Raw genomic sequence first — 57,021 nt, 5'->3', positions numbered from 1 at the left:
ATCCGTTACTGGCCCCGCCTGGCGGTCTGCAACCGCTCCGCTCGAACTGTATGTCGATACTACATGTAGTGCAAGAGCCCCGCGCGGACCCCAAGATGATGTATTACAAGTATGTCATTTAACCCACTTTTAATCCACAGCCCGGGGCCCTCAAAATGTCCGGATTTCAGCCATTTTCACGGACGAAATCCACACCCTGTGGAGTACTTAGCCACAATTAACCACTCCGCGTGTCGGATTCCGGACGGCGTGTCGCGGCTCCGTCCCAGCAGGCCCCGGAGTGGCATAAAGCACCGCCTCCAGTGGGCGAAGGCACAGCTAAGGGAGGGCCGGCTGGCCGGGTCCGGGCGGCGCTCAGCCAGCCGGGCGCAGCGAAGTGATCATCTGACGCAACGAGTCGTACTCCTCGGTGCCCGTATAGGCCTCCGGAGTGTCGACGTCCGGCGCTTCCCCCTGGACCGGGACGAGCGGGTCATAGACCCCGCTGAAGGCCGCCACGCCCGGCGGCCAGTTGAAGAATTGGAATATCGGGCAGGCACTGCGGCCGCTTGGCATCGGGGCGGACGTGATCCCGTAGGACAGCGGGGCCGGCCTTGACGGGTAGGACTCATGGTCGTCCCGCCCCTCGAAAACAAAGCGCGGCTTCACGCCGTCCTGGGCAAGCGCCGGCAGCTCCTGCGAGTCCATCACGGCATAGGGCGATTTCTGGGCGCAGTTCGCTTTGGTCACAATGTTGGTGCGCAGGGTGGCGATCGACTTTCCGTTGCCGGTGAGGACTTCGAGGAAGACACCTCCCGGCGCCGCCTCAGGCGCCCGGTCCTTGACGACCCAGTCCGGTGGATAGTCGAACATGAACTCGCCGTCCGGGGTCGAATACGTCTTCCAGGCGGCCTGCGCGGTCGGCCGCGGGGATGCCTGGGCTGCGGGCTTCAGGCCCGTCTTTGAGCCTGCGGACTGGCTTGGCGAGGACGTTGGAGCCGTCGTCCCGGCCCCCGTCGGCGGGCCGCCCGGCGAACACGCCGCCAGCAGGGCGGCGACGCAAAACCCTACGGAAACTGCCTTGAAGCACGGTCCGGACCGACGCATGGCGCCCTCCCCTTTTGGGTGCTACTACTCCGCTCTATTCTGCTTCGTCCCAGCCCAAAGACAAGGGTCTTTGGCCTCCGGCGCGGATGAAAAACGGGGGCTGGCGAAGTTTCGCCAGCCCCCGCAGGGCTTCCGGACGGCGCCGGAAGTCAGTCTCTCGACAGCTACCGCTTCAGGAGAGTGTTCCCGTAGCCGGCGTCGCATTTGCCGTCGTGGATGACACCTGCGCCCGGCGCCACCGCGTAGTTGCTGGCCGGGTTGAAGACAGCCGTCCGCATGTTGGTTACCTTGCTGGCGCAGTTATCGGCGCCGTCAGAACTCATGCTCTGGCCGCCGATCCACATGTCGATCCAGATGGTGGAATTGGTGCCCTCCACGTTGGTGCCCTGGTGGCAGGGGCCGCCCTGCGGGTCGTTGCCGTCRCCGCAGCTGTCCTCGACGATGAAGTAGCGGCGCACGTCCGGAAGGTAGATCCGGGTGCCGGCGGGGAAGTCCAGCACGTCCTTGCCGGTGGCCGTGGAGTGGCCCACGGCGATGGTGATCGGGTCCTGGTAGGTGCCGGTGCCGCCTGCGGTCTTGTGCAGGATCGGGTGGCTGATCGTGGCCGAACCCACGGGCGTGTTGTCGTACCAGGTGTACGCCGTCGTGTAGGTGGTGTGAACAATCCGCTCAGACGAGGACGCCGGAACTACCGGCGCCGGGGCCGGCTTGGGCGCGGCGGGAACCACGGCCGGTACAGCGGGCACTGCCGGCGCTGCGGGTACCTTCACGGCAGCCTTTTTAGCTGCCGCAGCGGCTGCAGCCTTCTTGGCGGCAGCGTCTGCCGCTTTTGCCTTCTTGGCGGCAGCAGCAGCAACCTTGGCCTTCTCGGCAGCGGCACGCTGGGAGGCTCCGATTTCGGCGGACGGCTTGTCCGCTGCGGTGGTGGAGGTGGCTTCAACACCGGCGTTGGCCGATCCTGAGGACTGTTCGGTCGAGTTGGCGGCGCCGGTGGCGCCACACGCCGAGGTGGCGAGTAGAACCGAGAGCATGCCGGCAGCCAGCAGATGGTTTCTGCGCATGGAAAATAAAGCCTATTCATGGAGTGCGGAAAACGAGCAGTCGTCCGAAGACATGTCCTGCCCGGACTTGGTCACGGTCTGCGGAACGCAAAGGCGCTGCCACCTGGGGACTTATCACACGCGGGAGCGTTCAGGACGCTCCGCCAGGCGTGTGCGCCAACCGGTGACCTAAACGTTACCTTGCATGTCATGGAGAGGCCAATCGACAGGGTCCTTTGGCCTGTCTTGGACGTTTCTTCCCGATCTCAGGGTGTCTTGGGGGCCGCTGACGTCGTGACGAGCTGGTTCCCGTAACCGCTGTCACACTTGCCGTCGTGGATCACGCCATTTCCGGAGGCTACGACGTAGTTGTCCGCTGGGTGGAAGATCGCGGCCCGGACGCCCGTTATTTGGTTGGCGCAGCGCCTGGCAAAGGACTCACTCTCCCCCTCGCCGCCAATCCAGACGTCAAGCCAGCTGGATGCGCCGCCGTGCCTGGCGGCCATGGCGTGGCATGGCCCATCCTCGGGGGTAGGGCCGTCGCCGCAAGTGTCCTCCACGATGAAGTAGCGGCGAACATCGGGCAGGTAGATCCGGGTGCCGGCAGGGAAATCAAGGACGTCATGGCCCGTCGCCAATGAATGCCCGACGGCGATGGTCACCGGATCCGCGTACGTCCCGGCCCCGCCGGCCTTCTTGTGCAGCACCGGGTGGCTGATGTCCGGAGAGCCCTCGGGTGTGTTGTCGAACCACGTGTAGGCCGTGATGTAGGTGTCCGGAGCGGCCGTCAGTCCCGATGCCGCCGGAGACGTCGGTGGCGGCGGAGCCGGCGGAGCCGGCGGCTCGCCCTCGCACGCGGCGACGGCCAGGACAACCGACAGCAAGCCCGCGGCCAGTCCGATTTCTCTGCGCATGCAGCCTCCGCCTCCCCTAATACCCACCACGTACCTTGAACGCTACCCTTGCGCCCTGCTGCCGCGATAGCCACAATTTCCGGCCGCCCTCCGGCGGCCCGCGGCACCACGGCCACCTACCCCGCACGCACCCGCCACTCGGCACCAATCGCGGTACTCGGCCCATGAAACCACGTAGGGCCGCCCCGAAAACGCGAGTGTTTTCTACGCGTGTGTGACCCCATTGGGCGCTCCTAACCTCGAAGGCATGAGGGTACGCCGCGAACCGGCGACTCGTGCGGCTTCCGGGGAGAGATCAAGATGAGCGCCAATTTTTCCCTCCGCGAACTGATCGCCAGTTCCGGGTTTGACCCCCGGACAACAGAGCTGGCGCTCACGCCCTGACCTAGGTCGGGGCGTCATCACACAAGATTTCCTGGCGAGGCAATCCATGACGAAATCATCCCCAATTTCCGGCACTGCACCGGTCTTCTTCGATCCCAGTGGAAAACGGTGGCGACGGATTCTCGTCGCCTTGGTGGCGAGTGTACTGCTGATCGTTTTCTCGGTCGTATGGATCCTGCCCGCCGCCAGCGCTCCGGTCTGGAAAGCGCCGGTGAACCAGTCGGTGGATTACCCGCGGAAATTGCTGGCCACCCAGGACCTGCGGAATATTCCCCACATCGGCCCTGAAGGCGGCTTCGTCTTCGACCGGATTGCGCTCATCGAGCGGCGAAACGGCAAGGTCTTCCTCAAGGACCCCTTCAGTGACACCATCTGGCGGGAGGCAACAGCCGACGAAATTGATCTGATCGGCAACAGCCCGTACGCCATGGAATCGTTTGGGAAGCCGGCGGACCACACCTTGATGTTGACTTTCGATGATGGTCCCGATCCTCGGAATACGCCGCAAATCCTTGACCTGCTATCCAAGGAAGGCGTGCCGGCAACGTTCTTCACGGTTGGCGACAATATCGTCAAGTATCCCGACATCTTCCGCCGCATGACCCAGGAAGGTCATATGGTCGGAAACCACACGATGTCCCACATCGATTTCTGGGCCCACGACGACCTCTTCAACCGCCAGCAGCTTATTGGGGCGGACCGGGTGATGCGCGCTGCCGACAACTACGGGACACGGCTGTTCCGGATCCCCACCGGAGATCCGGAAAACAACACCCTGGCCCTCCTGCAGGCCCAGCAGTTGGGTTTCCTCCACATCAACATGGACTTTGATACCCGCGACTGGTCCTACGCTCCCGGCGCTCCGATCAAGGCCCAGAAGCTTGACGGGCAGGGACACATTGTCCTGGTTCACGACGGTGGCGGCGACCGCAGCGCAACGATCGAAATGCTTAAGACTTTCATCCCGCAGGCGAAAGCGATGGGCTACACCTTCACCACGGTCGAGCCTTTGCTCCCGGCGGAATACATTCCGCAGACCGACGTCAAAGGCTCCGTGGAAGACGAGGCCACCCTGGCCRCGATGACAACGTACCTGGTAACTCCGAACGTCATCCTGACCTGGCTTTTCTGGTTCGGCATCGGCTCCCTTACCATCCTGACGTTCCTCTACGTGGTGCTTGCCGTTATTAACAATCACCGGCAGAAGAAACGTCGCTGGGCGGACGTCAAGGAGGAAGACTGGCCATTCGTCAGCGTGGTTCTACCGGTATTCAACGAAGAACTCGTCGTGGCCAAAACCCTGGACGCCCTGCGGGCCAGCGACTATCCCCGGATGGAAGTCGTCGCCATTAACGACGGCTCAACCGACGGGACCCTCTCGGTACTTTCCGAATACGCCCGGACCTGGCCGCAACTGCGAGTTATTGACCAGCCCAACGGCGGAAAGTCCGCCGCCAGCAACCACGGCATAGCCCAGTCCCGCGGAGAAATCGTGGTTACGCTCGACGGCGACACACTTTTCGAACCGCAGACGATCAAGATGTTTGCACGCCATTTCCTGGCGCCGCGGAACGGGAAGATAGTCGGAGCAGTCGCCGGGCACGTGAAAGTCGGAAACCGGCGCAATCTCCTGACTGCCTGGCAAAGCCTCGAATATCTGTCCGGCATCTGCGTCACCCGAATGGCGGAGGGGCTGATGGGAGCGATCTCCATTGTCCCGGGCGCCTGCGCAGCCTGGCGGCGGGAGGCCCTCATCCAAGCAGGCGGCTACTCCCACGACACGCTTGCTGAGGACGCCGACCTGACTCTGTCCTTGCAACAACTGGGCTACAGCATCGTCCAGGAGAACAACGCCGTCGCCTGGACCGAGGCGCCCATGACCCTCCGGGGACTGTTCAAGCAGCGGCTCCGCTGGACCTACGGCAACATCCAGACGCTGTACAAGCACCGCTCCATGCTCTTCAATCCGCACTTCGGCGCCCTCGGCATGCTGACCATGCCGTACGCACTGATCTCGGTGCTGGTCCCGCTGGTGTTCATGCCGCTAACGGTCATCGTCGCAGTAACCAGCCTGGCCCGCGGAGAATGGCAAGCCGTTGCAGCGTTCTCGATATTCGTCGCCGCAACCCACATGATCATTTCGATCGTGGCGGTCCTGATGGTCCATGAGAGTCCCATGCACCTGCTCATGGTCCCCATCTACCGGCTCATTTACGAACCGCTCCGCGCCTACGTAGTGTTCGGATCCGCGATTCTGGCACTGCGGGGCACCGCCGTCGGCTGGTACAGGCCGGAACGCACCAACAGTGTGCTGATGCCTACGGGCCAGGCAAAGCTGAGTTCCCTGGCCCCGGCCCCCGCACCGGCGGACAGCCTGGCCCCGTTGTAGCCTGGGCCCTGGATCCGTGGCGAAAAGAAGGCCACCCACGTGGACGTAGGGAGCAAATATGCACCGACGGCATAGGCCCCGCTCCGGCAGACGGAGCGGGGCCCTCGCGGCAATCGCCGTCGTGCTGGCGGTAGCCGCCTGTTCTCCCGCACCGCCGGCCAACTATGGCCAGGAGCCACGCGGGAGCCAGCCCACGCAGGCCCCTCAGTGGTTTGGGGGCTACCTGGACGTCACCCTCAGCCCGGGCGTCCGGCTGCAGGACACGGCGCCCCAAGGAGCCGCCACCACGGTCCTGTCCTTCATTACCGCACATCCGAAAAACCCCTGCCAGCCCTCTTGGGACGGCGTCCACACTCTTGATCAGGCCGCCGCCAGGCTGAGCGTCGACAGCCAAATAAGACCCTTCCGCGCGGCTGGCAATGACATCGCTGTCTCTTTTGGAGGCCAGCTCGGCACCGAACTCGCCGCGGCCTGCACGGACGTCGACGCGCTCGTGCGGGCTTACTCGGCGGTCATCACCAGGTACGGACTCGATACTGTCGACTTCGATATTGAAGGCACCGGGCTGAAGGACCAGGCCGCAACAAAACGGCGTGCCGCGGCCGCCGCGAAACTTCAGGCCCAACGTCCTTCCGTCAACCCGTTGAACGTATGGCTGACGCTTCCCGTTTCCCTGCAGGGCCTGACGGCGGAGGGCGAAAAGTCCGTGACAGCCATGCTGGACGCCGGAGTTGAACTCGCCGGAATCAACATCATGGTGATGGACTTTGAGCCACTCGCGCCGGGCCAGACGATGCTCGCCGCGGCAAAGAGCGCCGCCGAGGCTACCCACAAGACGCTGAGTGCACTCTATAAAAAGGCCGGCAAGCCGCTCGACGACGCAGCCGCCTGGCAACTGATTGGACTCACCCCGATGATCGGGATGAACGATGTGAAGGGGCAAGTCTTCACGCTCGCGGACGCACAGGGCCTGAACAGCTTCGCCGTGGATCGCGGCATCGGGCGGCTCTCCATGTGGTCGCTGAACCGCGACGTCGCGTGCACCGCTACCAGCCAGCCGGAACCCGACAGCAGCGCTTCGAGCAACTGCAGCGGCGTCAAGCAGACGCCGTGGATGTTCGCGAAAGCGCTGGGCAAGTCCCTTTCCGGCTGAGCCCGGCGCCGGGTGCCGTCGCACCCAGCGCCCAGCCTGCTGCCAAGCCGTTACTCCGGACGGCTGCAGAGAATCTGTTCCACCCCCATGCGGCCTTCCGCGAAGCTGCGAAGTGCGCCCACCAGGTAAAGCCGCCAGACCCGGGCAATTTCCTCACCCATCATTGCGACGGCGGCGTCGTGGTTCTGTTCGAATCGGGCGTACCAGGCCTCAAGGGTGCGGACGTAATCCCGGCGCATCGCCTCGACGCCCTCAACCTCGAGGCCGGCCTCCTCCAGGAATCCCAGCGTTTCCCCCACCGGACGCATGTGCATGTCCGGGGCAATGAACGACTCGATGAACGGTCCTCCCCCGGGGTGCTTGCCGCGCCGCGACATCTGCTGCACCAGGACGCGGCCGCCGGGGACCACGTTGTTGAACAGTGCACCCGCATACACCGGGTAGTTGCGCTGACCCACGTGCTCGCCCATTTCGAGCGAGGCCACGGCGTCGAATGGTCCGTCCGGGATCTCCCGGTAGTCCTGGACCCGGATCTCGACGCGCCCCTCCAGGCCGCGTTCCTTGATCCGCGCGTCGATGAATGCCTTCTGCTCGACGGAAAGTGTCACGCCGACGACGTCGACGCCGTAGTGCTGCGCTGCGTGCAGGCTCAGCGAGCCCCAGCCGCAACCGATGTCGAGCAGCCGCATACCCGGCTTCAGCCCGATCTTGCGGCACACCAGATCCAACTTGTCCCGCTGGGCGTCCTCAAGGCCGTAACCCGAAGCGGCGTTCCCTCGGGAATCCATCCAGTAGCCGCTTGAATAGGCCATCTGCGGGTCAAGGATCAACGCGTAGAAGTCGTTGCTGAGATCGTAGTGATGGCTGATGGCGGCGCGGTCCCGGATCAGGCTGTGCAGCCGGCCCTTCACCCGGGCCTGGCTGGCCGGCGGCTCCGGCGGCGTACCGAGGGCCCCGGCGACCTTGGCAATTTTAGCCACCCCGGCCAACACCGACGGCGTCGGCCGGACGCCGGTCAAGCCGCGGTCCCGGACCACCTTCCAGAGGTGCTCCAGCGCCGAGTTGAGGTCGCCGTCGACGTCCAGTTCCCCGGTGACGTAGGCCTGCGCCGCACCCAGCTCCCCCGGCGCCCAGAGCAACCGGCGGATTGCGTCCGGCGAGTTGAGCCGCACCACCGGCGCCCCGGCCGGACCGGCCTCGCTGCCGTCCCACACGACCAGCCGGACGGGGAGTTCTCCGCCGACCACCGGGCGGAGGACATCCGCGATTGTGCTTGCGAGCGCCGCCGTCATCCTGCGATCCGTCCGCTGGAAGCATTGGCTGTTGCCCTGCTGGACGCCTTATCCAGCACGATCTGCTGCACGTCCAGGTAGCCGGTCTCGAAGCCGGCGCGGGAGTAGCACAGGTAGAACAACCACATCCGCTGGAAGATCGTGTCGAACCCGAGGGCCTCGACGTCCGCGGCGCGGGCCATGAAGCGCTCCTCCCACAACCGCAGGGTCTGGGCGTAGTGCTCGCCCATGGCGAGGCGTTCGCGGACCCGGAGGCCGGTCTGCTTCTCGGTGATTTCCTCGATCGCCCGGACCGAGGGAATGACCCCGCCCGGGAAGATGTACTTGTGGACCCAGGTGTAGCTGGTGCGGGTGGCGATCAACCGGTCGTGGCCGATCGTGATGGCCTGGATGGCGACCTTCCCGCCCGGGGCCAGGACGCGCTCGATCGTCTGGAAGTAGGTGGCCCAGTACTCATAGCCCACCGCTTCGATCATCTCAACGGAGACGACGGCGTCGTACTCGCCTTCGACGGCGCGGTAGTCCTTGAGCTCGATCGTGACGGCGTCGGCGTAGCCGGCCTCGGCCACGCGCTGCCGGGCCAGCTCCTGCTGCTCGCTGGAGAGGGTCACGGAGTAGACCGTTGCGCCGCGGGCTGCGGCCCGGAGGGCCAGTTCGCCCCAGCCGGTGCCGATTTCCAGTACCCGGGTTCCCTGCGTGACGCCGGCCTTGTCCAGCAGGCGGTCGATCTTTGCCTGCTGGGCGGCGGCGAGGCCGTCCCAGGCAACGTTCCGCAGCTCGTCGCCGCTCTCCGGGAAGAGAGCACTGGAATACGTCATGGTGCTGTCCAGGAAGGTCGCGAAGAGCTCGTTGGACAGGTCGTAGTGCCGGGAGATGTTGGAGCGGGTGTTCTGCTCCGTGTTCCGCTCGGTGCGGGGCGTGCGGGGCAGGTACAGCCCGCGCAGCTTCTGCAGCGGCTCGGGTACGAGCGTCCCTACCCGGGCAGCGAAGACTTCCATCACGGCCGTGAGGTCGTCCGCGTCCCAGTCCCCGGCCATGTAGGACTCGCCAAGGCCGATCAGTCCGCCGTCTCCGAGTCGGGCAGCGAAAGCCTCCGGGCGGTTCATGGTCATTACCGGGAAGGACTGGCCCGGCTCAACCGCGGCCTTTCCGAGCACGGTGCCGTCGGGGTAGCGCACCTCCAGCGGCAGGCGGCGCACGGCAGCGCGGAAGATCGCATCCGCGGCCTTCCCGGCCAACCGGGCCTTGAAGCTTGAGGGCACGGTGGCGATGCTGGGCCAGATCGCGGCGTCGATATTCGCCGGAGGCTGCGGCACCTTGTAGGGCACGGCCGTGGTTGAAGGTGCCTGGCCTGCGCCTGACGGCTTCGCCTGGGCAGGGTTCGTCTGCGCCGGCTGGGATCCGGTCGCTTCGGTCATGGTCACTGGACTGCCTCCTGTGAGGGGTGGTGTGGTCTTTTGATGATGGGCAGCCGACGTGCCCAAAGCTTGATTCCCTGCCAGCGGATTTGCGCGGCCACCCGCAGCGGCGCCAGCGGGACGGCGAGCGCCGCGGCCAGGATGTTCGGCACCGCGGCGTCGCGGCGGATGCCGTCCATGGTGGCGACGAAAGGCTTCTGCCCATCCCGTTCCAGGACGATCGAGACGGCGAGACGCTCGGCGGGTTCCGGCAGTTTCATCCGGTAGTCGCCGTCGACGTCGTTGAACGGCGAGACGTAGAACGCCTTCGGTACGGTGGCCCGTCCGGCGTCGTCCGTCTCCAGCAGGTAGCAGTGCCGTTCCCCGTAGGTGTTGTGGACCTCGGCGACCACGCAGCGCAACTCCCCCGCGCCGTCGTGGCACCAGAACAGGCTGAGCGGGTTGAAGACGTGCCCGAGGACGCGGGCGCTGGTCAGCATGGTGATCCTGCCGCCGTCGAGGGTGATCCCCTGGGTAGCGAGGTAGCGTTCGACGTTGCCGCGCAGCGTGCCATTGGGATCGCCTAGGTGGTCCGCCACGGAGAATCCCGCCAGCGGGGACAGCCAACGCGGCAGCTCGGGAAGGGCATCGACGTCGACGTACCAGCTGTAGCTGCGGTAGGTAAAGGCGTTGTGCAGCGGGCTGCGCCGCACGTGGGCAATCGAGGTGCGGTAGATGGCTGAGCTGCCGGTCATGCGCGCTCCACAGAAGCCGACTGCAGTTCCGGCACCTGCCCGTTGGGAGCGTCGGCCTGTTCCCACTCGCGTCCGAGCTTCGCGGCGGCGCGGACGCCGGACAGGGCGCCGTCCTCGTGGAAGCCCCAGCCGTGGTAGGCGCCGGCGAACGCCAGGCTGCCGTCGCCGAGGGTCAGGATCTGCTGCTGGGCGCGCAAGGAATCCGGCGTGTACTGCGGGTGTTCGTAGACCATCTGGTCGAGGACGGTCCCGTCGCCGATCAGCTCCGACTCGCCGAGGCTGACGATGTAGCGCTTGCCGTCCGCCGGTTCCAGCCGCTGCAGGCGGGTCATGTCGTAGCTGACCAGGACCCGGTCCGGGCGGGCGTCGCAGGAGGGCAGCCGGTAGTTCCAGGAAGCCTTGGCGTTGTCGCTGGCGGGCAGCACGGCGTCGTCGCGGTGGAAGACGGTGTGGTTGACCGAGTAGGGCATGCCGCCCAGGGCGTCCCGTTCGGCGGGGCTGGCATCCTCGAGCATCCGCAGCGCCTGGGCCGGGTGGGTGGCGATCACGACGGCGTCGAAGGTCTCACTGCCGAGCGCCGTGGTGATATCCACCCCGCCGTCGTGCCGCCGGACGCCGGTGACCGGAGCGGACAGGCGGATGTCCGGCAGCGTGGCGGCGAGCTTGTCCACGTAGCTGCGCGAGCCGCCCGTGACCGTGCGCCACTTCGGGGAGCCCTTGACGCCGAGGAGCCCGTGATGGCCCAGGAAGGTGAAGAGGTAGCGGGCCGGGTAGGCCAGCGCGGTGGTGGGGTCGCAGGACCAGACGGCGCTGACCACGGGCGTCATGAAGTGCACGATGAAATAGCTGCTGAACTTCTCCCGGTCCAGGAACTCGCCGAGGGTGAGCTCTGGAGCGTCAGCGCCCGTGCCAGGGTTGCTCGCGGCGGCGTCGGCCTCTGCCAGCAGGGCGCGGGCCCGGCGGTAGAAGCGGGTGACCTCCAGCAGCATGAGCAGGTAGCGGCCGCGCAGCAGGGTGGAGGGGCGCGGGATGATGCCCCGCGCGCCGGCCCGGGCCCCGGCATATTCCAGACCGCAGCCGTCGCAGCGGATGGACATGCTCATTTCCGATTCCTGCGTCTGGACGCCGAGTTCCTTGAACAGCCGCAGCAGGGTGGGGTAGGTCCGGTTGTTGTGGACAATGAAGCCGGTGTCGATGCCCAACACGGAGCCGTCGGCCTGGCGGACATCGTGGGTGTGGGCGTGGCCCCCGAGCCGTGCATCCGCTTCGAACACCGTCACGTGGTCGCGCTGGTTCAGGACGTAGGCGGCGGTCAGTCCGGCCACCCCGCTTCCGATCACGGCGACGCGCCGCCCGTCCGGGATGCTTGCTCTCTGCTGCACTGGTCTACTCCTGTTGCTTCGCCTGAATTGTCCTGGTGGATCGTCTTATGGGCAATTCGTAACCGCGGGGCGGCCGGATGAGTGCGATTTCCCATCGGCTGCCCGCACACCAATGTGCCAGAATGAAGCGGGATTTCGCTCCCGCCTCACCGTAACCACCGAAGGACCGTCCTTGATCAACCCCGTGCACCTCCGAACGCTCGTGGAAGTGGTCCGGCTGGGCTCGTTCGCCGCGGCGGCCACGCGGCTGGGCTACACGGCCTCGGCGGTCTCGCAGCAGATGTCGGCCCTGGAGCGGGACACCGGGGTGGCCTTGTTCCAGCGGTCCGCCCGCAGCATCCATCCGACCGAGGCCGCCGTCGTAATGACCCGGCATGCGTCCAAGGTCCTCACCGACATCGACGCGCTGATGGCAGCCGCAGCCCGTACCCATGACAGCGCCAGCCAGGAACTCCGGCTCGGCATCTTCCCCAGCCTTGCCACCTACGTCCTCCCCCGGATCCTGCAGAACCCGGCGTGGAAGAAGCTGGGCATCGAACTGAGGGTCTCGGTGGCCGAGCCGGGGCAGACGATCCAGGGGCTGCGCACCGGCGGCGAGCTCGACGTCGCGCTGGTCTACCAGGTGGGCCAGTCCGGCCTCGCCTGGCCGCACACGGTAAACCGGCAGTGGATCGGCGACGACGACTTCCGGGTGGTGCTGCCGGCAGCCTGGGGAATCGGCCCCGGGTCCAAGGTGGCGGCCGACCACCTCTCCGACATGCCCTGGATCATGCACCACCCCGGCACGTCCGACGCCACCGTGATCGAACGGCTCTTCGCCAGCTGCAACCTGCACCCGCGGGTGGTGGCGTACAGCGACGATTTCCATGCAAGCCTGGAGATGGCGGCGGCCGGGCTGGGTGCGGCGCTGGTTCCGGAGTTGGCCCTGCTGCACCGTCCCGCCGGCGTAGTGGTGCTGGACGTCCCTGAGATCCGGTTGGCCCGCAACGTCTTCGCCCTGCTGCCCAAGGAAAAGCAGACCGCCCAGGTGCAGCTGTTCGTGGAACTGCTGGCGGACACCTTGCACAAGCTAGGAACCACGCACCGGGACTAGGCCTTAGGGCTGGCCGGGCTTCTGGTGCTTCCTCCCGAACTTGGCGATTTTTCCGGCCGGCGCCACCAGGGTGCTGATGATCCGGTGCTTGGCCTTCGTATACGGCGGGTAGATCAGCGCCAGTGTGTCCGGCCAGAGCGGCTTGGAGAGTGTGGAGCGCTCGTGAGAGAACGTCCGGAGCGAGTGTTCGCCGTGGTAGGCGCCCATGCCGCTGCCGCCCACCCCGCCGAAGGGCAGGCCCGGAACGCCCAGGTGCGCAGCGGGCACGTCGAAGCACAGCGCCCCTGACGAGGTCTGTTCGGCGAACGCCCGGCGCGTGTCGGCGTCGTTACTGAAGACGTACAGGGCCAGCGGCTTGGCTCCGGCGTTGATCGTCCTGATTGCCTCGTCCCGGCCGCTGACCGGAACCAGCGGAAGCAGCGGGCCGAAGATTTCCTCGCCCATCACGGCGTCCCCGGGCGCAGGCCGCAGCAGGGTGGGAGCAAAATACCGGCCGGCGGCGTCGCGTTCGCCGCCGTGGACGACCTTGCTGCCGTCCGCGAGCGCCGCAAGCCGGTCGAAGTGCCGGTCGTTGATGATCCGGCCGTAGGATCCGCTCCGCGCCGAATCCGCGCCGAACAGCTCCCCGATCGCCTTGACCAGCGCGCTTTCCAGCGGAACCAGGACGTCCTCCCTGGCCAGGATGTAGTCCGGCGCCACACACGTCTGCCCGGCGTTCATGAACCTTCCCCAAGCAATCCGTTTGGCCGCCTTGGCAAGGTCCGTGGAGGCATCGACGTACACCGGGGATCTGCCGCCCAGCTCCAGGGTCACTGGCGTCAGGTGTTCGGCCGCTGCGCGCAGCACCACCTTGGCCGCGGCCTCCCCCCCGGTGAAGAAGATGTGGTCGAACCGCTCCGCGAGCAGGGCGGAGGTTTCGGGAATTCCGCCTTCCACCACTTGGGCCGCGCCGGGCAGGTATTCCGGGATCCAGCGGGCCAGGGCGGCGGAGGTTGCCGGGGCGTGCTCGCTGGGCTTGAGCACCACGGTGTTTCCCGCGGCCAGCGCCCCGGCCAGCGGGGCCAGCAACAGCTGCAGCGGGTAGTTCCACGGGCCGATCACCAGCACCACGCCCAGCGGGGTGAGTTCGGTCCACGCCTTCGCCGGCTGGACCGCCAGCGGAACGGGGACAGGTCGGGGACGCAGCCACGCTTCGAGGTGTTTCTCCAGGTGGGCGGCTTCCGCCGTGACAAACCCGATTTCCGTCAGCTGCGCCTCGGTTTCGTGCTTGCCCAGGTCGCTGGCCAGTGCGGCGGCGAACTCGCTGCGCCGCTCGACGAGCATCCGCCGGAGGCTGCCGAGCTGCTCCAACCGCCATGCGAGCGGGCGGGTGGTTCCGCTGTCAAAAAAATCTCGGGCGCGGGCAACGGCGTCGGCAATGGTTTGCATTCGAACAATGTACCGGTCCCCCGCCGGTGTCCGGGGGCGGTACCGGATAAATCCCGGGCGATGCTGGAACGGACCCGTATTGAGGACTATGTTGAAGACATGAGCAAGGTAGCGAGCCAGCACTTTGGAGAAATCGAGCTCAACCACGGGCGTGACCATAATTTCGCCGCGAAGCACGAACTAGCGGGCCAGCCCCTGGAGCTTGACCTCAATGTCAACGCGCATGACCATTTCGACGAGGCGGCCATGCACAAGGTTGACTACCGGCTACGCTTCCTACCCGAGCTCGTGGACCAGGTCCGCGAAATGATCGCCGAGGAGCTCGAGCAGGAAGGCACCAGCCCGCAGGAGTACCTTCGCTTCCATTGCAACGCCATAAAGCCCGAACACCTGCAGCAGGTCTTCGGCGTCACGGACAAGGCGCAGCTGACCAACCAGGTCTTCCTGAAGGCGCTCAAGCTCGGCCACGTGGGCATCTACCCGGGCCAGCCGGAGCGCTACTTCGTCCTCGACTTCACCCTCGGCGCGCACTTCTCCGACGAGGTCCTCGTCGCCTCCGCGGACGAGGACGGCGTGGTTGACGACGAGATCCTCTGGGAATCCTGACGGCCACCTCGGTAGGTGGCCGGCCGCCGTCGTTCGTGGAGCCGAGTGCTACTTGGCCGCCTCAAGGAGATCGGCGCGAACCGTCCTGGTGGCCGCGACCAGGTTGCGCAGCGATTCCTCGGTCTCAGCGTAGCCCCGGGTCTTCAGGCCGCAGTCAGGGTTGACCCAGAGCTGGCGGGACGGGACGTGCTTGACCGCGGTGCTGAGCAGTTCGGTGACCTCCTGCTCGCCCGGGACGCGCGGCGAATGGATGTCGTAGACGCCCGGGCCCACGCCGCGGCCGAAGCCGTGCGATTCGAGGTCGTGCACTACCTCCATGCGGGAACGGGCAGCCTCGATCGAGGTGACGTCGGCGTCGAGGCCGTCGATCGCGTCGATGATGGCGCCGAACTCGGAGTAGCACAGGTGTGTGTGGACCTGGGTGGCGTCCGCGGCGCCGGCAGTGGCGAGGCGGAAGGACTTCACCGACCAGTCCAGGTACGCGGCCTGGTCCGCCTTGCGCAGCGGCAGGAGTTCGCGCAGGGCCGGCTCGTCGACCTGGATCACCTTGATCCCCGCGGCCTCCAGGTCCGCGATCTCGTCGCGGAGCGCCAGGGCCACCTGGTTGGCGGTCTCGCCGAGGGGCTGGTCGTCGCGGACGAAGGACCAGGCGAGGATGGTGACCGGGCCGGTGAGCATGCCCTTCATCGGCTTGTTGGTCAGGGACTGCGCGTAGCGGGCCCATTCCACCGTGATCGGGGCGCTGCGGGTGACATCGCCCCACAGGATGGACGGGCGGGTGCAGCGCGAGCCGTAGGACTGGACCCAGCCGTGCACGGTGACGTCGAAGCCCTCGAGGTTCTCGGCGAAGTACTGGACCATGTCATTGCGCTCGGGCTCGCCGTGGACCAGGACGTCGAAGCCGAGCTCTTCCTGCAGGTCGACAACGCGCTTGATTTCGTCCTTCATGAGCTGCTCGTACTGTTCGGTGCTGAGCTCCCCCTTGTTGGCGCGGGCCCGGGCGGTGCGGATCTCCGACGTCTGCGGGAAGGAGCCGATGGTGGTGGTGGGCAGCGGCGGCAGGTGCAATGCCTCGGTCTGCGCGGCTTCGCGGACCGCGTAGGCGGAGCGGGTGAAATCGGCGTCGGTCAGCGCCGCGGTGCGTGCCCTGACCTCGGCGCGGCGGACGCCCTCCGCCTCGGCGCGGGAGGCGATGATGCGGGTGGCCTCCTCGATGGCCGGGCGCACGGCGTCGGCGTCGGTCAGCAGGCCCGCGAGGGTGACGACCTCGGCGGCCTTCTGGTCGGCGAAGGCGAGCCAGCTGCGCAGCTGTGCGGAGAGCTGGACTTCCTCCTCGACGTCGTGCGGCACGTGCTGCGCTGAGGTCGAGGTGCTGATGGCCAGCTTGGCCACGGACTGCTGCAGTGCGGCGATTTTCGCGGCCGAGGCTGCCAGGTCGTTGCGCCAGATGTTGTGGCCGTCCACGACGCCGGCCACGAGGGTCTTGTTGCCCAGCGCGGCGAGGGACGCGGCGGAGGGGACCTCGCCCTTGAAGACGTCCAGGTGCAGGGCGTCGATGCCGGTCGCCGCGAGGGTGCCAAGCTGTCCGCCCAGCGCGCCATACGGCGTGGAGACGAAGAGCTGCGGACGGTTCGCGGCGGCGGCGAGGACCTCGTAGGAACGGGCCACGGCGGCCTGGATTTCCTCGGCCGGGGTGTCCTGGTCAACCACGAGGGCGGGCTCATCGAGCTGGACCCAGCTTGCGCCGGCGGCGGCCAGCTTCTCCAGCAGTGCTGTGTAGACGGGGAGGACGTCCTCGAGGCGGGACAGCGGGCTGAACCCGGCAGGGGCGTCGTCGGAGGCCTTGCTCAGCAGCAGGAACGTGACCGGGCCGACGATGTACGGGCGGGTCTCCACACCGTTGGCGAGGGCGTAGGCGAACTCCTCGACGATCCGGCTGGAGGTCAGCGAGAAGCTCGTCTCCGGGCCGATCTCCGGAACCAGGTAGTGGTAGTTGGTGTCGAACCACTTGGTCATTTCCAGCGGCTGCTGGGCCTCGGTGCCGCGGGCCAGGGTGAAGTAGCCGTCGATGTCGAGCTGGCCGTCGGCGTCGAGGAGGTTGCCGAAGCGGGCGGGCACGGCGCCGAGGTGGGCGGCGGCGTCGAGGACCTGGTCGTAGTAGGAGAACGTCCCCGGAACGGCGGCGGCTTCGCTCAGGCCGAGGTCGTGGAGGCGCTTGGCGGTGCCCAGCTGGATTTCCTTGGCGGCCGCGTCCAGGGCGGCGGCGTCGATGGTGCCGGCCCAGTAGGCTTCGACGGCCTTCTTCAGCTCGCGGCGGCGTCCGATGCGCGGGTAGCCAAGGATCGAGGCGGCCGGGAACGGGGTGGGGACAGCGGTGTTCTTGTCAGTCATGGGAAGTCCTAAAAGTTGGTGGGGCGGTGCGGGGGAAAGTTGTGTCTGCCGGCGCCGTCAGCTGGCGAGCTGGCGGCTGGCGGCGGGGCGTTGGAGGCTGCCGTGGCGGTGGCCGTTTCGCGGGCGCGGCAGCGCGAGCTTGTCCAGCACCTCGAGGGCGCTGGCGTGCTCGTTGAACGTGTAGAGGTGCAGGCCCGGGGCGCCGGCGTCCAGGGCCGCGTTGGCCAGGTCCACGGTGGCGTTGACGCCGATCCGGTTGCGTTCGGCGTCGGTGTCGGCGGCGGCGAGCCGTTCGATCAGTTCCGGCGCCGGTTCGACGCCGGTCAGTTCGCCCAGCCGGGTGAGCCGCCTGATGCTGGTCAGGGGCATGACCCCGGGGATGATCGGGATGGTGACGCCGGCGCGGCGGGCCCGGGACAGCAGCTGCGCGTACTGCTCGGTGTGGAAGAAGACCTGGGTGATTGCGAAGTCCGCGCCGGAGCGCTGCTTGGCCAGCAGCACCTCGACGTCGTGCGCCTCGCTCGGCGACTCGGGGTGCCGGGTGGGGTACGCTGCGACGCCGACCGCCACCTTGCCGGCGCAGAGCAGGGCCGAGCGACGTTGTTCGACGCGGCGGATGAGCTCGATCAAGTCCTGGGCGTAGCGCAGCGAGCCGTCGGCGGGGACTCCCCCGTCCCGGGGCTGGTCACCGCGCAGGGCGAGAATGCCGCGGACGCCGACGTCGAGCAGCTCGCCGATGATTTCGGCCAGCTCCTGGGGCGTGTTGCCCACGCAGGTCAGGTGCGCCAGGGGGCGCAGTGTGGTTTCCTGCACCAGGCGGTTGATGAGTTCGACGGCGGTGTTCCGGTTCGAGCCGCTCGCGCCGTAGGTGACGGACACGTAGTCGGGACTGGTGGCTTCCAGTTCCCCGATGGTGGTCCAGAGCGACTCAGCCGCCGCGGGCGACCTGGGCGGGAACAGTTCGTAGGAGAGCGCAACGGGTGCCGCGCCGGCGAGATTTGGATGTGCGTCAATAAGGCTTGGTGGAGACATTTGCGTCCTTGGCTGTGAGCCACTGGTGCCAGCTGTGCCGGAGTCCGGCCGGCGCTGGCGCCAATGAGTTGAGTTTGGGGAACACGGAGGGAACTTCAGCAGGACGCAGTCGCGACTGTTACGCCTGATACGAAGTTGTCCGTGAGCAAATGTCAGGCCCACATGGGGGCACCCACACCCTCCTTGGCCGCCCGGGAAATTTCCTGTGGGCCGGCCCGCAGCGGAGGATCGCTGACACGTTACCGCGGTAACTTGTGTACGACTCTAGGGCGGCCGGGAGAGGCATTCAAGTCTGGCGCCGAATTAAGACGCGTCTTTACGTTCTTTTCCAGCCCTTCGCAGAAGATTCTTCGTTCATTCGGCCGATTGCGTCTGCTGGCTGTGCGCCCGGGAGCAGGGCTTCGGGCCCTCCCCAGCGCTGCCCACGCAGGTCTATCCTGAGGGCATGATCCAGCTTCCAGCCAGTTACCAGGAGTATCTCGCCGGCAAGAGCGAGAGCGTCATCAACACCGTTCGGCCGATCCTGATGCAGTCGGCGGCGGACAAGTTGCACGGCGTCCGGGTGGTGGTGCATCCGCACGACCACCAGGCGCATCTGGATGACACCATCCCGTTCGGGACCGTCATCGAGGACATCGACTGACGGCAGTCCCCGCGGCCGAGGGGGCTGCTGCTCGTTAGCCCTCCAGCAGGAGGCGCTGGGAGCGCGGAGCCAGCGTGTGCTCAAGGACCAGGCAGGCGGCGCCAATCGCGCCCACGTCCTCGCCCACGCCGGTGCCGACGACCTCGATGCCGTGGATCTTCCGGGTGGCGCTGTTATCCCCGACGAGTCCCGGGATGAGTTCAAGGTAGGCCGGCGCGAGGCAGGTCCAGAAAGGGCCGCCGAACACGACGCGGTCCACATCCAGGGCGTTGGTGACCGCCGAGATGGCCCGTCCCACGAGCACCGCAGATTTCCGCAGGATGCCCTGGGCCTCCTCGTTCCCGCTGTAGGCCAGCGCGCAGAGTTCCGCGAAGCGTTCCTGCACGGCGGGCGCGCTCCGGTCCGCAAGGGAGCCGTCCAGTACGCCGGCCGCCTCGGCCTGGGCCACGAGGACCTGCGGTATGGCGGAGGACTTCACACAGCCGTGCTGGCCGCAGTCGCACAGCGGGCCGTCGGGATCCACGATGATATGCCCGATCTCGCCGGCGTTGCCGGAAGTGCCGCGGATGACCTCGTCGTTGAGCACCACCCCGCAGCCGATTCCGGTGCCCATGTACATGAAGACGAAGCTGCCCGCGCCACTGGGGCCGCCGGCCCAGGTCTCGGCCACGGCGGCGCTGGTGACGTCCTTGTCCAGCAGCGTGGACAGCCCGGTGGCCTCGGCGAGACGGTCGCGCAGTGGAACACGTTCCCAGCCCGGCAGCAGGGGCGGATCCACTACAGCGCCCTCCTCAAGGTCGATCGGCCCCGGCGAGGCGATGCCCAGCCCGGCGACCTTGGCGCGGTCCACGCCGGAGTCCTCGACCAGCTGCTTGATCTCGGTGGCGATGGTGTCGATGATGGAGTCCGGATCCGCACCCGACGGCGTCTTGATCCGGGAGTGCTTGACCACGGCGCCCACGAGGTCCAGCACAACGAAGGTTAGGACGGCGGGGTCGAGATGGACGCCGACGGCGTACATTCCGCCCGGGTTGAGCCGGAGCATGGTCCGAGGCTTGCCGGGGCCGGTGCCTTCCTTGCCCGCCTCGACGATCAGGTTCTGGTCCAGCAGCCGGCGGGAGATGTTGGAAATAGTCTGCGGCGAGAGTCCGACGATCTGCGCGAGTTCCACCCGGCTGAGCCCGTTCGGGGCGCGCCGGATGGCGTCCAGGATGACGGTGAGGTTGAAGTCTCCCATTCGTGGCAGGTTTGTTCCGCGCCGCGGCGAGGGTGTGCGGATCTCAGTCACTGGTACCTCTCAACGTCTTCGGCCAAGCACTGCTGATGTCAGAATCGTACGTTACTTGCGGCCCCCAGCCCCCACCTTTGTCCGTCACAGTCGGACTGATTCGCCCCGCCGGCACTGCCGCGGGCCCAGCCGGACCCGGACGTGTGCCCTTGCCTGCCCCCCTAGGGGCGTGGGCCTCTTACACTCGCGGTGACGGTGAATTTCGGGTTCCGCCCCACCTCGCGGGTGCGGCCGACCAGCCGCTCCAGCGCGGGCTGGTAATGCAAGTGGCTGTTGAACACCGTCCACAGTTCGCCACCCGGAGCCAGGACCCGGGCGGCGGCTTCGATCAGCTTGATCCCGGCTCCGGCGTGCACGGCGGCCCCCAAGTGGAAGGGCGGGTTGAGCAGGACCAGCTCGGCGCAGGCATCCGGCATGGTGCTCATGGCGTCGTCCTGCAGAACCTCGATCTGACGCTCCAGGCCGTTGGCGCGTGCCGTGGCCCGGGCGGAGTCGACGGCCGCCGCAGACCGGTCGGTGGCGGTGACCTGCGCCTCCGGGTGGCTGCGGGCGTACAGGGCCGCCAGGATTCCGGTGCCGCAACCGAGGTCCACGGCGTGCGCGACGTTGGGGATCTCCGGCAGGAAGTCCAGCAGGAAGCGCGTTCCGATATCCAGCCCGGTGCCCGCAAAGACGGCCCCGTGGGCGTGCACCGTGAGGTCCAGCCCGGCGTGGCGCTCGGAAACGGGATACGGAGGGGCCCCGGTGACCGCTTTCGCGGCCCGGGCGAGCAGGATCCGTGATTTCTGCCGTGCCAGCTGCGGCTGAACCTCGCCAAAGTAGCGCTCCAGCACGGCGTTCATGCCCAGGCTCATGTGCTTGACCCGGCCGCCGGCCAGCAGCACCACACCGGGTGCGGCGTGCCGGGCGACGGCGTCGGCAATCTCCTCGAGCTCGGCGAGGGAGCGTGGCAGCTGAAGCAGCACCAGCCCGGCGCCTTCCACGGCATCGGCCAGCGGGAGCTGCTCGAACCCTTCCGTGAGACCGGTCGCTGCGGCGTTATGGCGCAGCGCCCGCTCCCCCGTGACAAGATCCTCGTGGACCCGGACGGGTCCGGTTTCCTGCAGCCCCAGGGCGAGCGCACCGAGGGTCAGGGCTCCGTAGCGGTCCCCCACGGCGGCGATCCGGGCGCCGGGTGCCAACTGGCCGGCGGCGCGAAGCTCGGCCGCGGTGTCCAGCAGCAGCCGGTCGGTGGCGTCCCAGGCCTGCAGGTTGGCCGCCTCGACGTCGGGAAACCTCCGGAGCCGGGAGAAGAGGGAATCAAGATTGTTGTCCGCCACGCGAGGGGTTGCCGCCGTTCCTTGTCGGGCCGTCACAGATCAGGCTTGGGTATGTTGCAACGCTATACGTTATCCCGGACCGGCCAGCAGTTTGACGATCCCGGCCACGGCGGCCCGGCCCGCGCGGTTGGCGCCGATGGTGGAGGAGGACGGGCCGTAGCCCACCAGGTGGACCCGGGGCTCAGCGGCCACCTGCGTGCCGTCCATGGCGATGCCGCCGCCGGGTCCGCGCAGGTGCAGCGGCGCGAGGTGCTCCAGCTCGGCGCGGAAGCCGGTTGCCCAGAGGATGACGTCGGCGGCCAGGAAGCTCCCGTCCGCCATCCGCACTCCCCCGGGTTCGATGCCGTTGAACATGGGGTGGCGCTGGAGCACGCCGCGCTCCGCGGCCGCACGCAAGGCCGGCGTCCAAATCAGTCCGGTCACGGCAACGACGCTCTGCGGCGGCAGCCCCTGTCGCACCCGCTCCTCGACCAGGGCGACGGCGTCGTGGCCTGCCTGCCGGTCGAAGGCGGCGTCGCGCCAGACGGGTTCACGGCGGGTGAACCAGGTGGTGCTGGTGACCTTGGAGATCTCATCGAGCAATCCCACGGCGGAAATGCCGCCGCCCACCACGATCACGTGCCGGCCGCGGAATTCCTCGGCGGAAACGTAATCCGCGACGTGCAGTTGCCTGCCGCGGAAACTGGCCTGGCCCGGGTAGATAGGCCAAAAGGGGCGGGTCCAGGTGCCCGTGGCGTTGATCAGGGCCCGGGCGGACCAGGGGCCGCGGGACGTTTCGAGATGCAGGCGTCCGGCCGGGTTGCTGTCCTCGCGGCCAACGGCCTGCACCTTCACGGGCCGCTCGATGGCAAGGCCGAGTTGGGCTTCGTAGCCGCCGAAGTAGCGGCTCAGGAAACGCGAACTGGGCTCCTGCGGGTCCACCGATGGCTGCGGGATCCCCGGAAGGTCGCTGATGCCGTTCACAGTGTCCATCAGCAGGCTCTTCCAGCGGTGCCGCCACGCGCCTCCGGGACCGTCTTCGGCGTCGAGCACCACATAGCTCAGCGGGCCGGCGGAGGCGTTGTCGTGACCCGGGCCGCCGGAAAGCGGGGCCGGGACGAAGCCGTGGCGCTGGAGGTGGTACGCGGCGGACAGTCCCGCCTGACCGGCACCGATGACCACGACGTCGGCTGGACGCACCGTCGTCAGCGTGCTGTCGTTCACGGTCCCATCCTATTTGCGCGTTAACTAAAGCGAGGCCCCGCTCGGAGAGCGGGACCTCGTTCGGTGGAGCTGAGGGGACTCGAACCCCTGACCCCCTGCATGCCATGCAGGTGCGCTACCAGCTGCGCCACAGCCCCGAAACCGCTGCTGACCGGAACCGAAAGATGCTGTTTCGATCAAGCAACCTGATTAGCTTAATCTACATTTGCCGCCGACGCTAATCGGCCTACGGCGTGGCGGATCTGCAGTCTTTGGATACGCCCGGGCGGCGGCAGGACACAAAAAAATCCGCCGGAATCTCTCGATTCCGGCGGATCATTCGGTGGAGCTGAGGGGACTCGAACCCCTGACCCCCTGCATGCCATGCAGGTGCGCTACCAGCTGCGCCACAGCCCCGAATTTTCGCTGCTCCGAATTCGTTCTCTCCGAAGCAACTCAAATATCTTAGATCAGCACTTCTGAAAATTCCAAATCGGGCATATTCAGGGTTTTGCGCCGGTCGCTCCCTGGCCGCTTACTCGGTTTCGGTGGCAGCGTTGGCCTTCGCCGAGGCGTCGTCGCCGAGCTGCAGGTCCACGACCGGGCAGTCCTTCCAGAGACGCTCGAGGGCGTAGAATACGCGGTCCTCCTCGTGCTGGACGTGGATCACGACGTCGGCGTAGTCCAGCAGCACCCAGCGTCCGCCGGAGCGTCCTTCGCGGCGCACGGGCTTGAGGTCGAACTTGGACAGTTCATCCTCGATGCCGTCGACGATCGCGTTGACCTGGCGCTCGGACGGCGCCGACGCAATCAGGAAGACGTCCGCGAGGGCCAGCCGCTCACTGACGTCGAGAGCCACAATGTCCTCGGCCAATTTTTCCGCGGCCGCGCGGGCTGCGTGGCGGGCTGTGGCGATGGATGAATCGGTTGCAGTCACGGGACTCCTTGTTGAATGTGTAAAAGCTTTTGAATAGAGAAGCTGTTTTGAAAGAAAAAGGTGCGTTGGCGCAAACGCCTGCTGGACGGGGCCAGATCCGAAACAGCGCAGGGACGCTGTTACGACTCGGCTAGTGTGCCAACCCGGTGATGATCAGGACGATGCCGACGATCAGCGCCACGACCCCAAGGGCCAGCACGCCGAGTTGAAGGGCGCGCAGGCGCCGTGCCCGGCCCAGCCCGGCCGTGGCCGCGTCGAGCGGATCGAGACCGTAGGCGGCGTTGGCAGCGACCGGCGGACGCGCGGCAACGTCCTCCTCCACTGCCTGGGCGCTGGAATTTTCAAGGGCGGCTGCCGCAGCCGGGCGGCGGGTCGAAGCGGCCTGCGCAGCTGCCTCGGCACGAGCTAGCACACCCGCACGGCCGTTGGCCGGGCCGGCATCCCGCTTGCGGGCAGGGCCGGGACGGCGCGCGGTGCGCGGAGGCTGGACTTTCGGGCTGGAATTGGTGACCAGCGGGACGTACGACGTGGCAGGGCGCTTCATGACCGGCCGCTCCACGCCGGGAACCTGGACGAATTCCAGCGGAGTCACCATGGCGAGGTTGCTGGCGGTCGAGGGATCGTTCTTCGGCGCTTCGCTGCGCGGCTGTGCAGGCCGGTTGTTCTGCTCGGCCAGCTTCTGTTTCGCGGCCGCGCGCCGGTTGAGCACGGCGGCCCGTTCGGCGAGGGCAATTTGCTCGGCCAGTATTTCCGGGTTGACCGCGTCCGGATCAGTGGCGGCAATGTGCTCCATCTTCGCCACCTGGTTGCGGGCCTGCGCGGCAAGCAGCTCGCGGGCGGCGAGGGCTTGCTCGACGCTCATGCCCTCCGGTAGCTGGCCGCCGGGGCCGGGCCCTTCTTTAGCGGCGCCCTCGTTTGGCGCGGCGGCAGTCTCCGCCGGTGTCGCGGTCGGCTCGTCCGAGGTATCAGTGCCGGACGACGGCTTGGTTTCCGGTTTGGCTGCCTGCGCCACGACCGGATGTGAACGGGTGCGCTGCGAGGGCATCGGCACGATCGGGTTGGCCGAGGTGGCAGGAGCCGTCTCCTCCGCCAGTTGCTGCAGCCGGAGCTGGCGGCGCGTGGGGGCGCCTCCCGGTGAAAGTTGTCCCTCTTTTTCAGCCAGTTCCTTGATGGTGCGCAGCGCGGCACGGTCGCGGGCCCGGATCTGGGAAGAGCGTTCGGCGGCGGAGGTCGTTCGGACCGAATCCACCGGGCCGGGTACGCGGCGGCGTCCCGTGGTCTCGGCTTCGGTCGGTTCCTCGGGACGCCCTGAGAAGGAGGGGTTCGCTCCGGCCTGCCCGGAGCCGGACCCTGTGCCCTCCTGGTTCCGGGCAGCCTGACCGGCACCAGCACCCGGGGTGCTCGCGTTCGGGTTGGCTTCCTGGCGTTCATCCCTGGCCTGGCGCAATTCGCGGCGGCTGCGGATGGGAGGCTGTTCCTGACTCATTGAAGGCTCATTCGGTGCTGGCGGTTTGGTTTGTTTCGAGGGCGTGCGGGGAATCCTGGAAATCCGGCCCGGGGTCGGGCTGGCCGTCGTACAGGTCGTACTTGGCGATGTACTGGACCACGCCGTCCGGCACGAGGTACCAGACGGGATTTCCCGCCGCCACCCGCGTACGGCAGTCGGTCGAGGAGATCGCCATGGCCGGGACCTCGAGCAGGCTGACATCGTCGCGGCCCATGCCGTCCAGCACGTGCCCGGGGCGCGTCACCCCGACGAAATGGGCCAGGGACCACAGCTCGTCAATATCTTTCCAGGACAGGATCTGGGCAAGCGCGTCGGCGCCGGTAATGAAGAACAGATCGGCATCGGGCCGCAGCGTGCGCAGGTCCCGCAGGGTGTCGATGGTGTACGTGGGACCGGGGCGGTCGACGTCGACCCGGCTCACCGTGAACCGGGGGTTGGATGCCGTGGCGATGACCGTCATCAAGTACCGGTGCTCGGCCTCGCTGACTTTCTTGCTGCTCTTCTGCCAGGGCTGTCCGGTGGGGACGAACACCACTTCATCGAGGCCAAACTTGGCCGCGACCTCACTGGCCGCGACGAGGTGACCGTGATGGATCGGATCAAACGTGCCGCCCATCACACCCAGGCGCAGGCGGCGCTTCGCGCCGTGCTGCTTCACTTTGGCGGAAATACTAGTGGCCCTGGCCGTGGTCGTGCTTGTTCGGGTGCTGGCGGTGCGGGTCCGGGTGCTCCTCGACGGCTTCGTGGCGCTTGCCGAGGTTGCCGTAGGACAGCGTGATGAACATCAGGACCAGCAGGATCACGAACATGGTGCCGCCGATGACGAACGGCGGCGCGATGAGCGGCGCGAGTTCCTCGTGTTCAACGGCTGCGGCTATGGACGTGGTGATCTGCTGCGACAGCATGTTCTCCCCTAGTGACTTAACAACTTAATGCGGTTTTGCGACGACGGAGGTCCCGCCGTTCCTGGCTTCTGTTCCATGTTACCGCGTTGCTAGCCCCGGATCTGGCCTTCGCCCTGCACGATCCACTTTGTGGTGGTGAGCTCGGTCAACCCCATGGGGCCGCGCGCATGCAGCTTCTGCGTCGAAATGCCCACCTCGGCGCCGAGGCCCAGCTCTCCCCCGTCGGTGAACCGCGTGGAGGCGTTCACGATCACGGCCGCGGAGTCCACCTCTGCGATGAAGCGCTCGGCGTTGGCGAGGTCGTTGGTGAGGATGGCTTCGGTGTGCCCGGTGGACCAGGTGCGGATGTGCTGCACGGCCTCGTCGAGGCTGTCAACCATGGCCACCGCCAGGTCCAGGTCCATGTATTCGGTGGCCCAGTCCACCTCGGTGGCGGGCACGGACTCCACCGCGGCCGGCAGCGCGGCGCGGATCCGGTCGTCTGTGTGGAGGGTCACGCCCGCGTCGCGCAGCGCGGCGGCCACGGCGGGCAGCACGGTGGAGCCGGAATGGACCAGCAGCGTCTCCACGGTGTTGCAGACGCTGGGGCGCTGGGTTTTGGCATTGAGCAGGATCTCGACGGCCATCTTTTCGTCCGCCGAGGCGTCGAGGAAGATGTGCACATTGCCCTCGCCGGTTTCGATGACGGGCACCGAGGAGTTCGTCACGACGGTCTGGATCAACTCGCGTCCGCCGCGGGGAATCAGGACGTCGACGCGGCCCCGGGCGCGCATCAGGACGTTCGCCCCGTCCCGGCCGAACTGGTCTATGGTCTGCACGGCGTCGGCGGGCAGGCCCACGGAGTCCAGGGCCTCGCGGAGGATGCCGACGAGTGCCTCGTTGGTCGCGGCGGCGGCGCTTCCGCCCCGCAGGATCACTGCGTTGCCGCTCTTGAGGGCCAGTCCGGCAATGTCCACGGTGACGTTGGGACGCGCCTCGTAGATCGCGGCCACCACACCCATCGGCACGTTGACCTGACGCAGGCGCAGTCCGTTCGGAAGCGTCTGGCCGCGGACCACATTGCCCAAGGGGTCCGGCAGGTTGGCGAGGTTTTCCAGTGCCGCGGCCAGGGCCTGCACGCGGGCGTCGGTAAGGGTCAGGCGGTCTAGCAGCGCGGCGGAGGTGCCGTTGGCCCGGCCGGCCGCGACGTCCGTGGCGTTGGCGGCCAGGATCCGGTCCTTGTTCTCGACCAGCGCGGCACCGATGGCGCGCAGCCCGCGGTCCTTCCAGGCCCGGTTGGCGCGGGCCATCTGCCGGGAGGCTGCGCGGGAGCGGTCGGCGATGGCATGAACGGCGGCTTCGACGTCCGTTGCGGCTGGCGGCAGGCCCGCGGAGGGCATGTCGTGAACCGGCAGGTCGGGGTGCGAAGTCAGGGCCTCAGTCATTCTCCAAGTTTAGGCGAGGCGGGAGCTTAGACCAGCACCAGGTCGTCAACATGAACAACTTCACGGTCATAGCCGCGGCCCAGCGTCTTGCCGAGTTCGCGGGTAGAGCGGCCGAGCATCTGCGGCAGTTCGGCGACGCCGTAGTTCACCAGTCCGCGTGCGATTACGGTCCCGTCGGTGCCGACCATCTCCACGGCGTCGCCGGCTTCAAAGTCGCCGTGCACGGCTGAAATCCCGGCGGGCAGCAGTGAGGTGTGGCGGTCGCGGACGGCGCGCACGGCACCGTCGTCGAGCACCAGGGTGCCTTGAACGGACGCCAGGTGGGCGAGCCAAAGGAGCCGGATCGGCTTGCGGGAGCCGTTGACGGAGAACCAGGTTCCCACGTCCTCCCCCGCCAGCGCGGCGGCGGCGTTCGCGGTGGAGGTCACGAGGGCGCTGATCCCGGAGCCGGCGGCGATGGACGCGGCCTCGACCTTGGTGACCATACCGCCGGTGCCGACGCCGGCCTTGCCGGTGCTGCCGATCGAGACGCCTTCAAGGTCGTGCGGGCCGGAGACGTGGGCAATCCGTTTGGCGCCGTGTGACGGCGGGCCGTCGTAGAGCGAGTCGACGTCGGAGAGCAGCACCAGGGCATCGGCGCGGACCAGGTGGGCCACCAGGGCAGCGAGCCGGTCGTTGTCGCCGAAGCGGATCTCGTGCGTCGCGACGGTGTCGTTTTCATTGACTACCGGGACGACGCCGAGGTTCAGCAGCCGGTCAAGCGCCCGGAAGGCGTTCGTGTGCTGACTGCGGCGCATAAAGTCATCCGCGGTCAGCAGCACCTGGCTCACCGTGACGCCGTGGGCGCCAAAGGCGTGGGTGTAGCGGGCCATCAAGAGGCCCTGGCCCACGCTCGCAGCGGCCTGTTGGGTGGCGAGGTCCCTGGGGCGCTTCTCGAGTCCCAGCGGCGCCAGCCCGGCGGCGATCGCCCCGGAGGAGACCAGGATGATTTCGGTGCCCGCGTTGCGCTTGTGCGCGAGGGCATCGGCGAGGTCGCTCAGCGCTTCCTCGGCGATCCCGCCCTTGATGGAAGTCAGCGAGGAAGACCCGACCTTGACCACGATCCGGCGGGCGCCGGAGAGCAGCGTGCGGCTGGGGGCGCCCGCCGCTCCGGGCGTCGCGACGGTGTTACTCGTCATCGGCTTCGCCGAGTCCACTCTCCTTGAGCGGCTGCGGCGCGCGGCGGGCACTGACCGATTCGGTCCAGATGCCGGCCTTGCGCTCGGCCTCCAGCTCGGCCCGGGCTGCTGCCTTGGCGTCGCGGCGCTCCTGCTGTTCCTCGCGCTTCTGTCCGCGGGTGGGGCGGTCGCCGATGTCGGCGAAGCGCACGTCGGTACCGCGCGGGGAGGCCAGCAGTTCGGCACCGGCCATCATGGTGGGCTCCCAGTCGAAGACGACGCCGTCGTCTTCGCCGATGACGACGGTGTCGCCGGGCTTGGCGCCCTGCTTGAACAGTTCCGTTTCGACACCCAGCTTCGCGAGGCGGTCGGCGAGGTAGCCGATCGCTTCCTCATTGGTGAAGTCGGTCTGCTTGACCCAGCGCACGGGCTTCTCGCCCAGCACGCGGAACAGCGGCTCGAGGTTCTTCTCCTCGCGGCGGATCGTGAAGCCGCTCTCGTTGACGGCGCGCGGGCGCAGCACCGGCGCCTGGACCTTCGGCGGCGTCGCGGCCACAGCATCGCGGGCTGCCTTGACGATCTCGGCCATGGCGAAGCCCAGCTGGCGGAGCCCCTCGTGGCTGGTGGCGGAGATTTCGAAGACCTTGTAGCCGCGCTTTTCGAGTTCCGGACGGACGAATTCGGCCATGTCCTTGCCGTCCGGCAGGTCTACCTTGTTCAGCGCGATCAGGCGGGGGCGGTGGTTCAGCGGCACCACTTCGCCGTCCGAACCTGCGTAGCTCATGTCCACGGCGTACTTCTCGAGCTCGGCCTCGATCACGGCGAGGTCCGAGAGCGGGTCGCGGTCCGATTCCAGCGTGCCGCAATCCAGCACGTGGACGAGGGCCGCGCAGCGTTCKACGTGGCGCAGGAAGTGGTGGCCCAGGCCCTTGCCCTCGCTGGCGCCTTCGATCAGGCCGGGTACGTCGGCGATGGTGAAGCGCACGTCGCCTGCCTGGACGACGCCGAGGTTGGGGATCAGAGTGGTGAAGGGGTAGTCGGCAATTTTGGGCCGCGCGGCGGACATGGCGGCGATGAGGCTGGACTTGCCGGCGGAGGGGAAGCCGACCAGGGCGATGTCGGCGATGGACTTCAGTTCCAGGACGATGTCGCTGGAGTCGCCTTCGATGCCGAGCAGCGCGAAGCCCGGGGCGCGGCGCTTCTGCGAGGACAGTGCGGCGTTGCCGAGGCCGCCCAGGCCGCCGGCCGCGGCAATGAACTCGGTGCCTTCGCCCACCATGTCGGCCAGGACGGTGCCGTCCTTGCTCTTGACAACCGTGCCCTCAGGCACGGGAAGAACCAAGGTCTCGCCGTTCTTGCCGCCGCGCCAGTCGCCCATGCCGGGGCCGCCGTTGGTGGCGTGCCGGTGCGGGGCGTGGTGGTAGTCGAGCAGGGTGGTGGTCTGGGGGTCCACGCGCAGGATGACGTCGCCGCCGTTGCCGCCGTTGCCGCCGTCGGGACCGCCGAGCGGCTTGAACTTCTCGCGGTGGACGGAGACACAGCCGTGGCCGCCGGTACCGCCGGATACGTGCAGTACTACCCGGTCTACAAAGCTCGCCACGTGGATCTCCTCAGTGCTGTTCCTCGGGTCCGCGAGGGGCCCAAGATGATTGTAATGCGGTTAAAACACCGGTGGAGCGGACCTACTGGCCCGCCCCACCGATTTAGAACTTGTTGTTACTCTGCAGCTGCAGCAGCCACGATGTTCACAACGCGACGACCACGGCGGGTGCCGAACTCGACAGCACCGGGGGTCAGGGCGAACAGGGTGTCGTCGCCGCCACGGCCAACGCCGGCGCCCGGGTGGAAGTGGGTGCCACGCTGGCGGACGATGATCTCGCCTGCGGAAACTACCTGGCCGCCGAAGCGCTTGACGCCGAGGTACTGGGCGTTGGAGTCACGACCGTTGCGAGTGGAGCTCGCGCCTTTTTTATGTGCCATTTGAAATGCCTGCCTTTAAAATTCTGGGGAATCTGCTGAAAACCTGAACAGTAACGCTAGTTACTTGATACCGGTGATCTTGACCTTGGTCAGTTCCTGACGGTGACCCTGGCGCTTCTTGTAACCGGTCTTGTTCTTGAACTTCTGGATGACGATCTTGGGACCACGGAGGTCTTCCAGGATCTCAGCCGTGACCGTTACCTTGGCCAGGTCCTTGGCTGCAGACGTGACCTTGTCACCGTCCACCAGGAGCAGTGCGGGCAGCTCAAAGGTGCTGCCGGCTCCACCGGGGACGCGGTTCAGGGTAACGAAGTCTCCAACGGAAACCTTCTCTTGGCGGCCGCCTGCGCGGACAATCGCGTACACCACTGGGGAACTCACTTCTCTCGACGTTTATTACTAGATTTGCGTGCGGAACCTGGGGCCAAAATGTTTGGACCGGCTCACGCTGTGCCTCAACGCCGGTGGATTCCCCGGGGGAACCCATGAGCTATCCCGTGGAATGTCCTGCCCGTAATACGGGTGAACAGTTCCTCAAGGTCATAACCCAAGTGTTGGCGTAAGCACCGAAGATCTAGACTACGCTAATTTTGCCTTCGGTCGCAAACGAGGCTGGTCCCGGCGGGTAGTGCGTGACAGGCGCCACACCATGTCCGCGGGGGACAAAGTTGTGGTGTTGCAGCGACTTCCGGAACCGCGCCCCATTATGTTACCGGCTGCCCTGCTCCGCGCGGCTCAGGCGTGCAGCCTCGGCGCGTCGAAGAACTCGACTTCGTACCGGGCGGACTGCCGGAAGGCCACCGCCATGGCGTTGCGCTCCGCCTCGGAGCCGTTGCGGGCTGCCGCGTCCGCGTACCTGATCGCCTGCCGGGTCGACTCGGCGAAGGCCTCGTCGGCGTAGGTCCGCAGCCAGACAGCATATGCGTGCCCGGCCGGTGCACCGGCGGTGAGGAAGTCGCGGTGGAGCGTGGCGCCCACCTCGGCGTAGAGCCAGAAGCACGGCAGCGCAGCCGCGACGAGCACGCCGTAGCTGCCCGCGAGCGAGGCTGCGTGCAGATGATCCACGTAGGCCTTGGTGACCGGGCCCAGCTGCCTCTCGACGGTGCGGCCGGCCAGCCAGCTCCGGTGGAGTTCGGATTCGACTTCGAGGCACTGCTGCGCCGAACGGGACCAGAAGAGCTGTTCGGCTTCCGACGGCGCCAGCGCCGCCGCACGGGAGAGCACCCTGGAGTAGCCGTTGAGGTAGAGGGCGTCCTGTGCGAGGTAGTAGGCAAACTCGTGTTCCGGCAAGGTGCCGTCCGCGAGGCCCCGAATGAAGCCCAAGGCGTAGATCGCCTCCAGCTCGTCCGCCGCGTGCCCTTCCAGCAGCGCCGCGAAGTGGCCCTCGGCGGGGAGCTGCGCACCGGCCGGCGAAGCGGCGGGCTGCAGGTGGTGGAAATGGTGCACCGGTCCGTTGCCGGTTCCGACCTCCAGGCGCCCTGCTTCCCGCAGCGCGCCGAGCAGCCAGGGTTTCACGTCCCGCAGCGATGTCTCCCAATCCCCCGTCCTGGCCTGGACCGTGGCCAGCGCCGAGGACAGCGAACAGCCGGTGCCGTGGCTGTTGCGGGTGGCGATTCGCGGGCCTGCCACGACCACCACCTCTTGGCCCAGCACTCCCCCGGTGTTGACGAGCGCGTCCGGGCAGCCGCCGGCGTCCTGGCTTCCGCCGTCGTAGGACCCGCCGACGTGGGTTCCGGTGTCCGGCAGGTGTCCGCCTTTGACCAGCACCGTTGTGCCGGTCAGCGCCGCGAGCCGTTTGCCCTGCTCCAGCGCCCCGTCCCAGTCCTGGGCGGCCGGTTCGCCGAGCAGCATGGCCAGTTCGGCCAGGTTCGGGGTGATCAGGTCCGCGAGCGGGAGCAGCTCCCGCAGCGCGGTCTCGGCGGATTCCTGCAGCAGCCGGTCACCGCTTGTCGCGACCATCACCGGGTCCAGGACCAAGACGCCGGGGCGCACCTTTTCAAGCCAGGTCCGGACGGCGTCGATCACAGAGTCGTCGCCAAGCATGCCGATCTTGACGGCATCGATGGTGATGTCATCGCTGATGGCCTCCAACTGGGCCGTCAGGAAAGACGCCGGCGGCACATGCACGGACCTTACGCCCTTGGTGTTCTGGGCCGTCAGCGCCGTGATGGCCGCCATTCCGTAGCCGCCGTTCGCGGCGATGCTTTTCAGATCGGCCTGGATGCCGGCCCCGCCGGAGGGGTCGGAGCCGGCGATGGCGAGTACCCGCGGGATCCTTGGCGTCCCCGGGGTTCCGGCGTCGGGCGCCGGGAAGACGGACTGCAGGAGGGCCGGGGCCCGGTCAGGTCCCGGTTGGGTTGATGAGAGCGCGGTCGTGGAAGACAAGAGACATCCCTTCGCCGGTGCTAACCGGACAGGTTCAACGGGTCTGGATCTCAGCCGGCTCGATGCGCGGCACCCCGTGTCAGTCCCCTAGCCTAGCGTTCCCCGCCGCCAGGCTTCCTACATGTCAGCCCAGTGGCCGGCCCGTTAACCAACTCGCGGGTACCGTCCGGGATCGACGTAACGCTACATCGATTCCGGACGGCACCCGCGAGCCGTGATGCCTGCTGGCCCTAGAGCTCCGACGCCGGGACGCCGACGCCGAGGATGATCGGCTTGTTGGCGGCCGGCTTGGTGGCCACCATGGCCTGCTCCGGGGCCTTCGCCTCGTGGACCGAGACGGCCGCAGCCGACGGAGCGGTTTCCCGCTGCTGTACGGACGTCTCGTTGGCGGCGCCCTGGGCTCGGCTGGCGCTCCGGTTCCGGCGCACCCGCCGGGCTCCGGTGCCGCTAGCTGCCTCAGCCGGGGCCTGCGCCTGGGGTGCGGCCGCCTTGCGGGTCTCCTGCCGGACCGGGGCCTGCGCCTGGGGTGCGGCCGCCTTGCGGGCTTCCTGCCGGACCGGGGCCTGCGCCTCGGGTGCCTTGCGGGTCTCCTCCCGGACCGGCGCCTGCGCCTCGGCGGTGCGTGCGCTCGGCGGCGTGATCCGAGCCGTCCGTGCGCGGCCGCGGCCACGGGTGGCACGGGAGGCGGCTGGCGCCGCCTGCTCCGCCGCGGGAGCCTCCGGTGCGGACCGTTCCGAGGACCGTTCCGCCGGACGTTCCGCAGTCTGGACCGCGTCGGCCGGCTTGCCGGCTTCGGCGTCGCCCAAGTGGGCGAACGCTTCGGTCAGCACATCCAGGGTCAGCGCAGGCTGCGGGGTTTCCTCGGCGTGCTCGACGAAGGGCAAGGCGACCTGTTCGCCGCCGAAGGTCAGCACTGCCGCGGGACGTCCCGCTGCTTCCTCCGTCGAAGCGAGCTCCACGGCGGCGTCGAGCGCTGCCTGGCGGGTCTCGGCGTCGGGAGCGGCTGTTGCCTCGCCGTCGTGCAGGTGGGCTGCGTGTGCTGCGGCGGCGATGTTGGCCAGCGCGGCACGCGTCGCCTCCGCCTTCGCGTGGCGCTCTGCCTCGGTGGGCTCGGCGTGCACGGCTGCGGGGGCGGACGGCGTGGTTTCGCCGGCTCCCTGACCGCCCTTGCCGCGGCGGCGCTTGCGCTCAGTGCGTGCGGCGGGCTGGTGTTCGGTGCGCGGGACGTGGTGTTCCGCGGCGACGGTGTTGGCGCGGCGGTGCTCCACGGGCTCGTCGTGGGTGACGACGCCGCGGCCTGCGCAGGCCTCGCACTGTTCGCCGAAGACTTCCAGCAGCCCGGTGCCCATCCGCTTCCGGGTCATCTGCACGAGGCCCAGCGAGGTCACCTCGGCGACCTGGTGCTTGGTCCGGTCCCGGCCCAGGCACTCCACCATGCGGCGCAGCACGAGGTCGCGGTTCGATTCCAGCACCATGTCGATGAAGTCGATGACGATGATGCCGCCGATGTCGCGCAGCCGCAGCTGCCGGACGACTTCCTCGGCCGCTTCGAGGTTGTTCTTGGTGACGGTTTCCTCGAGGTTGCCGCCGCTGCCCGTGAACTTGCCGGTGTTGACGTCCACCACGGTCATGGCTTCAGTGCGGTCGATCACGAGGGAGCCGCCGGAGGGCAGGAAGACCTTGCGGTCCAGCGCCTTGTGGATCTGCTCGTCGATGCGCCAGGCGGCAAAGATGTCCGTGTCCTTGGTCCACTTTTCAAGCCGGCCCACCAGGTCCGGTGCCACGTAGGTGACGTAGGCCTCGATGGTGTCCCAGGCTTCCTCGCCCGAGACGATCAGCTTGGAGAAGTCCTCGTTGAAGACATCGCGGACCACCTTGATGGTCAGGTCCGGTTCGCCGTAGAGGAGCTCCGGGGCGAGGATCTTGGTGGATGTGGACTGGCTTTCGATGCCTTCCCACTGGGCACGCAGACGGTTGATGTCATGCGTCAGTTCCTCTTCCGAGGCGCCCTCAGCCGCGGTGCGGACGATCACGCCGGCGTCCTCCGGCAGGCGGTCCTTGAGGATCCGCTTGAGCCGGTTGCGTTCGACGTCGGGCAGCTTGCGGGAGATGCCGGTCATCGAGCCGCCGGGCACGTACACGAGGTAGCGTCCCGGGAGCGAGATCTGGCTGGTCAGGCGGGCGCCCTTGTGGCCCACCGGGTCCTTGGTGACCTGGACGAGTACGGAGTCGCCGGACTTCAGCGCGTTCTCGATCCGGCGTTGCTTGCCCTCGAGGTTGACGGCGTCCCAGTTGACTTCGCCGGCGTACAGGACGGCGTTGCGGCCGCGTCCGATGTCGACGAAGGCCGCTTCCATGGACGGGAGTACGTTCTGGACCTTGCCCAGGTAGACGTTCCCGATCAGGGAGTCCTGCTGGGTCTTGGAGACGAAGTGCTCGGCCAGCACGCCGTCTTCCAGGACGCCGATCTGGATTCTGTCGTCGCGCTGCCGGACGATCATCTGGCGGTCCACCGATTCGCGGCGGGCCAGGAACTCGGCCTCGGTGATGACGGTGCGGCGGCGGCCGGTGTCGCGGGATTCGCGGCGGCGCTGCTTCTTGGCTTCCAGGCGGGTGGAGCCCTTGAGGGAGGTGACGCGGTTGCTGGCCGGGGCCTCGCTGATCGCACGCGGCGCGCGGACGCGGGTGACCGTGTTGGGCGGATCGTCGTCCCCGCCACCGGTCAGTTCGAGGTCCTGGTCTCCGCGGCGGCGACGGCGGCGCCGGCGCGAGGTCACGCCGTCTTCGAGCGTCCCCTCGGAGTCTTCGTCGGACTCGCCCGCACCTTCGGCGGAGCCGTCTGAGTCGGTGTCGGCTTCGCCGGTGCGGCTGCGGCCACGGCGTCCACGGCTGCGACGACGGCGGCGGCTGCCGGCGTCGTCGCCTTCCTCGTCCTCTTCCTCTTCGGCTTCCGCGCTTGCCGCGGGGGCCGGGGCGGGACGGACGACGGTGCTCAGGTCCGGGGCCTGGAAAATCATCGAGGTGACAGCGCCGGGAGCCAGGAAGAGCGAGGGTGCCTCGGAGGTCTCGGCAGCCGGCGCCTCTGCCGGAGCAGCCGCGGTGGTTGCAGTCTCGGCGGGTGCGGCCTCGGCGGGTGCGGTCTCGGCAGCCGGCGCGTCGGAAGGCACTTCAGCGGCTTCGGCCTGCGTGGCGGCCTCTTCCGTCGGTGCAGGGGCCGGGGCCGTCTTGGCGCGGGAGGCACGGCGGCGGACCGGCTTTTCCGGTGCCGTCTCGGCGGCCGGCAGTCCAACGAATGCCTCGGCGGCGGGGGCAGCTTCCGCGGCCGCGGCTGAATCGGCGAAGGCGGGCAACACTTCGTCCTCGGTCTTCTTGCGGGACCGGCTCCGGCGGACCGGGGCCTTGGCTGCGGGGGCTTCGAGGTTGTCAGCGGCCGGGGCTGCGTCAGCAACGACGTCAGCAACGGCTTCGGGAGCGGGAACCGCGGCCTCAGCCTTCGGGGCGGCCTTGCGGCGGGACCTGGTTGCCTTCTTGGGCGCCTCCGCGGCGGCGGTTTCCGGGGCTTCTTCGGCGGCAGCGGCTTCGTTGTTACCGGCTACAAGCTGGTCATTATCCATATGTGGCTACACTCCTGCCCTGACGTACCGCCACATCCGGCACCCGTGGGGCAAATATTTGTCAGCACCCGCAGGCACCGACAGAAGTCAGTTGGATACCTCCAGGTTCGCACCGGCAGTGGGGTGCGGCAGCCCTGGAAGGCCGGCGAGATTGCTTTGAACCCGTTGATCTCTGTGTCACAACCAGGTGCCGTCCAATGGCATTGCGGGATAGGCCGGATCAAGTGATCCAGAGTATGCCCTGCTCATCATTGGCGGTCTTGAAAGCAAAGTCGCCGGACCGAGACCCGAATGTGGATCGAGCCCCAGCCAGGTTCATTGTCTCACAGCAGGCGCCAAAGCAGGGCTAAGCGGGTCATCCTGTCCGCGCCGTGGACCGAATCACTGTCGACGGCCCAACGCCTACCCGGTTACGTCCAGCCTCCGGCGATAGAATCGGCCCAAGAGCACCCGACGCAAAGGACTGAAATCCCATGCCCAGCATCTCCCACGCCCCCGGCGACGTGACTGCCCACGAGCGTGGCGCCGGCGCGGCAGCTGCGGAGCGCCCGTTGCCGCCGATGACGCGTGACCGGCCCTTCGCCTGGCTACTGCTGATCACCGGCGTGGTCGGCTGGCTTGCCTCCGGCGCCTTGGTCCTGGAGAAACTGGAAGTCCTCAAGGACCCGAAGCACGTCACCGTCTGCGACGTGAATCCCTGGATCTCCTGCGGCCAGGTCATGCAAACACCGCAAAGTTCCGTCTTCGGTTTCCCCAATATGTTCATTGGCATTGTCGCGTTCGCAGTCATTATTACGACGGCGATGGGCATCTTCGCCGGGGCCCAGTTCGCCCGGTGGTACTGGATCGGGCTGCAGACCGGCGTGACGTTGGGTTTCGCCTTCGTGGTGTGGCTCTGGTCCCAGGCGCTGTACTCGATCCACATCCTCTGCCCGTTCTGCATGATCGTCTGGGCCGCGATGATTCCCATGTTCGTCTGGGTGACGGTGCGCAACGTCAGCCACGGCGTCATTCCGGTCCCGGCCCCGGTTGCCCGCATCATGGGGGAATCCGGCTGGATCCTTACAGCCCTGCTCTACGTCGCCGTCATCGCCACCATCTTCTTCGCCTTCATCCAGGTCTTCATCGGGACCTCCGGCTACTGAGCGCTCCGCAAACGCCGCGAGGTGACAGATAAGGCCACTTTTCGCTCGCGTTCATTGGCCTTATCTGTCACCTCGGAGTGGTGCTTCGGGTTCCTAGAACCAGATGTTGATCTCGCGCTCGGCGGACTCGGTCGAGTCGGAGCCGTGGACCAGGTTCTGCTGGACCTTGACGCCCCAGTCGCGGCCGAAGTCGCCGCGGATGGTGCCCGGCGCCGCCGTCGTCGGGTCGGTGGTGCCGGCGAGCGAACGGAAGCCCTCGATCACGCGGTGGCCTTCGAAGATCGCCGCGACAACCGGGCCGCTGAGCATGAACTCGACCAGCGGCTCGTAGAACGGCTTGCCGACGTGCTCCTCGTAGTGCTGCTCGAGGAGTTCGCGGGTGGCGTTGACCTTCTTGAGTTCGGCCAAGGTGTAACCCTTGGCTTCGATCCGGGCGATGATGCTGCCGGTCAGGTTGCGGGCGACGCCGTCGGGCTTGATCAGGACTAGGGTGCGCTCAATGCTCACAACTGCTCCAATGTGTTGGGGTGGGGTTCGGGACAAGTCTAGTTGCTCTGGCCCTCGGGGTTCGCGGCCTCCCAGGCCGCCTGCTCGCGTTCGCGCTCGGCCGACTCGCGGTCGATCCGGATGCCGGTCCGGATGCCGTACCACCAGGTGATCGCGAACAGCCCGCCGACCACGAACATCGTCGGTTCAATGAATCCGGTGAGCACCAGCAGCAGCTGCAGGACCCAGCCCAGCCCCACACCCCACGGCTTAGTCAGCACGGCGCAGGTCAGGGCGAGCACCAGGCTCAGCCCGATCCCGACGCCGAAGACCAGCAGCGGCGGGAATTCGCCGCGGCGCAGGCCGAAGACCGCGAGGGTGCCGAAGAGCGCCACGAAGGCCTCCAGCAGCAGCACCGTAGAGGCGAACATGACCTTGGTGGAACGGCGCTTCTTGGGCATGCCCGGGCGCCACTCGCGCTGGGCTTTGGTGAGTTTTGCCATGGGTTATGCCTCGGCCTTTCCGAGCAGGACCCGGGCCTCGGCCACGAGCGTGATGGACCCCGTGACGAGGATTCCGCCAGCCAGGTCGTCGTTGGACTCGGCCCGCTCCACGGCCCATTCGAGGGCGTCGTCGAGCTTCTCGGCGACGTGGATGTTCTCCTCGCCGAAGCCCAGGTCCAGCGCCAGCTCGCCGAGTTCCTCCGCGGGGATGGCCCGGGGCGAGTTGGACTGCGTGAAGCAGAATTCGGCCGGGACCTCCGCAAGGGAGTCCTTGAGCTGGCGGAGGATTTCCTCGGCGTCCTTTTCCTGCAGGATGCCCAGGACCACCACCAGCTTGCTGAAGCTGAAGGCCTCCTGGAGCGCCTCGGCGGAGACCCGGATGCCCTCCGGGTTGTGCGCCGCGTCCACCACGATGGTGGGGGCGGTACGCAGCACCTCCAGCCGGCCCGGCGAGGTGACGGCGGCGAAGGCCTCCTGCAGCACCTCGGCATCCAGCGGCTTCTCGGCGCCGAAGAAGGCTTCCAGGGCGGCGATCGCGACGGCGGCGTTCTCCGCCTGGTGCGCGCCGTGCAGCGGCACCAGCAGGTCCTCGTACCGGTCCGCCAGGCCCTGGATGGTCACCATCTGGCCGCCGACGGCCACGGTGCGGGACTCGACGCCGAACTCCACGCCCTCGAAGCGGAAGGGCACGCCCACCTCCTTGGCCTTTTCCAGCAGCACCTGGGCCGCGTCGACCGGCTGCGCCGCGCTGATCAGGAAGCCGCCGGGCTTGATGATGCCGGCCTTTTCGTAGGCGATCTCCTCGGTGGTCTGGCCGAGCAACTCGGTGTGGTCGAGCGAGATCGGGGTGACCACGGCCACCTGGCCGTCGCCGACGTTGGTCGCGTCGGTGATGCCGCCGAGGCCCACCTCGATCACGGCAACGTTGACCGGCTGGTCCGCGAAGACCGCGAAGCCCAGGATGGTCAGGCATTCGAAGTAGGTCAGCCGGGGCTGGCCCTCGGCCACGAGCTCGCTGTCCACGATCTCCAGGTACGGGCGGATCTCGTCCCAGATCCGGACGAAGGTCTCATCCGGGACGGGTTCGCCGTCGATGCTGATCCGCTCGGTGACCTTGGACAGGTGCGGGCTCGTGTAGCGGCCCGTGCTCAGCCCGTGGGCGCGGAGCCCGGCCTCGATCATCCGGGCCGTGGAGGTCTTGCCGTTGGTGCCGGTGACATGGATGATCGGGAACGCCTTGTTCGGCTCCCCCAGGATGTCCATGGCCCGGCGCAGCGGAGCCAGCCTCGGCTCCATCTTGTTTTCCGGCGCCCGGCCCAGCAGCTCGGCGTAGACGCTCTCTACGGAAAATTCGTCGCTCATGGATTATGCCCCTGCCTCAACAGTTACTTTTTCGACGCTGACCTGCGGTTCCTTGACCTCGGCGGCTGCGGTGTCCAGCTCGATGGTCAGGGTCTCGGTCTTGACCAGTTCGGCGTGGGCCAGCAGCGCCTCCACGGTGTCCTGCGCTGCGGTGACGGTGGTGCGGATCCGGTCGCTGACGTGCAGCCCGGCATCCTTGCGGGCCTGCTGGATAGCGCGGACCAGGTCGCGGGCGGTGCCTTCGGCCTCGAGTTCCGGGGTGACTTCGGTGTTGAGCACCACGAACCCGCCGCCGGGAAGGACCGCCGCCGCGCGTGATCCTTCGCCTTCGGCGGCTTCGGCCACCACGGTTTCGAGGGTGTATTCCTGCGGCTCGAGGGCAAGGCCGCCGGCGGTCACCACCCCGTCCTCGCCGACCGACCAGTCGCCGGACTTGGAGCCCTTGATGGCCTGCTGGACGTTCTTGCCCAGTCGCGGGCCGGCGGCACGGGCGTTGACCACGAGCTTCTGTTCGATGCCGAACTCCTCCGGGGAGGCGCTCTCGGCGTCGAGCAGGCGGACCGAGCGCAGGTTCAGTTCATCGGCGACGACGGCGGCAAAACTTGTCAGTGCGTCCGCGCCGGGTGCCACGACCGTGAGTTCCTGCAGCGGCAGGCGCACGCGGAGGTTGGCGGCCTTGCGCAGCGACGATCCGGTGGAGCAGATCTGCTGGACGCGGTCCATCGCCTCGACGAGTCCGGCGTCGGCCGGGAACAGTCCGGCGTCCGGCCAGTCGGCCAGGTGCACGGAGCGGCCGCCGGTGAGGCCGCGCCAGATTTCCTCCGAGACCAGCGGCAGCAACGACGCCGCAACCCGGCAGACCGTTTCCAGCGCGGTGTAGAGGGCGTCGAAGGCGTCGACGTTCTCGTCGAAGAAGCGCTGGCGGCTGCGCCGGACGTACCAGTTGGTGAGCATGTCCAGGTAACCGCGCAGTTCATCGCACGCTCCGGAGATGTCGTAGCTGTCCAGCTGGGCGGTCATGTTCCGGACCAGGTCACCGGTGTTGGCCATCAGGTACTGGTCCAGGGTGTCGGCGTAACCGTCGTAGCGCAGCTTCGCTTCGTAGCCCTCGCCCCCGTTAGCGGCGTTCGTGTACAGGGTGAAGAAGCTGTAGACGTTCCAGAGCGGCAGGATGACCTGGCGAACGCCGTCGCGGATGCCCTGTTCGGTGACGACGAGGTTGCCGCCGCGCAGGATGGGGCTGGACATCAGGAACCAGCGCATCGCGTCGGAGCCGTCGCGGTCCAGGACCTCGGAGACGTCCGGGTAGTTGCGCAGGCTCTTGGACATCTTCTGCCCGTCGGAGCCGAGCACGATGCCGTGGCTGATGACGTTGCGGAATGCCGGGCGGTCGAACAGCGCGGTGGAGAGGATGTGCAGCATGTAGAACCAGCCGCGGGTCTGGCCGATGTACTCGACGATGAAGTCCGCCGGGTTGTGCGTGTCGAACCATTCCTCGTTCTGGAACGGGTAGTGCACCTGGCCGTACGGCATCGATCCGGAGTCGAACCAGACGTCCAGGACGTCCTCGACGCGGCGCATCACGGACTGGCCTTCTTCCGGGGTGCGGGGGTCGTCCGGGTTGGGGCGGGTGAGCTCGTCGATGAACGGCCGGTGCAGGTCCACCTGGCCGGCTTTGTTCAGCGGCAGGCGGCCGAAGTCGGCTTCGATCTCGGCGAGGGAGCCGTAGACGTCGGTGCGCGGGTAGTCCGGGTCGCTGGACTGCCAGACCGGGATGGGGCTGCCCCAGTACCGGTTGCGGCTGATGGACCAGTCGCGGGCGTTGGCGAGCCACTTGCCGAACTGGCCGTCCTTGACGTTGCCCGGGATCCAGTTGATTTCCTGGTTCAGCTCGGACATGCGGTCCTTGAACTTGGTGACCTCGACGTACCAGGAGGACACCGCGCGGTAGATCAGCGGGTTGCGGCAGCGCCAGCAGTGCGGGTAGGAGTGCTCATAGCTTGCCTGGCGGACCAGGCGTCCCTGGGCGCGGAGGACCTGGGTGATGGGCTTGTTGGCCTCGAAGACCTGGAGTCCGGCGATTTCGGCGAGGTCGCCGTGTCCGAAGAGCGGCAGGAACTTCGCGCCCTCATCGACCGAGAGGACCACGGGGATGCCGGCCTCTTCACAGACCTTCTGGTCGTCCTCACCGTAGGCGGGAGCATGGTGGACGATGCCGGTGCCGTCGGTGGTGGTGACGTAGTCCGCGACGAGGAAGCGCCAGGCGTTCTCGGTGCCGTACTTCTCGGTGTCGTGGAAGTAGTCCCAGAGCGGCTCGTAGCCCAGGCCCTCGAGTTCGGCACCGGTGTGGCGGGAGACGACGGCGGCTTCCGCCGCGGCGGCACCCTCGGCGCCGTCGCCGTAGCCGAGATCCTTGGCGTAGGCGCCCAGCAGGTCCGCGGCAAGCAGGAAGCTGCCCGTGACGGGAGCCTCGGCCGAGGCGGCCTTGATTCCGTGCGGGCCGGCCGGGAGGACAACGTAGGTGATGGCGGGCCCGACGGCGAGGGCCAGGTTGGTGGGAAGGGTCCAGGGCGTGGTGGTCCAGGCGAGTGCCTGCACGCCGGCCAGCTGGCGGGACAGTTCCGACTCCCCCGGCGTGATCGGGAAGGTGACCGTGACGGTCTGGTCCTGGCGGTTCTTGTAGACGTCGTCGTCCATCCGCAGCTCATGGTTGGACAGCGGCGTCTCGTCCTTCCAGCAGTACGGCAGCACGCGGTAGCCGTTGTAGGTGAGTCCCTTTTCGTGCAGCTGCTTGAAGGCCCACAGCACGGACTCCATGTACTCGACGTTGAGCGTCTTGTAGTCGTTGTCGAAGTCCACCCAGCGCGCCTGGCGGGTGACGTAGCTCTTCCACTCGTCGGCGTACTTCATCACCGAGGCGCGGCAGGCGTCGTTGAACTTGTCGATGCCCATGGCCTCGATCTGGGTCTTGTCCGTCATGCCCAGCTGCTTCATGGCTTCGAGCTCGGCGGGCAAGCCGTGCGTGTCCCAGCCGAAGCGGCGTTCGACGCGGCGGCCGCGCTGGGTCTGGTAGCGGCCCACCAGGTCCTTGGCGTAGCCGGTGAGCAGGTGGCCGTAGTGCGGCAGGCCGTTGGCGAACGGCGGGCCGTCGTAGAAGACGAATTCGTTGGACCCGCGCTGTCCTCCTGGAAGGTCAGAGTCGCGCTGGTCGATGCTCGCCTGGAAGGTGCCGTCCTGATCCCAGTACTTGAGGATGCGCTCCTCGATCTCCGGGAACTTCACGGAGGCGGACACGCCGGCTGACGGGGAGCTGCTGGCGTCGGAAGGTGCGGCTGAGGCCTTGGGGTAATGGGTCATCTCGACATCCTGGGTTGAGCTGGTGAACAACGGGATTCATTCAGGATGCGAGGACGGCTCCTGTGCTGTCGGAACAACACCGGCACCGCGGTACCACCTCACTTACCGCACACTGGCCCGCGCTCCCCGAGGAGGACGCCGGCCGGCCACGGCCGCTCGTTGACTGCTGTGACGGGCTTACCCGTCCGGTTCTACCTGCCCTGCCGCGCACTGTTGCCGCGGTGGGGCGCTCTTCCGGAAGCTCACCGGTGATGGCCGGGTCAAAGCTGATACCTCGATGTTACCGGAAGTCGCCGAGACCCGGGCGCCGCGGCCAGGCGTGCCCGCGGCAAGGACCGGCGGCGTTCACGGCTGGATCGGCGCAGCGGTCCGTCCAAAGAGTGGAATGAACGCCAGCAGCGCAGCCAGCTGGGTGGCCACGGTGAAAGCAATGAGCCCGGGCAGGGAAGCCGCGTAGAGGGCGCCGATGATGGTGGAACCGGCCAGCCATGCCGTGCCGTAGATCGCGGTGAAGATGCCGTATCCGGTGCCGCGGCGCGCGGCGGGGACTAGGTCCGCGACCGCGGCCCGCAGGGTGGATTCGTGGATGCCCAGCGCCGCACCCCACACCACCGCGCCGGCCCAGACCAGGCCTGGCGAGTTGCTGAAGGACAGGAACGGGACGGCAGCCGTCAGCGGCAGGGCAATCAGCAGGCCGCGCAGGCCGATCCGGTCGTACAGCGTCCCGGAGGCCAGGGCAGCCAGCGCTGCCGCGCCCATAGAGACGGCGTAGGTGACAGGGATCAGGGCGGCGGGAAGCACCCTGTTCACCTCAAGGTGGTAGGAGATGACCCCGAAGGTGGAAAACCCGAACATCGAGATGGCAGTGAATCCGCTGTACCACCAGAACCTGGCCGGCAGCGGGAGCCGCGCAGGGCGGCCCGCCGGAGCCCCCGCGGCGTTGGCGGCGGGTCGGGGGTCCGCACCGGTGCCGTGGGTGTCGAACCTCGCCGGCACCGGGACGGCGCGGCGGAGCAGCATCACGGCGACCAGGGCGAGCGCCCCGGGAATGGCGAGCACCGCGAACCCGAGCTGGTACCCGGACACCGCGACCATGAGTCCGACCAGCAGGGGTCCCAGCAGCGCTCCGGATTGGTCGAGAGCTTCATGGACGGCGAAGGCCCTCCCGTGGCCGATCTTCGACCCGGCGTGGGAGAGCATCGTGTCCCGCGCCGGCGTGCGGACGGCCTTGCCAAAGCGTTCCGCGATCACCAGCGCCGAAGCTTGCCACAGCGCTCCGGCCAGGGACAGCAACGGCACGGCAACAACGGTCAGGGTGTATCCCGCGATTGTCAGGGGCCAGTACCTGCGGGTCCTGTCCGCCAAGGGGCCGGTGGCCAGGCGCAGGATCAAGGCCACGGCTTCGCCGGCTCCCGTAATGAAGCCGACCATGACGGCGGACGCGCCGAGGGTGGCCAGGAAGGGGCCCGTGATGGCGCGGGCGCCCTCGTAGACGACGTCGGCGAGCATGCTCACGACGCCGAAGGAGAGCACGAATCCCAGCGGGCCGAGCTTGTTCGTAGCCCCCGACGGGCGGCTCACAGGAGCCCGGCCAGCGCCAGCCCGGCGGCGGCCGCAGCGACGGCGGCGACGGCTGTGCCGACACCGTTCAGGAGTGCCAGTCCGGTGCGGCGGGACTGGATGAGGCGGACCGTTTCGAAGCTGGCCGTGCTGAATGTGGTGAAGCCGCCGAGGAACCCGGTTCCGGCGATGGCCTGCAGTTCGGCCGGCGCCGCGTGGGTGATGACCAGCCCGGCGACTAATCCCAGGAGGAACGAACCGGCGATGTTGATGGCGATGGTTCCCAGCGGCAGTGCGGTACGCAGCCGGGACCGGACCAGGCCGTCCACGACGAAACGGGTTCCTGCGCCAAGGCCGCCGGCCAGGCCGAGCAGGAGAAGTGTGGGGAGGGTCATTCGTCCTGCTCCTGCCGTCGGCCAGCCTGACGGGCGTGCTGCCCGGCGGCTGCCCGGATGCCGGCCACGGTCGCCAGGGCTCCGCCGATCACGGTCGCCGCGACGTAGCCCAGCGCGTCTGCGGCCCGGCCTTCGCCGAGCAGGATGTTAGTTTCCAGGGCCAGTGAACTGTAAGTGGTGAAGGCGCCCATGAACCCGGTCCCGGCGAGCAGCCGGACAACCCGGAGGCGGCCGGCGTCGGGCCCCCGCCGCACCAGGGCCTCGAGCAGGACGCCGAGCAGGAACGCCCCGACGAGGTTGATGACGAAGGTCGGCAGCGGCCAGCCGCCCGGGGAAGGCAGCACGGTGCCGAGCCCGTAGCGGGCCAAGGCGCCGGCCACACCGCCGCAAACCACTACCAGCACAAAGCCCGGGTGCAGGTGCACCGGGCGGCGGATGCGGGCGGCTCCGAGCGTCCCAGCGTCGCTGTCCAGCCCGGCGACGGCCGCCGCCGGGGTCGTATCGGGGCTAGTGTCCGGCGCGGTCGTGTCCGGCGTGGGCCGCTCCATCAGTGCGCTTCTTTCGGACGGGATTTGGGCTGCGGCGCGAGCGGAACCACCAGGACCGGCCGGTGCTGGCGGTGGGTCAGGTGGACGGCCACGGACCCGACCAACAGTTCCTCGAACCGGGCCCCGAGGCCGCGTTCCCGGGTGCCGACCACGATGACGGAGGCAGCCGAAGATTCGGCCAGCCGACCCAGCGCGCGGGCCGGTTCGCCGGCTAGGGTCACGAAGGACCACTCGACGCCGGAGCCGTCCAGCGCCTCCCGCAGGCGTTCGGCGATTGCGGCGCTGATGCCCTCGACGTCGTCGTCAATGCCGTCCGGATCGATGGGCCGGGCACCGGCGCCGCCGTCGGGATCGCCGGTCAGGTAGCTGGTGACGTCCACGTAGGCGCAGACCAGCTTCACGTTCAGGCTGTACGCCAGCTCCGCGGCGCGGTGGGCGACGGCGAGTGACTGGCCTGGCACGACCCCCATCAGGACCGGGCCGGTGATCCTGCGCGGAACGAAGGCGGTGGGGCCGGTGTCCGCCCCGGGGCGCTTCTCGGGCTCGCTCATCAGTGCTCCTGTCGTTCGAGTTCAGCATCGCCGGGGCGGGACGCTGCGGGGACGACGCAAGGAAGATCCCCGGCTAACTCGAGGGACCGGGATGGGGCAACACGTGCGGGCATGGGTCACCTACCTTCGTATCCGCAAAGGTAGGAACCATCAGCCGGGAGGCGGTTCGAACGTCCGCAGCGAGTGCGGCGCGTTCCGGCGGGATCCATCGCCGTGAACAGATGCTACAGGCACAATCGCGGGCACGCCATCATTGGGCGCCCCGCGGGCACCGGCTGCTAGCTTTTGCGGATCACCTTGAAGTTGGAAGCCTGCGCCACCGGGCGGATGATGATCTGGTCCAGGTTGACGTGGTGCGGCGCGGTCACGGCGTAACGGACGACGTCGGCGACGTCGGCGGCCGTGAGCGGCTTCTCCACCCCGGCGTAGACCTTGTCCGCGGCGCCCTTGTCGCCGAGCCGGTTGAGCGAGAACTCTTCGGTCTGCACCATGCCGGGCGCCACCTCGATGACGCGCAGATTATGCTCAGCCTCTTCCAGGCGCAGCGCGCCGGTGAGGGCGTGCTGGGCGAACTTGGCCGCGTTGTAGCCGCCGCCGCCCTCGTAGGCGGAGAGCCCGGCCGTCGACGTCAGGTTCAGGACCGTGCCTTCGCCGCAGGCGCGCAGCATTGGCAGGAACGCGCGGGTGAGCTTCATCGTGCCGAGCACGTTGACCTCGTACATCCACTCCCAGTCCTCGGATTTGGCCTCGGCCACCTTGTCCGCGCCGCGGGCGCCGCCGGCGACGTTGATCAGGGTGTCGATGCCGCCCGCACGGGTCACCTCGTCCACCAGGCGGTTGACGTCGGCGTCGATCGTCACGTCGGCGGGAAGGGCAACGGCGCCGGTCTCGGCGGCGAGCGCTTCGAGCCTCTCGGCGCGGCGGGCGACGGCGAACACGGTCCAGCCCTCGTTCCGGAGGGCGCGGACGGTAGCCTCGCCGATCCCGGTGCTGGCGCCGGTGACGACCGCCGCCTTGGCCGTAGGTGCAGTTCCCGCGTTATCGATTCCCTGAGTCATGGCACCACCCTATGGGAATCCGCCGTTCATTTCCTGCCGTGCTCGAGGAACTCCAGCAGCACGCGGGCGTGATTGGTCTGCGGATCTTTCGCGCCGAACAGCAGGGTCACCTTCCCGTGCTCGGCCGCCAGGCCCCGCAGGGTGCCCACGGCCGGGTTGGACTCAAGCTCTGCCTCGTAGGCGGCGCGGAAGTCCGCGAAGCGTTCCTGCATATGCGCGAATTCCGTGCGAAGGGGCGGCGAGGGCGCCACTTCCTTGAGCCACAACTCCAGTTGCGCGCGTTCCTTGCTGACCCCGCGCGGCCAGAGCCGGTCCACCAGGACCCGGCAGCCGTCGTCGTCGGCGGGTTCGTCGTAGATGCGCTTGATCGTGAAGCTTCCGGTGCTTTCCTTCATCTGCTGCATGCTACTGCAGGGCCGTGCTGCGGAGCCCGGCGGCAAAGCGTGGAAGAATTGGCCCATGGCTGAAGACACGCAGGGTACAGACACGCCCACCACCGCCCCCATCAACGTTCCGGACAAGCCCGCCCTGGAGGGGCTGGAAGCCGCCCTCACCCGGCGCTGGCTTGACGAAGGGACCTACAAGTTCAACCGGGAAACCACCCGGGAGCAGGTCTACTCGATCGACACGCCGCCGCCCACCGCGTCGGGATCGCTGCACGTCGGACACATGTTCTCCTACACGCAGACCGACGTCCTGGCCCGCTACCAGCGGATGACCGGAAAGAACGTCTTCTACCCGATGGGCTGGGACGACAACGGCCTGCCCACCGAGCGGCGCGTGCAGAACTACTACGGCGTGCGCTGCGATCCGGCCATCCCTTACGACGCCGGATACCGGCCGCCGGCCGAACCGGCCAAGAACCAGCGCGATTTCGACGTCGTCTCGCGCCGGAACTTCATTGAGCTCTGCGAAGAACTCGCCGTCGAAGATGAAAAGGTCTTCGAGAACCTCTTCCAGACCCTCGGCCTGTCGGTCGACTGGGACCTGACGTACCGCACCATCGACGACAAGTCCCGCGCCATCTCGCAGCGCGCCTTCCTGGCCAACCTCGCCGCCGGTGACGCATACATGGCCGAGGCCCCCACCCTGTGGGATGTCACGTTCCGCACCGCGGTGGCGCAGGCCGAGCTCGAAGACCGCGAGGTGGCCGGCGCGTACTACCGCTACCCGTTCTTCACCGAAGACGGCGAGAAGGTCTACATCGAGACCACCCGTCCCGAACTGCTCGCCGCCTGTGCCGCACTGGTGGCGAACCCCGACGACGAGCGCTACCAGCCGCTCTTTGGCAAGAAGGTCACCTCTCCCCTGTTCGGCGTCGAGGTGGAGGTCAAGGCCCACCCGCTCGCCAAGGCGGACAAGGGTTCGGGCATCGCCATGGTCTGCACCTTCGGCGACCTGACGGACGTCACCTGGTGGCGCGAGCTTCAGCTGCCCACCCGGGCGATCGTGGGCCGCGACGGACGCATCGTCGGCGAAACCCCGGACTGGATCACGTCCGAGGAAGGCCGTGCGGCATTCGCGGCGATCGCCGGCAAGACCGTCTTCAGCGCCAAGGAAGGCGTGGTGGAGCTGCTCACGGCCGCGGGCCTGCTCGACGGCGAACCCAAGAAGATCATGCACCCGGTCAACTTCTTCGAGAAGGGCGACAAGCCGCTCGAAGTTGTCACCTCCCGCCAGTGGTACATCCGCAACGGCGGCCGCGACGAGGAACGCCGTGAACGCCTGGTCGGCCGCGGCAACGAGATCGAGTTCCACCCGTCCTTCATGCGGTCCCGCTACGAGAACTGGATCACCGGTCTGAACGGTGACTGGCTGGTCTCCCGCCAGCGCTTCTTCGGCGTGCCGGTGCCCGTCTGGTACCCGCTCGACGCCGACGGCAACCCGGACCACGACGCCCCGATCCTGCCGTCCGACGCGCAGCTCCCGGTGGACCCGGCTGCGGACGCGGCCCCCGGCTACGAGGAGGCCCAGCGCGACAAGCCGGGCGGCTTCACCGGCGACGCCGACGTCCTGGACACCTGGGCCACGTCCTCGCTGACCCCGCAGATCGTCGGCGGCTGGAGCACCGATGAGGCGCTCTTCGCCAAGGTCTTTCCGTTCGACGTGCGGCCCCAGGCCCACGACATCATCCGGACCTGGCTGTTCTCCACCGCCGTCCGTGCCGATGCCCTGCAGGACGTCGCACCGTGGAAGCACGCTGCCATCTCCGGCTGGATCCTGGACCCGGACCGCAAGAAGATGTCCAAGTCCAAGGGCAACGTGATCGTCCCGACCGACGTGCTCAACGAATACGGCTCCGACGCCGTCCGCTACTGGGCAGCCTCGGCCAAGCTCGGCGCTGACACTGCCTACGAGATCGCGCAGATGAAGATCGGCCGCCGCCTGGCGATCAAGCTGCTGAACGCGTCCAAGTTCGTACTGAACCTGGGCGCCACCGAGGACTCGGTGGTCTCCGGTGATCTCTCGGTCCTGACTAACCCCGGGATTGATCGACCCAACGCGGAAAAAGCGCTCGCGTCGGGGCCCTTGATCAATCCCTTGGACCGAGCCGTGCTCGCCCAGCTCTCCGACGTGGTCCAGCAGGCCACCAAGGCGTTCGAAAACTACGACTACGCCCGGGCCCTGCAGATCACCGAGAGCTTCTTCTGGCACTTCACCGACGACTACGTGGAGCTGATCAAGGACCGTGCCTACGGTGCCGCCGGCGAAGCCCAGCAGGCGTCCGTGCTGGCGGCGCTGGCAACCAGCCTGGACACCCTGCTGCGGCTATTCGCCCCGTTCCTGCCGTTCGCCACGGAGGAGGTCTGGGGCTGGTGGCGCGCCGGCTCCGTGCACCGCGCGCAGTGGCCCGCCGCCATCGAGATCGACGGCGACACCACCCTGCTCGCCACGGTGGGCGCCGCGTTGGGCGGCATCCGCAAGGCCAAGTCCGAGGCAAAGGTCAAGCAGCCGGCTCAGGAAATACCGAAAAGAGGGCCCTCCGCCCGGCTCAGGCCKGGCGGAGGGCCCTCTTTGGTTCTCTGCTTTCGGTTCTGCGACTTTGCGCTCAGATCCCGAAGGAGTCCTCGAAGTGAGTGAGGACCGGCGGGGCGGCCAGGAGTTCACCCAGCCCGCTCGCGCCCTCCTCGGTGGACCGCCACGCCCGGTAGGCCGCGTCCTGCTCCAGCGAGGCCCACTTTTCCACGACAAGGATGTGCGCGGGATTTTCCTTGTCGACCAGGACGTCGACCCCGAGGCAGCCGTCAAATGCCCGGGTGTCGGAGAGAATGTCGCGGAGAACGGCCGGCGCCGTGGGCAGGGATTCCGTTTTGAGAGTCAGGTCGAGATGGGCTGTGACGGGCATGGCGCTCCGATGTTCGCAGGTAGGCTCAGGGCCGGGGTGGACACAGCGCACAACAGCGGCACCGCCCCGCTTGTTCCTTCGAGCCCGTGCCCGCCCCGCCAGCGGTTGTCAGGTCGTGCTCCCCCGGAGCCGCCGTTCCGCTTCGCCGATTGCCCAGGCTGCGTTGACCAACCCAATGTGGCTGAACGCCTGCGGAAAGTTGCCCAGCAGTTCCCGGCTGTCCGGCGCCACCTCCTCGGCCATCAGCCCCAGCCCGGTGGCGAAGCCGGCAGCCCGCTCGAACACGGCCCTGGCCCGGTCCGTCAGCCCGGCCAGGGCGAGGGCGTGCGCGAGCCAGAAAGTGCACAGCAGGAAAGCGCCCTCCTCCCCCGCCAGCCCATCGTCGCCGTGATACCGGTAAACCAGTCCGCGGGCGTCGGTGAGCCGCTGCTCGATGGCCTCGACCGTGGCGAGGAAGCGCGGATCTGCGGCCGGAAGGAAACCGACAATCGCGAGCATGAGGGCCGAGGCGTCGAGTCGCTCGGTCCCGTACGCCTGGGTGTACGCCCCTGCGGCGTCGCTCCAGCCGTTGGCGCGGATGGACTCGGCGATCTCGTCCCGGGCCAGCATCCAGCGCGGTACCCGGTCCCCGGCCTGCAGCACGCCCGCGAGGGTGATGGCACGGTCAACCGCCACCCAGCACATCAGCTTGGAGTACAGGTAGTGCTGCGGTTCGCCGCGGACCTCCCAGATCCCCTGGTCCTTGTTCTGCCAGCGGGCCACGGCGGCATCGGCGGCGTCCGCCAGGAAGCGCAGGGTCTCCGGTGCCAGCTCCGCCAGGAATTCCGGCATCGTGGCGGCAGCATCCAGCAGTTCGCCATAGACATCGAGCTGCCGCTGGTTCCAGGCGCCGTTCCCGACGCGCACCGGGGCACTCGACCGCCAGCCTGGGAGGTGATCCAGCACCCGTTCGGGCAGGTCCCGCTCACCGCCAATCCCGTACATGATCTGCAACTCCTCACCGCCGGCGAGCTGGCGGGCGGCGGCGGTCGCGAGGAACTGGAAGAACTTGCCCGCCTCATCCGGGCAGGCCGCCACCCACAGCGCCTGCAGGGTCATGCTGGCGTCCCGGACCCAGGTGTACCGGTAGTCCCAGTTGCGGGTGCCGCCGGCGACCTCAGGCAGCGAAGTGGTGGGGGCGGCCACGATCGCGCCGCTCGGGTAATAGCTAAGGGCCTGCAGGACACGCCCGCTGCCCGCCACGAGCTCCTGCCACGGGCCCCGGTAATTCTGGTGGATTCCGGACCAACTGGCCCAGCCCTCGAGGGTGTCCGTGAGCCGGTGGGCAAGCTCCTGCTGGCTCCAGAACACCGGCACCTCCTCCGGGCCGCGCTGGCAGTGCAGGGCGAAGCCGATGGTATCTCCGGCAGTCAGGTGCAGGACGGCCCGGCCGGTCCCTCCCTCCAATTCGAAGGGCACCGGGGAGGACAGGGAAAACGCCTCTCCGCCGGCCCGGACCAGGACGCCGCCGTCCACGTTGCGCAACTCCGGAAGGATGGCGCCGTAGTCCGGCCGCGGCGCGAAGCTGACCTCGACGTCCACGGGCCCCCGGGTACAGGAAACCTGGCGCAGCAGGGTGCCCGGCGAATCCTGTCCGAGGTCGTGGCCGCGCCGGCCGGAGCCGAGGACGAGGGCATCGCTGACGGCAATTTGCCCCTGGGCGGTGGTGTGGAGTGACTCCAGCACCATGGACGGGCCCACGTACCTCCGTGTGGTCGCGTGGGGTGCCGCGGGGCTGATGGACCAGTAGCCGGCGTCCTCGCCCAGCAGCCGGCCGAAGACCGAAGGACTGTCGAAGCGGGGGAAGCAGAGCCAGTCCACGGAGCCTGCCTCGCTGACCAGGGCGGCGGACCAGCAGTCGGAGAGCAGCGCGTAATTTGCGATGGGCTCAGTGCTCACGGACCACCCCCGCGCTTTGGGATTCAGCCTATTTGGACTGCGCTGTTTTGGGCTGCAGCGTTTTTGGGCTGCGCTGTTTTTGGACTGCGCTGTTTTTGGGCAAAGGGGAAGCCCCATCAGCTTTTTGCGGTTGGTGGGGCTTCGACTTTTTCGATCACCACGTGACGTCTTAGGTAATCTGGCGGGATCCTTGGAATTTCAGGTCTTCCTACCTCGTCACTGGTAGCCATCATCTGACTTTGCCGAAGGCTGCGTCGGATGAGTGTCACTGAATCTTTGGTTCCTGCGTCCCGCTTCTTTCGAAGTGGGTAAGTTCTATTGTTCTCCCGCTGTTCGGGATGCACAAGGGCCCCGGACGAACTACAAGGAAGTAGTTTTTCCGGGGCCAACGTGACCGCCCTAGGCGCAGTAGCCTAGCTGAAAATCGGGCTCTCGGTGCGGCTTCGCTTGAGCTCGAAGAAGTACGGGAAGGAAGCGAGGGCCACGGTGGCGTCCCAGAGCTTGCCGGCGTCTTCGCCGCGGGGAATGCGGGTGAGCACGGGGCCGAAGAACGCCGTTCCGTTGAAGGCCACAACCGGGGTGCCGACGTCCTGGCCCACCAGCGAGATGCCGGCTTCGTGGCTGGCGCGCAGCTGGGCGTCGAATTCATCGGTCTCACCGGCGGCCGCGAGCTCCGGCGGCAGGCCGGCCTCGGCCAGCGACTTGGCGATGACCTCGGCGATGTCCTTGTTGCCCTCGTTGTGGATCTTGGTGCCCATGGCGTCGTAGAGCGGCTTGATGTATTCGGCGCCGTGCTTCTCGGCGGCGGCCACGATCACCCGAACGGGCGCCCAGGCCTTGACCAGGAACTCCTTGTACTCGGCCGGCAGCTCATCGCGGCCCTCGTTCAGGACGGCCAGGCTCATCACGTGCCACTCGGTCTTGATGTCGCGGACATCTTCCACCTCGGAGATCCAGCGCGAGGTCACCCAGGCGAAGGGGCACATGGGGTCGAACCAGAAGTCGGCTTTGTTCGTCATGGTCTCAGGCACAGGAATTCTCCTTTGGAAGTCAACGGGGCTGCACTGCGACGGGCCGGCTGAAATGGCACGGCGGCACGGCGCATCATCTACGCATAGCCACGCTGCCGCTAGATTTATTCCGCAGCTTGGCTGATGCGCTGCGTGATTCGGATCAAGCGGACTTACGCCGCTTCACGTCGTGGGCGATCAAGGTGGGCGGCGCCTTCTTGGCCACCACGTCCTCGGTGATGACCACGCTCGCAACGTCGTCGCGGCTCGGCAGGTCGAACATGACCGGCAGCAGGACTTCCTCGAGGATGGCACGGAGGCCGCGGGCACCGGTGCCGCGCTCCAGCGCCTGGTCCGCGATCAAGTCCAGGGCTTCGTCCTCGAACACCAGCTCGACGCCGTCCAGCTGGAACATCTTCTGGTACTGCTTGACGAGAGCGTTCTTGGGCGTGGACAGGATCTGGATGAGCGCCGGGCGGTCCAGGTTCGAGACCGTGGTGATAACCGGGAGCCGGCCGATGAATTCCGGGATCAGGCCGAACTTCAGCAGGTCTTCGGGCATGACCTCACCGTAGGAGTCCGCGTTGTTCTTGACCTCGTTCAGCGGGGCGCCGAAGCCGATACCCTTGCGGCCCGAGCGCGAACCAATGATCTCCTCGAGGCCGGCGAAGGCTCCCGCCACGATGAAGAGCACGTTGGTGGTGTCGATCTGGATGAATTCCTGGTGTGGGTGCTTGCGGCCGCCCTGCGGCGGAACGGACGCGACCGTGCCCTCGAGGATTTTCAGGAGCGCCTGCTGCACGCCCTCGCCCGAGACGTCCCGGGTGATGGAGGGGTTCTCGCTCTTGCGCGAAATCTTGTCGATCTCGTCGATGTAGATGATGCCCTGTTCGGCCTTTTTGACGTCGTAGTCCGCGGCCTGGATCAGCTTGAGCAGGATGTTCTCGACGTCCTCGCCCACGTAGCCGGCTTCGGTCAGGGCGGTGGCGTCGGCGACCGCGAACGGCACGTTCAGGCGCCGCGCCAGGGTCTGCGCCAGATAGGTTTTGCCGCAGCCGGTGGGGCCGATCAGCAGGATGTTGGACTTGGCGATCTCGACGTCGTCGTGGTGGCCGCCTTCGGCGAGGGCGCCGCTCTTGGGCGCGTGGCCGGCCTGGATGCGCTTGTAATGGTTGTAAACGGCGACGGCGAGCGACCGCTTGGCGGGCTCCTGGCCGATCACGTATTCCTGCAGGAAGTCGAAGATCTCGCGGGGCTTGGGCAGCTCAAAGCTGCCCAGGTCAGCTACTTCGGCGAGTTCTTCTTCAATGATCTCGTTGCAGAGTTCAATGCACTCGTCGCAGATGTAGACGCCGGGCCCGGCAATGAGCTTGCGGACCTGCTTCTGGCTCTTTCCGCAGAAAGAACACTTCAGCAAATCGGTGCTCTCGCCAATCCGAGCCATATGTGAACCCCTTTGTATCTTGCTGCCGGCCGGGTCGTGCTCCTGTGCAGCGTTGCACCCGTTACTGGAATCACGGACGTTTCCCGCAGGACGTACGGCCGTGACAACTTCCACTCTAGGTCACTTTCGGCCTGATGGGTGGAAAGAAGACGCCGGTGCGGCCCCATTTCTGCTGGGCTGCACCGGCGTCGTGGTTGGACTGACGTCCGGCTACTTGGTGAGCGCCTGCGGCTTGATCTTGCGGGAGTCAAGCACCTGGTCGATCAGGCCGTAGCTCATGGCCTCGGCGGCCGTGAGGATCTTGTCGCGCTCGATGTCGTTGTTGACCTGCTCGGAGGTGCGGCCGGAGTGCTTGGCCAGGGTGTCCTCGAGCCAGGAGCGCATCCGCATGACCTCGGCCGCCTGGATCTCAAGGTCCGAAGCCTGCCCGCCCTGGCCGCCGGAGAGGGCCGGCTGGTGGATCAGGACGCGGGCGTTCGGCAGTGCCAGGCGCTTGCCCGGGGTGCCGGCGGCGAGCAGTACGGCGGCCGCACTGGCAGCCTGGCCCAGGCAGACCGTCTGGATCTCCGGGCGGATGTACTGCATCGTGTCGTAGATCGCCGTCATGGCGGTGAAGGAGCCGCCCGGGGAGTTGATGTAGAGGGTGATGTCGCGGTCCGGGTCGGTGGACTCAAGCACCAGCAACTGCGCCATGATGTCGTCGGCGGAGGCGTCGTCAACCTGGACACCCAGGAAGATGATGCGGTCCTCGAACAGCTTGGTGTAAGGATCCTGGCGCTTGAAGCCGTAGGGGGTGCGCTCTTCAAACTGCGGCAGCACGTAGCGGCTGCTCGGCAGGTTGCCGGCAGTCGATCCGAAGTTGTAGTTCATGTTCATTGCTCCTGGAGTCGGTTCTGTCTGCGTGCCGTTTAGTTTTCGGTGCCAGCGTCGGCGTTGGTTCCGCCGCCGCCTGCTACGGATCCGGCGTGCGCCGCGATCTTGTCGAAGAAGCCGTATTCGAGGGCCTCCGGCGCCGTGAACCACTTGTCGCGGTCGTTGTCCTTGAGGATGGTCTCGACGGTCTGCCCGGTCTGCTCCGCGGTCAGTTCGGCCATGACCTTCTTCATGTGCAGGATCAGCTCGGCCTGGATTTTGATGTCCGAGGCGGTGCCGCCGATGCCGCCGGAAGGCTGGTGCATCAGGATGCGCGCGTTCGGGGTCGCGTAGCGTTTGCCCTTGGTGCCGGAGGAGAGCAGGAACTGGCCCATCGAGGCCGCCAGGCCGGTGGCGACGGTGACGACGTCGTTCGGGATGAACTGCATCGTGTCGTAGATGGCCATGCCCGCGGTGACCGAGCCGCCGGGCGAGTTGATGTAGAGGTAGATGTCCTTCTCGGGGTTCTCGGCCGAGAGCAGCAGCAACTGGGAGCAGATCGCGTTGGCGTTCTCGTCGCGGACCTCGGAGCCGAGCCAGATGATGCGCTCTTTCAGCAGGCGGTTGTAAATGTAGTTATCCTGGGCGGCCGGATCGACGGTAGCCATCCGGGGTGCCCCTGCTTGCTGTGACATATGTACTTACCTCTCGCTGGCGACGGTGACGCCACTGGACGGCGCCACTGAACTTTCCTACATGGACACTAACGGTTTTCCCGCCTGC

Annotated in this window: 47 protein-coding genes, 2 tRNA genes and 2 riboswitches; of the genes, 7 read left to right on the top strand and 42 right to left on the bottom strand. The window is 67.5% G+C overall.

Going from position 1 to position 57,021, the window contains the following annotated elements:
* Nucleotides 1-354 precede the first annotated feature (354 nt).
* The 3 genes from AC1DK9_RS15760 to AC1DK9_RS15750 form a co-directional block, all read right to left on the bottom strand.
* A complete protein-coding gene (locus AC1DK9_RS15760; RefSeq protein ID WP_476916499.1) occupies nucleotides 355-1,086 on the bottom strand; it encodes a hypothetical protein in 732 nt (243 codons plus the stop codon).
* Between the two features lie 164 nt (nucleotides 1,087-1,250).
* Entirely contained in the window at nucleotides 1,251-2,147 is an 897-nt protein-coding gene (locus tag AC1DK9_RS15755; RefSeq protein ID WP_476916498.1) for a hypothetical protein, read from the bottom strand.
* Nucleotides 2,148-2,392: 245 nt separating this feature from the next.
* Nucleotides 2,393-3,040 (bottom strand): hypothetical protein, encoded by a 648-nt coding sequence (locus AC1DK9_RS15750; protein WP_476916497.1) that lies wholly within the window; start codon nucleotides 3,038-3,040, stop codon nucleotides 2,393-2,395.
* Between the two features lie 430 nt (nucleotides 3,041-3,470).
* On the opposite strand from AC1DK9_RS15750, the gene AC1DK9_RS15745 reads away from it, so the two are divergent.
* Both AC1DK9_RS15745 and AC1DK9_RS15740 read left to right on the top strand, forming a co-directional pair.
* Nucleotides 3,471-5,813 (top strand): bifunctional polysaccharide deacetylase/glycosyltransferase family 2 protein, encoded by a 2,343-nt coding sequence (locus AC1DK9_RS15745; protein ID WP_476916496.1) that lies wholly within the window; start codon nucleotides 3,471-3,473, stop codon nucleotides 5,811-5,813.
* Between the two features lie 58 nt (nucleotides 5,814-5,871).
* Entirely contained in the window at nucleotides 5,872-6,966 is a 1,095-nt protein-coding gene (locus tag AC1DK9_RS15740; RefSeq protein WP_476862865.1) for a chitinase, read from the top strand.
* Between the two features lie 50 nt (nucleotides 6,967-7,016).
* On the opposite strand, the gene AC1DK9_RS15735 is transcribed toward AC1DK9_RS15740, so the two are convergent.
* Genes AC1DK9_RS15735 through AC1DK9_RS15720 form a run of 4 tightly spaced genes read right to left on the bottom strand, consistent with a single transcriptional unit; the run spans nucleotide 7,017 to nucleotide 11,792 of the window.
* Nucleotides 7,017-8,258 (bottom strand): class I SAM-dependent methyltransferase, encoded by a 1,242-nt coding sequence (locus AC1DK9_RS15735; protein WP_476916495.1) that lies wholly within the window; start codon nucleotides 8,256-8,258, stop codon nucleotides 7,017-7,019.
* Nucleotides 8,255-9,682 carry a class I SAM-dependent methyltransferase gene (locus AC1DK9_RS15730; RefSeq protein ID WP_476862863.1) on the bottom strand — a complete coding sequence of 476 codons (1,428 nt, stop codon included), beginning with the start codon at nucleotides 9,680-9,682 and terminating at the stop codon, nucleotides 8,255-8,257. The genes AC1DK9_RS15735 and AC1DK9_RS15730 overlap by 4 nt, the downstream gene beginning before the upstream one ends.
* Complete coding sequence (locus tag AC1DK9_RS15725) at nucleotides 9,679-10,410, bottom strand: DUF1365 domain-containing protein (protein WP_476862862.1); 732 nt, start codon at nucleotides 10,408-10,410, stop codon at nucleotides 9,679-9,681. Before AC1DK9_RS15725 ends, AC1DK9_RS15730 begins: the two co-directional genes overlap by 4 nt.
* A complete protein-coding gene (locus tag AC1DK9_RS15720) occupies nucleotides 10,407-11,792 on the bottom strand; it encodes an NAD(P)/FAD-dependent oxidoreductase (protein WP_476862861.1) in 1,386 nt (461 codons plus the stop codon). Before AC1DK9_RS15720 ends, AC1DK9_RS15725 begins: the two co-directional genes overlap by 4 nt.
* 172 nt (nucleotides 11,793-11,964) lie before the next feature.
* Here AC1DK9_RS15720 and AC1DK9_RS15715 point away from each other — a divergent pair, with 172 nt between their 5' ends.
* On the top strand, nucleotides 11,965-12,885 hold the full coding sequence (locus AC1DK9_RS15715; protein WP_476862860.1) for a LysR family transcriptional regulator: 921 nt from the start codon (nucleotides 11,965-11,967) through the stop codon (nucleotides 12,883-12,885).
* A 3-nt stretch (nucleotides 12,886-12,888) separates the two neighbouring features.
* Here the strand turns inward: AC1DK9_RS15715 and AC1DK9_RS15710 are convergent, their stop codons facing one another.
* The gene (locus AC1DK9_RS15710) at nucleotides 12,889-14,313 is read right to left on the bottom strand and encodes an aldehyde dehydrogenase family protein (RefSeq protein WP_476916494.1); all 1,425 of its coding nucleotides are present in this window, start codon (nucleotides 14,311-14,313) and stop codon (nucleotides 12,889-12,891) included.
* A gap of 99 nt (nucleotides 14,314-14,412) precedes the next feature.
* Here AC1DK9_RS15710 and AC1DK9_RS15705 point away from each other — a divergent pair, with 99 nt between their 5' ends.
* The gene (locus AC1DK9_RS15705; protein WP_476916493.1) at nucleotides 14,413-14,919 is read left to right on the top strand and encodes a DUF2004 domain-containing protein; all 507 of its coding nucleotides are present in this window, start codon (nucleotides 14,413-14,415) and stop codon (nucleotides 14,917-14,919) included.
* Between the two features lie 48 nt (nucleotides 14,920-14,967).
* On the opposite strand, the gene metE is transcribed toward AC1DK9_RS15705, so the two are convergent.
* A complete protein-coding gene (gene metE / locus AC1DK9_RS15700; RefSeq protein ID WP_476916492.1) occupies nucleotides 14,968-17,310 on the bottom strand; it encodes a 5-methyltetrahydropteroyltriglutamate--homocysteine S-methyltransferase in 2,343 nt (780 codons plus the stop codon).
* A 57-nt stretch (nucleotides 17,311-17,367) separates the two neighbouring features.
* Nucleotides 17,368-18,342 carry a methylenetetrahydrofolate reductase gene (locus tag AC1DK9_RS15695; RefSeq protein ID WP_476916491.1) on the bottom strand — a complete coding sequence of 325 codons (975 nt, stop codon included), beginning with the start codon at nucleotides 18,340-18,342 and terminating at the stop codon, nucleotides 17,368-17,370.
* A 445-nt stretch (nucleotides 18,343-18,787) separates the two neighbouring features.
* Here AC1DK9_RS15695 and AC1DK9_RS15690 point away from each other — a divergent pair, with 445 nt between their 5' ends.
* Nucleotides 18,788-18,985 (top strand): hypothetical protein, encoded by a 198-nt coding sequence (locus AC1DK9_RS15690; protein ID WP_249777074.1) that lies wholly within the window; start codon nucleotides 18,788-18,790, stop codon nucleotides 18,983-18,985.
* A 34-nt stretch (nucleotides 18,986-19,019) separates the two neighbouring features.
* On the opposite strand, the gene AC1DK9_RS15685 is transcribed toward AC1DK9_RS15690, so the two are convergent.
* From AC1DK9_RS15685 to AC1DK9_RS15610, 16 genes are all read right to left on the bottom strand, one after another.
* Nucleotides 19,020-20,222, bottom strand: a complete 1,203-nt coding sequence (locus tag AC1DK9_RS15685) for an ROK family transcriptional regulator (protein WP_476862855.1) — start codon at nucleotides 20,220-20,222, stop codon at nucleotides 19,020-19,022.
* Between the two features lie 212 nt (nucleotides 20,223-20,434).
* The gene (locus tag AC1DK9_RS15680) at nucleotides 20,435-21,592 is read right to left on the bottom strand and encodes a class I SAM-dependent methyltransferase (RefSeq protein ID WP_476862854.1); all 1,158 of its coding nucleotides are present in this window, start codon (nucleotides 21,590-21,592) and stop codon (nucleotides 20,435-20,437) included.
* A gap of 69 nt (nucleotides 21,593-21,661) precedes the next feature.
* Complete coding sequence (locus AC1DK9_RS15675) at nucleotides 21,662-22,795, bottom strand: NAD(P)-binding domain-containing protein (RefSeq protein ID WP_476862853.1); 1,134 nt, start codon at nucleotides 22,793-22,795, stop codon at nucleotides 21,662-21,664.
* Between the two features lie 64 nt (nucleotides 22,796-22,859).
* Nucleotides 22,860-22,932, bottom strand: a tRNA-Ala gene (locus AC1DK9_RS15670).
* Between the two features lie 186 nt (nucleotides 22,933-23,118).
* Nucleotides 23,119-23,191, bottom strand: a tRNA-Ala gene (locus tag AC1DK9_RS15665).
* A 118-nt stretch (nucleotides 23,192-23,309) separates the two neighbouring features.
* Entirely contained in the window at nucleotides 23,310-23,711 is a 402-nt protein-coding gene (gene rsfS / locus AC1DK9_RS15660) for a ribosome silencing factor (RefSeq protein ID WP_476862852.1), read from the bottom strand.
* A 130-nt stretch (nucleotides 23,712-23,841) separates the two neighbouring features.
* The gene (locus AC1DK9_RS15655; protein WP_476862851.1) at nucleotides 23,842-25,197 is read right to left on the bottom strand and encodes a hypothetical protein; all 1,356 of its coding nucleotides are present in this window, start codon (nucleotides 25,195-25,197) and stop codon (nucleotides 23,842-23,844) included.
* 7 nt (nucleotides 25,198-25,204) lie between these two features.
* A complete protein-coding gene (gene nadD / locus AC1DK9_RS15650; RefSeq protein ID WP_476862941.1) occupies nucleotides 25,205-25,834 on the bottom strand; it encodes a nicotinate-nucleotide adenylyltransferase in 630 nt (209 codons plus the stop codon).
* A gap of 55 nt (nucleotides 25,835-25,889) precedes the next feature.
* A complete protein-coding gene (locus AC1DK9_RS15645) occupies nucleotides 25,890-26,123 on the bottom strand; it encodes a hypothetical protein (protein WP_476862850.1) in 234 nt (77 codons plus the stop codon).
* A gap of 89 nt (nucleotides 26,124-26,212) precedes the next feature.
* A complete protein-coding gene (locus tag AC1DK9_RS15640) occupies nucleotides 26,213-27,547 on the bottom strand; it encodes a glutamate-5-semialdehyde dehydrogenase (protein WP_476916490.1) in 1,335 nt (444 codons plus the stop codon).
* A gap of 26 nt (nucleotides 27,548-27,573) precedes the next feature.
* The gene (proB, locus tag AC1DK9_RS15635) at nucleotides 27,574-28,725 is read right to left on the bottom strand and encodes a glutamate 5-kinase (protein WP_476862848.1); all 1,152 of its coding nucleotides are present in this window, start codon (nucleotides 28,723-28,725) and stop codon (nucleotides 27,574-27,576) included.
* Nucleotides 28,715-30,304, bottom strand: a complete 1,590-nt coding sequence (obgE, locus tag AC1DK9_RS15630) for a GTPase ObgE (RefSeq protein ID WP_476862847.1) — start codon at nucleotides 30,302-30,304, stop codon at nucleotides 28,715-28,717. Before obgE ends, proB begins: the two co-directional genes overlap by 11 nt.
* A gap of 116 nt (nucleotides 30,305-30,420) precedes the next feature.
* Nucleotides 30,421-30,684, bottom strand: coding sequence for a 50S ribosomal protein L27 (gene rpmA / locus AC1DK9_RS15625; protein WP_009372867.1), 264 nt, complete (start codon nucleotides 30,682-30,684; stop codon nucleotides 30,421-30,423).
* Nucleotides 30,685-30,744: 60 nt separating this feature from the next.
* Nucleotides 30,745-31,053 (bottom strand): 50S ribosomal protein L21, encoded by a 309-nt coding sequence (gene rplU, locus AC1DK9_RS15620; protein WP_175321083.1) that lies wholly within the window; start codon nucleotides 31,051-31,053, stop codon nucleotides 30,745-30,747.
* Nucleotides 31,054-31,419: 366 nt separating this feature from the next.
* Complete coding sequence (locus tag AC1DK9_RS15615; protein WP_476916554.1) at nucleotides 31,420-33,009, bottom strand: bifunctional hydroxymethylpyrimidine kinase/phosphomethylpyrimidine kinase; 1,590 nt, start codon at nucleotides 33,007-33,009, stop codon at nucleotides 31,420-31,422.
* Nucleotides 33,010-33,058: 49 nt separating this feature from the next.
* Nucleotides 33,059-33,156, bottom strand: a riboswitch (TPP riboswitch).
* A gap of 143 nt (nucleotides 33,157-33,299) precedes the next feature.
* Entirely contained in the window at nucleotides 33,300-36,683 is a 3,384-nt protein-coding gene (locus tag AC1DK9_RS15610; RefSeq protein WP_476862846.1) for an Rne/Rng family ribonuclease, read from the bottom strand.
* A gap of 473 nt (nucleotides 36,684-37,156) precedes the next feature.
* On the opposite strand from AC1DK9_RS15610, the gene AC1DK9_RS15605 reads away from it, so the two are divergent.
* Entirely contained in the window at nucleotides 37,157-37,828 is a 672-nt protein-coding gene (locus AC1DK9_RS15605; protein ID WP_476862845.1) for a vitamin K epoxide reductase family protein, read from the top strand.
* A gap of 93 nt (nucleotides 37,829-37,921) precedes the next feature.
* Here AC1DK9_RS15605 and ndk read toward each other — a convergent pair whose 3' ends face one another.
* The 10 genes from ndk to AC1DK9_RS15555 all read right to left on the bottom strand — a co-directional run bounded on the left by ndk (nucleotide 37,922) and on the right by AC1DK9_RS15555 (nucleotide 48,043).
* Complete coding sequence (gene ndk / locus AC1DK9_RS15600; protein ID WP_476862844.1) at nucleotides 37,922-38,335, bottom strand: nucleoside-diphosphate kinase; 414 nt, start codon at nucleotides 38,333-38,335, stop codon at nucleotides 37,922-37,924.
* 38 nt (nucleotides 38,336-38,373) lie between these two features.
* Complete coding sequence (locus AC1DK9_RS15595; protein ID WP_476862843.1) at nucleotides 38,374-38,817, bottom strand: DUF4233 domain-containing protein; 444 nt, start codon at nucleotides 38,815-38,817, stop codon at nucleotides 38,374-38,376.
* A gap of 3 nt (nucleotides 38,818-38,820) precedes the next feature.
* Nucleotides 38,821-40,179: a bifunctional folylpolyglutamate synthase/dihydrofolate synthase gene (locus AC1DK9_RS15590; RefSeq protein WP_476916489.1), complete on the bottom strand. Its 1,359-nt coding sequence runs from the start codon at nucleotides 40,177-40,179 to the stop codon at nucleotides 38,821-38,823.
* A gap of 3 nt (nucleotides 40,180-40,182) precedes the next feature.
* Entirely contained in the window at nucleotides 40,183-43,536 is a 3,354-nt protein-coding gene (gene ileS / locus AC1DK9_RS15585) for an isoleucine--tRNA ligase (RefSeq protein WP_476916488.1), read from the bottom strand.
* A 345-nt stretch (nucleotides 43,537-43,881) separates the two neighbouring features.
* Nucleotides 43,882-45,117 carry an MFS transporter gene (locus AC1DK9_RS15580; protein ID WP_476916487.1) on the bottom strand — a complete coding sequence of 412 codons (1,236 nt, stop codon included), beginning with the start codon at nucleotides 45,115-45,117 and terminating at the stop codon, nucleotides 43,882-43,884.
* Nucleotides 45,114-45,491 (bottom strand): fluoride efflux transporter CrcB, encoded by a 378-nt coding sequence (gene crcB / locus AC1DK9_RS15575; RefSeq protein ID WP_476862839.1) that lies wholly within the window; start codon nucleotides 45,489-45,491, stop codon nucleotides 45,114-45,116. The genes AC1DK9_RS15580 and crcB overlap by 4 nt, the downstream gene beginning before the upstream one ends.
* Nucleotides 45,488-46,039 carry a fluoride efflux transporter FluC gene (locus tag AC1DK9_RS15570; RefSeq protein WP_476916486.1) on the bottom strand — a complete coding sequence of 184 codons (552 nt, stop codon included), beginning with the start codon at nucleotides 46,037-46,039 and terminating at the stop codon, nucleotides 45,488-45,490. Before AC1DK9_RS15570 ends, crcB begins: the two co-directional genes overlap by 4 nt.
* A complete protein-coding gene (locus AC1DK9_RS15565) occupies nucleotides 46,039-46,590 on the bottom strand; it encodes a universal stress protein (protein WP_476916485.1) in 552 nt (183 codons plus the stop codon). The genes AC1DK9_RS15570 and AC1DK9_RS15565 overlap by 1 nt, the downstream gene beginning before the upstream one ends.
* Before the next feature lie 134 nt (nucleotides 46,591-46,724).
* A riboswitch (Fluoride riboswitch) is annotated at nucleotides 46,725-46,812 on the bottom strand.
* A 56-nt stretch (nucleotides 46,813-46,868) separates the two neighbouring features.
* Nucleotides 46,869-47,648, bottom strand: coding sequence for an SDR family oxidoreductase (locus AC1DK9_RS15560; RefSeq protein WP_476916484.1), 780 nt, complete (start codon nucleotides 47,646-47,648; stop codon nucleotides 46,869-46,871).
* Between the two features lie 26 nt (nucleotides 47,649-47,674).
* Nucleotides 47,675-48,043 carry a DUF488 domain-containing protein gene (locus tag AC1DK9_RS15555; protein WP_476916483.1) on the bottom strand — a complete coding sequence of 123 codons (369 nt, stop codon included), beginning with the start codon at nucleotides 48,041-48,043 and terminating at the stop codon, nucleotides 47,675-47,677.
* Nucleotides 48,044-48,107: 64 nt separating this feature from the next.
* Between AC1DK9_RS15555 and valS the strand changes: the two genes are divergently transcribed.
* Nucleotides 48,108-50,729, top strand: coding sequence for a valine--tRNA ligase (gene valS / locus AC1DK9_RS15550; RefSeq protein WP_476916482.1), 2,622 nt, complete (start codon nucleotides 48,108-48,110; stop codon nucleotides 50,727-50,729).
* Here the strand turns inward: valS and AC1DK9_RS15545 are convergent.
* From AC1DK9_RS15545 to AC1DK9_RS15520, 6 genes are all read right to left on the bottom strand, one after another.
* Entirely contained in the window at nucleotides 50,698-50,994 is a 297-nt protein-coding gene (locus AC1DK9_RS15545; protein ID WP_476916481.1) for a putative quinol monooxygenase, read from the bottom strand. The genes valS and AC1DK9_RS15545 overlap by 32 nt on opposite strands.
* A gap of 108 nt (nucleotides 50,995-51,102) precedes the next feature.
* Complete coding sequence (locus AC1DK9_RS15540; protein ID WP_476916480.1) at nucleotides 51,103-52,932, bottom strand: glycoside hydrolase family 15 protein; 1,830 nt, start codon at nucleotides 52,930-52,932, stop codon at nucleotides 51,103-51,105.
* 413 nt (nucleotides 52,933-53,345) lie between these two features.
* On the bottom strand, nucleotides 53,346-53,963 hold the full coding sequence (locus AC1DK9_RS15535) for a mycothiol-dependent nitroreductase Rv2466c family protein (protein WP_476916479.1): 618 nt from the start codon (nucleotides 53,961-53,963) through the stop codon (nucleotides 53,346-53,348).
* Nucleotides 53,964-54,105: 142 nt separating this feature from the next.
* Nucleotides 54,106-55,386, bottom strand: a complete 1,281-nt coding sequence (clpX, locus tag AC1DK9_RS15530; protein WP_476862830.1) for an ATP-dependent Clp protease ATP-binding subunit ClpX — start codon at nucleotides 55,384-55,386, stop codon at nucleotides 54,106-54,108.
* A gap of 210 nt (nucleotides 55,387-55,596) precedes the next feature.
* Nucleotides 55,597-56,256, bottom strand: a complete 660-nt coding sequence (locus tag AC1DK9_RS15525) for an ATP-dependent Clp protease proteolytic subunit (protein ID WP_056738346.1) — start codon at nucleotides 56,254-56,256, stop codon at nucleotides 55,597-55,599.
* Between the two features lie 38 nt (nucleotides 56,257-56,294).
* Nucleotides 56,295-56,906 (bottom strand): ATP-dependent Clp protease proteolytic subunit, encoded by a 612-nt coding sequence (locus AC1DK9_RS15520; protein ID WP_175321079.1) that lies wholly within the window; start codon nucleotides 56,904-56,906, stop codon nucleotides 56,295-56,297.
* Nucleotides 56,907-57,021 lie beyond the last annotated feature (115 nt).

Source organism: Arthrobacter sp. 01T414 (assembly GCF_056398965.1).
The sequence above is the reverse complement of the archived record's forward strand: the minus strand, read 5'-3'. Positions and strand labels throughout refer to the sequence as shown.

What these genes read in the sequence shown, in the direction of transcription:
- AC1DK9_RS15760 (WP_476916499.1), bottom strand. Translation starts at nt 1,086, where the DNA reads ATGCGTCGGTCCGGACCGTGCTTCAAGGCAGTTTCCGTAGGGTTTTGC.
- AC1DK9_RS15750 (WP_476916497.1), bottom strand. Translation starts at nt 3,040, where the DNA reads ATGCGCAGAGAAATCGGACTGGCCGCGGGCTTGCTGTCGGTTGTCCTG.
- AC1DK9_RS15740 (WP_476862865.1), top strand. Translation starts at nt 5,872, where the DNA reads ATGCACCGACGGCATAGGCCCCGCTCCGGCAGACGGAGCGGGGCCCTC.
- AC1DK9_RS15735 (WP_476916495.1), bottom strand. Translation starts at nt 8,258, where the DNA reads ATGACGGCGGCGCTCGCAAGCACAATCGCGGATGTCCTCCGCCCGGTG.
- AC1DK9_RS15725 (WP_476862862.1), bottom strand. Translation starts at nt 10,410, where the DNA reads ATGACCGGCAGCTCAGCCATCTACCGCACCTCGATTGCCCACGTGCGG.
- AC1DK9_RS15710 (WP_476916494.1), bottom strand. Translation starts at nt 14,313, where the DNA reads ATGCAAACCATTGCCGACGCCGTTGCCCGCGCCCGAGATTTTTTTGAC.
- AC1DK9_RS15705 (WP_476916493.1), top strand. Translation starts at nt 14,413, where the DNA reads ATGAGCAAGGTAGCGAGCCAGCACTTTGGAGAAATCGAGCTCAACCAC.
- metE (WP_476916492.1), bottom strand. Translation starts at nt 17,310, where the DNA reads ATGACTGACAAGAACACCGCTGTCCCCACCCCGTTCCCGGCCGCCTCG.
- AC1DK9_RS15695 (WP_476916491.1), bottom strand. Translation starts at nt 18,342, where the DNA reads ATGTCTCCACCAAGCCTTATTGACGCACATCCAAATCTCGCCGGCGCG.
- AC1DK9_RS15690 (WP_249777074.1), top strand. Translation starts at nt 18,788, where the DNA reads ATGATCCAGCTTCCAGCCAGTTACCAGGAGTATCTCGCCGGCAAGAGC.
- AC1DK9_RS15685 (WP_476862855.1), bottom strand. Translation starts at nt 20,222, where the DNA reads ATGGGAGACTTCAACCTCACCGTCATCCTGGACGCCATCCGGCGCGCC.
- AC1DK9_RS15655 (WP_476862851.1), bottom strand. Translation starts at nt 25,197, where the DNA reads ATGAGTCAGGAACAGCCTCCCATCCGCAGCCGCCGCGAATTGCGCCAG.
- nadD (WP_476862941.1), bottom strand. Translation starts at nt 25,834, where the DNA reads ATGGGCGGCACGTTTGATCCGATCCATCACGGTCACCTCGTCGCGGCC.
- AC1DK9_RS15645 (WP_476862850.1), bottom strand. Translation starts at nt 26,123, where the DNA reads ATGCTGTCGCAGCAGATCACCACGTCCATAGCCGCAGCCGTTGAACAC.
- AC1DK9_RS15640 (WP_476916490.1), bottom strand. Translation starts at nt 27,547, where the DNA reads ATGACTGAGGCCCTGACTTCGCACCCCGACCTGCCGGTTCACGACATG.
- proB (WP_476862848.1), bottom strand. Translation starts at nt 28,725, where the DNA reads ATGACGAGTAACACCGTCGCGACGCCCGGAGCGGCGGGCGCCCCCAGC.
- rpmA (WP_009372867.1), bottom strand. Translation starts at nt 30,684, where the DNA reads ATGGCACATAAAAAAGGCGCGAGCTCCACTCGCAACGGTCGTGACTCC.
- AC1DK9_RS15610 (WP_476862846.1), bottom strand. Translation starts at nt 36,683, where the DNA reads ATGGATAATGACCAGCTTGTAGCCGGTAACAACGAAGCCGCTGCCGCC.
- AC1DK9_RS15605 (WP_476862845.1), top strand. Translation starts at nt 37,157, where the DNA reads ATGCCCAGCATCTCCCACGCCCCCGGCGACGTGACTGCCCACGAGCGT.
- AC1DK9_RS15595 (WP_476862843.1), bottom strand. Translation starts at nt 38,817, where the DNA reads ATGGCAAAACTCACCAAAGCCCAGCGCGAGTGGCGCCCGGGCATGCCC.
- AC1DK9_RS15590 (WP_476916489.1), bottom strand. Translation starts at nt 40,179, where the DNA reads ATGAGCGACGAATTTTCCGTAGAGAGCGTCTACGCCGAGCTGCTGGGC.
- ileS (WP_476916488.1), bottom strand. Translation starts at nt 43,536, where the DNA reads ATGACCCATTACCCCAAGGCCTCAGCCGCACCTTCCGACGCCAGCAGC.
- crcB (WP_476862839.1), bottom strand. Translation starts at nt 45,491, where the DNA reads ATGACCCTCCCCACACTTCTCCTGCTCGGCCTGGCCGGCGGCCTTGGC.
- AC1DK9_RS15570 (WP_476916486.1), bottom strand. Translation starts at nt 46,039, where the DNA reads ATGGAGCGGCCCACGCCGGACACGACCGCGCCGGACACTAGCCCCGAT.
- AC1DK9_RS15565 (WP_476916485.1), bottom strand. Translation starts at nt 46,590, where the DNA reads ATGAGCGAGCCCGAGAAGCGCCCCGGGGCGGACACCGGCCCCACCGCC.
- AC1DK9_RS15560 (WP_476916484.1), bottom strand. Translation starts at nt 47,648, where the DNA reads ATGACTCAGGGAATCGATAACGCGGGAACTGCACCTACGGCCAAGGCG.
- AC1DK9_RS15555 (WP_476916483.1), bottom strand. Translation starts at nt 48,043, where the DNA reads ATGAAGGAAAGCACCGGAAGCTTCACGATCAAGCGCATCTACGACGAA.
- AC1DK9_RS15545 (WP_476916481.1), bottom strand. Translation starts at nt 50,994, where the DNA reads ATGCCCGTCACAGCCCATCTCGACCTGACTCTCAAAACGGAATCCCTG.
- clpX (WP_476862830.1), bottom strand. Translation starts at nt 55,386, where the DNA reads ATGGCTCGGATTGGCGAGAGCACCGATTTGCTGAAGTGTTCTTTCTGC.
- AC1DK9_RS15525 (WP_056738346.1), bottom strand. Translation starts at nt 56,256, where the DNA reads ATGAACTACAACTTCGGATCGACTGCCGGCAACCTGCCGAGCAGCCGC.
- AC1DK9_RS15520 (WP_175321079.1), bottom strand. Translation starts at nt 56,906, where the DNA reads ATGGCTACCGTCGATCCGGCCGCCCAGGATAACTACATTTACAACCGC.